At 64.5% G+C, this 52,042-nt stretch carries 37 protein-coding genes and 5 pseudogenes; 17 read left to right on the forward strand and 25 right to left on the reverse strand.

The features are described from left to right. Window positions 1-120 precede the first annotated feature (120 nt). The 14 genes and pseudogenes from CCR97_RS15355 to CCR97_RS15420 form a co-directional block, all read right to left on the reverse strand. Window positions 121-321, reverse strand: a pseudogene (locus tag CCR97_RS15355) (DNA primase); the annotation flags it as partial. Continuing rightward, complete coding sequence (locus CCR97_RS15360; protein WP_111355365.1) at window positions 321-4,679, reverse strand: strawberry notch family protein; 4,359 nt, start codon at window positions 4,677-4,679, stop codon at window positions 321-323. The pseudogene CCR97_RS15355 and the gene CCR97_RS15360, both read right to left, overlap by 1 nt. A 185-nt stretch (window positions 4,680-4,864) precedes the next feature. Beyond that, a pseudogene (locus CCR97_RS15365) lies at window positions 4,865-5,263 on the reverse strand (hypothetical protein); the annotation flags it as partial. Between the two features lie 70 nt (window positions 5,264-5,333). After that, window positions 5,334-5,528 carry a hypothetical protein gene (locus CCR97_RS15370; RefSeq protein WP_111355364.1) on the reverse strand — a complete coding sequence of 65 codons (195 nt, stop codon included), beginning with the start codon at window positions 5,526-5,528 and terminating at the stop codon, window positions 5,334-5,336. A gap of 1 nt (window position 5,529) precedes the next feature. After that, the gene (locus CCR97_RS15375; protein WP_244670475.1) at window positions 5,530-5,922 is read right to left on the reverse strand and encodes a hypothetical protein; all 393 of its coding nucleotides are present in this window, start codon (window positions 5,920-5,922) and stop codon (window positions 5,530-5,532) included. A 272-nt stretch (window positions 5,923-6,194) separates the two neighbouring features. Next, window positions 6,195-6,416 (reverse strand): hypothetical protein, encoded by a 222-nt coding sequence (locus tag CCR97_RS15380; protein ID WP_111355363.1) that lies wholly within the window; start codon window positions 6,414-6,416, stop codon window positions 6,195-6,197. Window positions 6,417-6,477: 61 nt separating this feature from the next. Beyond that, on the reverse strand, window positions 6,478-8,631 hold the full coding sequence (locus CCR97_RS15385) for a ParB N-terminal domain-containing protein (protein ID WP_111355362.1): 2,154 nt from the start codon (window positions 8,629-8,631) through the stop codon (window positions 6,478-6,480). A gap of 178 nt (window positions 8,632-8,809) precedes the next feature. Further along, entirely contained in the window at window positions 8,810-9,181 is a 372-nt protein-coding gene (locus CCR97_RS15390; protein WP_111355361.1) for a DUF2958 domain-containing protein, read from the reverse strand. Continuing rightward, window positions 9,178-10,140, reverse strand: coding sequence for an ArdC family protein (locus CCR97_RS15395; RefSeq protein WP_111355360.1), 963 nt, complete (start codon window positions 10,138-10,140; stop codon window positions 9,178-9,180). Before CCR97_RS15395 ends, CCR97_RS15390 begins: the two co-directional genes overlap by 4 nt. A gap of 306 nt (window positions 10,141-10,446) precedes the next feature. Then, on the reverse strand, window positions 10,447-13,620 hold the full coding sequence (locus CCR97_RS15400; protein WP_111355359.1) for a helicase-related protein: 3,174 nt from the start codon (window positions 13,618-13,620) through the stop codon (window positions 10,447-10,449). Continuing rightward, on the reverse strand, window positions 13,610-15,466 hold the full coding sequence (locus CCR97_RS15405; protein ID WP_111355368.1) for a phospholipase D family protein: 1,857 nt from the start codon (window positions 15,464-15,466) through the stop codon (window positions 13,610-13,612). Before CCR97_RS15405 ends, CCR97_RS15400 begins: the two co-directional genes overlap by 11 nt. Next, entirely contained in the window at window positions 15,456-16,634 is a 1,179-nt protein-coding gene (locus CCR97_RS15410) for a DUF6361 family protein (RefSeq protein ID WP_111355358.1), read from the reverse strand. Before CCR97_RS15410 ends, CCR97_RS15405 begins: the two co-directional genes overlap by 11 nt. A 36-nt stretch (window positions 16,635-16,670) precedes the next feature. Then, the gene (locus CCR97_RS15415) at window positions 16,671-17,543 is read right to left on the reverse strand and encodes a nucleotidyl transferase AbiEii/AbiGii toxin family protein (protein ID WP_111355357.1); all 873 of its coding nucleotides are present in this window, start codon (window positions 17,541-17,543) and stop codon (window positions 16,671-16,673) included. Beyond that, window positions 17,536-18,183: a type IV toxin-antitoxin system AbiEi family antitoxin domain-containing protein gene (locus CCR97_RS15420; protein ID WP_111355356.1), complete on the reverse strand. Its 648-nt coding sequence runs from the start codon at window positions 18,181-18,183 to the stop codon at window positions 17,536-17,538. The genes CCR97_RS15415 and CCR97_RS15420 overlap by 8 nt, the downstream gene beginning before the upstream one ends. 132 nt (window positions 18,184-18,315) lie before the next feature. Between CCR97_RS15420 and CCR97_RS15425 the strand changes: the two genes are divergently transcribed. The 9 genes from CCR97_RS15425 to CCR97_RS15465 all read left to right on the forward strand — a co-directional run bounded on the left by CCR97_RS15425 (window position 18,316) and on the right by CCR97_RS15465 (window position 33,866). Beyond that, window positions 18,316-20,184 carry a KAP family P-loop NTPase fold protein gene (locus tag CCR97_RS15425; protein WP_111355355.1) on the forward strand — a complete coding sequence of 623 codons (1,869 nt, stop codon included), beginning with the start codon at window positions 18,316-18,318 and terminating at the stop codon, window positions 20,182-20,184. A gap of 247 nt (window positions 20,185-20,431) precedes the next feature. Next, window positions 20,432-21,037 carry a Qat anti-phage system associated protein QatB gene (gene qatB / locus CCR97_RS15430; protein ID WP_244670476.1) on the forward strand — a complete coding sequence of 202 codons (606 nt, stop codon included), beginning with the start codon at window positions 20,432-20,434 and terminating at the stop codon, window positions 21,035-21,037. Beyond that, window positions 21,034-22,311, forward strand: a complete 1,278-nt coding sequence (gene qatC, locus CCR97_RS15435; protein ID WP_111355353.1) for a Qat anti-phage system QueC-like protein QatC — start codon at window positions 21,034-21,036, stop codon at window positions 22,309-22,311. The genes qatB and qatC overlap by 4 nt, the downstream gene beginning before the upstream one ends. Beyond that, window positions 22,308-23,039 carry a Qat anti-phage system TatD family nuclease QatD gene (qatD, locus tag CCR97_RS15440; protein ID WP_111355352.1) on the forward strand — a complete coding sequence of 244 codons (732 nt, stop codon included), beginning with the start codon at window positions 22,308-22,310 and terminating at the stop codon, window positions 23,037-23,039. The genes qatC and qatD overlap by 4 nt, the downstream gene beginning before the upstream one ends. A 190-nt stretch (window positions 23,040-23,229) precedes the next feature. Beyond that, window positions 23,230-25,014 carry an ATP-dependent nuclease gene (locus CCR97_RS15445; RefSeq protein WP_111355351.1) on the forward strand — a complete coding sequence of 595 codons (1,785 nt, stop codon included), beginning with the start codon at window positions 23,230-23,232 and terminating at the stop codon, window positions 25,012-25,014. After that, a complete protein-coding gene (locus CCR97_RS15450; protein WP_111355350.1) occupies window positions 25,001-26,821 on the forward strand; it encodes an ATP-dependent helicase in 1,821 nt (606 codons plus the stop codon). Before CCR97_RS15445 ends, CCR97_RS15450 begins: the two co-directional genes overlap by 14 nt. Before the next feature lie 62 nt (window positions 26,822-26,883). Next, window positions 26,884-30,231: an NERD domain-containing protein gene (locus CCR97_RS15455; protein WP_111355349.1), complete on the forward strand. Its 3,348-nt coding sequence runs from the start codon at window positions 26,884-26,886 to the stop codon at window positions 30,229-30,231. Between the two features lie 1,272 nt (window positions 30,232-31,503). Continuing rightward, on the forward strand, window positions 31,504-33,198 hold the full coding sequence (locus CCR97_RS15460; protein WP_146618635.1) for a hypothetical protein: 1,695 nt from the start codon (window positions 31,504-31,506) through the stop codon (window positions 33,196-33,198). Beyond that, window positions 33,195-33,866, forward strand: a complete 672-nt coding sequence (locus tag CCR97_RS15465; RefSeq protein ID WP_146618634.1) for a hypothetical protein — start codon at window positions 33,195-33,197, stop codon at window positions 33,864-33,866. The genes CCR97_RS15460 and CCR97_RS15465 overlap by 4 nt, the downstream gene beginning before the upstream one ends. Before the next feature lie 2 nt (window positions 33,867-33,868). Here the strand turns inward: CCR97_RS15465 and CCR97_RS15470 are convergent, their stop codons facing one another. The 5 genes from CCR97_RS15470 to CCR97_RS15490 form a co-directional block, all read right to left on the reverse strand. Further along, window positions 33,869-34,483, reverse strand: a complete 615-nt coding sequence (locus tag CCR97_RS15470; RefSeq protein ID WP_146618633.1) for a hypothetical protein — start codon at window positions 34,481-34,483, stop codon at window positions 33,869-33,871. Window positions 34,484-34,933: 450 nt separating this feature from the next. Further along, window positions 34,934-35,287 carry a helix-turn-helix domain-containing protein gene (locus CCR97_RS15475; protein WP_111355348.1) on the reverse strand — a complete coding sequence of 118 codons (354 nt, stop codon included), beginning with the start codon at window positions 35,285-35,287 and terminating at the stop codon, window positions 34,934-34,936. Further along, a complete protein-coding gene (locus CCR97_RS15480) occupies window positions 35,268-35,534 on the reverse strand; it encodes a type II toxin-antitoxin system RelE/ParE family toxin (RefSeq protein WP_111355367.1) in 267 nt (88 codons plus the stop codon). Before CCR97_RS15480 ends, CCR97_RS15475 begins: the two co-directional genes overlap by 20 nt. 32 nt (window positions 35,535-35,566) lie before the next feature. Then, the gene (locus CCR97_RS15485; protein WP_111355347.1) at window positions 35,567-36,403 is read right to left on the reverse strand and encodes a DUF72 domain-containing protein; all 837 of its coding nucleotides are present in this window, start codon (window positions 36,401-36,403) and stop codon (window positions 35,567-35,569) included. A 26-nt stretch (window positions 36,404-36,429) separates the two neighbouring features. After that, window positions 36,430-38,061, reverse strand: coding sequence for a Na+/H+ antiporter (locus CCR97_RS15490; protein WP_170145663.1), 1,632 nt, complete (start codon window positions 38,059-38,061; stop codon window positions 36,430-36,432). 250 nt (window positions 38,062-38,311) lie between these two features. On the opposite strand from CCR97_RS15490, the gene CCR97_RS15495 reads away from it, so the two are divergent. Continuing rightward, window positions 38,312-38,671: an arsenate reductase gene (locus tag CCR97_RS15495; RefSeq protein ID WP_111355346.1), complete on the forward strand. Its 360-nt coding sequence runs from the start codon at window positions 38,312-38,314 to the stop codon at window positions 38,669-38,671. 161 nt (window positions 38,672-38,832) lie between these two features. Here CCR97_RS15495 and CCR97_RS15500 read toward each other — a convergent pair whose 3' ends face one another. Then, window positions 38,833-39,342 (reverse strand): YgjV family protein, encoded by a 510-nt coding sequence (locus CCR97_RS15500; protein ID WP_111358431.1) that lies wholly within the window; start codon window positions 39,340-39,342, stop codon window positions 38,833-38,835. A gap of 266 nt (window positions 39,343-39,608) precedes the next feature. Then, window positions 39,609-40,106, reverse strand: coding sequence for a peptide deformylase (locus tag CCR97_RS15505; protein WP_111358432.1), 498 nt, complete (start codon window positions 40,104-40,106; stop codon window positions 39,609-39,611). A 186-nt stretch (window positions 40,107-40,292) separates the two neighbouring features. Between CCR97_RS15505 and CCR97_RS15510 the strand changes: the two genes are divergently transcribed. Continuing rightward, complete coding sequence (locus tag CCR97_RS15510) at window positions 40,293-42,023, forward strand: alpha-amylase family protein (RefSeq protein WP_111358433.1); 1,731 nt, start codon at window positions 40,293-40,295, stop codon at window positions 42,021-42,023. 298 nt (window positions 42,024-42,321) lie between these two features. Then, a complete protein-coding gene (locus CCR97_RS15515) occupies window positions 42,322-42,546 on the forward strand; it encodes a thioredoxin domain-containing protein (RefSeq protein WP_111358434.1) in 225 nt (74 codons plus the stop codon). 439 nt (window positions 42,547-42,985) lie between these two features. Here CCR97_RS15515 and CCR97_RS15520 read toward each other — a convergent pair whose 3' ends face one another. Beyond that, complete coding sequence (locus CCR97_RS15520; RefSeq protein ID WP_170145933.1) at window positions 42,986-44,668, reverse strand: methyl-accepting chemotaxis protein; 1,683 nt, start codon at window positions 44,666-44,668, stop codon at window positions 42,986-42,988. Between the two features lie 325 nt (window positions 44,669-44,993). After that, entirely contained in the window at window positions 44,994-45,269 is a 276-nt protein-coding gene (locus tag CCR97_RS15525; RefSeq protein WP_111358435.1) for a GNAT family N-acetyltransferase, read from the reverse strand. A 250-nt stretch (window positions 45,270-45,519) separates the two neighbouring features. Between CCR97_RS15525 and CCR97_RS15530 the strand changes: the two genes are divergently transcribed. Then, window positions 45,520-45,888 (forward strand): hypothetical protein, encoded by a 369-nt coding sequence (locus CCR97_RS15530; protein ID WP_111358439.1) that lies wholly within the window; start codon window positions 45,520-45,522, stop codon window positions 45,886-45,888. Window positions 45,889-46,137: 249 nt separating this feature from the next. Here the strand turns inward: CCR97_RS15530 and CCR97_RS15535 are convergent, their stop codons facing one another. Then, window positions 46,138-46,407, reverse strand: coding sequence for an MBL fold metallo-hydrolase (locus CCR97_RS15535; protein WP_111358436.1), 270 nt, complete (start codon window positions 46,405-46,407; stop codon window positions 46,138-46,140). A gap of 366 nt (window positions 46,408-46,773) precedes the next feature. On the opposite strand from CCR97_RS15535, the gene CCR97_RS15540 reads away from it, so the two are divergent. The 4 genes and pseudogenes from CCR97_RS15540 to CCR97_RS31730 form a co-directional block, all read left to right on the forward strand. After that, window positions 46,774-47,754 carry a septal ring lytic transglycosylase RlpA family protein gene (locus CCR97_RS15540; protein WP_274611526.1) on the forward strand — a complete coding sequence of 327 codons (981 nt, stop codon included), beginning with the start codon at window positions 46,774-46,776 and terminating at the stop codon, window positions 47,752-47,754. Between the two features lie 134 nt (window positions 47,755-47,888). Beyond that, a complete protein-coding gene (locus CCR97_RS15545; protein ID WP_201159625.1) occupies window positions 47,889-49,133 on the forward strand; it encodes a D-alanyl-D-alanine carboxypeptidase family protein in 1,245 nt (414 codons plus the stop codon). Window positions 49,134-49,168: 35 nt separating this feature from the next. Beyond that, window positions 49,169-49,801, forward strand: a pseudogene (gene tmk, locus CCR97_RS15550) (dTMP kinase); the annotation flags it as partial. Between the two features lie 119 nt (window positions 49,802-49,920). Further along, window positions 49,921-50,607: pseudogene (locus CCR97_RS31730) on the forward strand (DNA polymerase III subunit delta'); the annotation flags it as partial. Between the two features lie 98 nt (window positions 50,608-50,705). Here the strand turns inward: CCR97_RS31730 and CCR97_RS32095 are convergent. Continuing rightward, a pseudogene (locus tag CCR97_RS32095) lies at window positions 50,706-51,959 on the reverse strand (S8 family peptidase); the annotation flags it as partial. Between the last annotated feature and the right edge of the window lie 83 nt (window positions 51,960-52,042).

Raw genomic sequence — 52,042 nt, forward strand, 5'->3', positions numbered from 1 at the left:
CGTCGCGGCGCATCACGCGACCCTCCCTGACGGGCGGAGGTTATGTTGCGCAGAAGCTGCCGATCCCTCACAAAACGGCCGTCCAGCGCGGGGCCGCAACATAACCAGCGCCGCAACATAATCGGTCCATTTGCCGGCCGCGCCCTTGCCGCTCTCCGGGCCGATGAGGCGCACGAACATCGAGCGGCCGGGCGTGTTGCGCACGTCGCCGACCATCCAGTAGCGGCCTTCGCGGTGGCCGTTGGACAGGTAGTGGCGGCACAGCGCCTCGGCATTGCGCGCGAGCCGGCGTGCCAGTTCGGAAGCGTCGAGCCGGGACATTACACTGCCTCCCGCTCGCCGACGCGCTCGACCGGATAGCGATCCATCACCCTGGCGAGGATCGCGGGACCGCTGGCGTCGGTGGGCACGAACAGGCGCAGCTTCCACGAGATGATCTCGTGGAAGAGGCCGTAGGCGGTGAGCCGCTCGCGCATGGTGTCGGTGAAGCCCGACAGCTCGATGCGATGACCGCCCATCACCCGGACGCGACGAAGCTGAAGCCCCTCGGCGAGGTCGATGACGGTCTTGCCGTCGATGAGCGTGGCGAAAGCGTCATCCGGCGTCAGCGACGGCAGGCCAGTCGCGGTGGCCGTGGCCGCCCAAGCCGGCGAGACCCTGCGGCCGATGATGCGCTCGCCGTCATCGGTTTGCAGGCGATAGACGCGCGTCGACTCGTTCGGCAGCCGCTTCCAGATTGGAAGCAGCAAGCCCGCGACCATGTGGATGGTCGAGTCTGCGAACGGCGGCACCTCGTTCAGTTCCGCGGTCCAAGCTGTGGCGAAAGTCGCCTCGTCCGCCTCATCCCAATGGCTCTCCGCCATCATCCGAACGGGCACGTTCGGCGCTTCCATCGGCCGGATCAGACGCACGCGATATTCGACCTCGCCATCGTCGAGCATGACGGACGGTGCGTGGACCTGCACGGCAGCGCGCCCGGAGCGCTCGTTGACGAGAAGCCGCGATCCGCGCTCGCGCAGCCGGCTCAATGCTTCGTCAAGCGTGACCGGCCGATTACGCTGGCGCTGCGTGATGGTGAACAAGCGCGTCTCGGCGCCCGTGCCGGGATGTGTGTAGATCGTCTCGCGATTGGTGACGACGAAGCTCTCGGCGCGAAGCGTCTCCAGTCCCATGTCATAGGTGCCGGCAGCGACGGCGCCCTCGATGCGCGCGTTCAAGAGTTGCTCGAAGGCGGTGAACAGGATGCCTTGCAGCTCGATCGTCAGCGCGAGCATGCGGTTGAGGAATGTGGTGATCGGCGGCAGATCGTCCTTGATGCCGTTCGCGTCCATGAGCTTCAGGCCTGTCGCCGCCTCGAACCGCTGAAGCGAGCAGCCCTCGATCTTGCCGCGAACGAGCAGCATGTAGAGCTGGCGCAAGGCGTCCCGCGCGTAGTGGGATTCCAGATTGTCCTCGGGCCGGAACAGGCCCTGGCCGCCGGTCTGGCGCTGGCCGCGCGTGATCGCACCAAGCGTATCGAGCCGGCGTGCGATCGTGCTGAGGAAGCGCTTCTCGGCCTTGACGTTCGTTGCGACCGGCCTGAACAGCGGAGGCTGCTGCTGGTTGGTCCGATGCGTGCGACCAAGCCCCTGGATCGCCGTATCCGCCTTCCACCCTGGCTCGAGGAGATAATGCACGCGCAGGCGCGTGTTCCTCGCGGTAAGCTCTGCATGATAGCTACGGCCGGTGCCACCCGCATCGCTGAACACGAGGATGCGCTTGTCGTCGTCCATGAACGCCTGCGCCTCGGCAAGGTTGGCGGAGGCCGCGCGAGTCTCGACGACGAGACGGTCGCTCTTGGCACTGACGCTCGACTTGCGGACTATGCGGCGCGAGCGGCCGGTCACCTCGGCGACCATGTCGGTGCCGAAGTGCTGTACGAGCTGGTCGAGCGCGCCCGGAACAGGGGGCAGACTCGCGAGCTTGGCGATCAGCGCATCCCGTCGCTGCACGGCGTCCCGGCTCTCGACCGGCTGGCCGTCGCGATAGACCGGACGCGATGACAGCTTGCCCTCGCTGTCGGTGAACGGCTCGTAGAGCTGCACCGGGAAGGAATGGGCAAGGTAGTCGAGGACGTACTCGCGCGGCGTGATATCGACGCGAACGTCGTTCCATTCCTCGGTTGGCAGCTCGGCGAGGCGGCGCTCCATCAGGGCCTCACCCGTCGAGACGATCTGGATCACGGAGGCATGGCCGTCTTCGAGATCGCGTTCGATCGAGCGGATCAAGGTCGGCGTCTTCATGCTGGTGAGGAGGTGCCCGAAGAAGCGCTGCTTGGCCGACTCGAACGCGCTGCGCGCGGCGGACTTTGCCTGCCGGTTCAGCGTGCCCGATCCGCCTTCGCTTCCGCCGGTGATGTTGGCGGCCTGCATGGCGGCATCGAGGTTGTTGTGAATTATCGCGAAGGCGTCCGCGTAAGCGTCGTAGATGCGGGTTTGCTCGGGCGTCAGCTCGTGCTCGACGAGTTCGTATTCGACGCCGGCGAAGCTCAGCGAACGCGATGTGTAGAGGCCGAGCGCGCGCAGATCGCGGGCGAGCACTTCCATGGCGGCGACACCGCCAGCCTCGATCGCCTCCACAAACTCGGCTCGCGTCGAGAACGGAAAGTCTTCGCCGCCCCACAGGCCGAGCCGTTGCGCATAGGCGAGGTTGTGCACCGTCGTCGCGCCGGTGGCGGAGACGTAGACGATGCGTGCATCCGGCAACGCATGCTGAAGCCGCAGTCCTGCGCGGCCCTGCTGTGAGGCCTCCTGATCGCCGCGTTCGCCTTTGGCGCCGACCGCGTTCTGCATGGCATGGGCTTCGTCGAAAATGATCACTCCGTCGAAGTCGGAGCCCAACCATTCAACGATCTGCCGCACGCGGGAAAGGCGTTCGCCACGGTCGTCGGAGCGTAGCGTGGCATAGGTGGTGAATAGGACGCCTTCCCGAAGCGTGATCGGCTTGCCTTGCGCGAATCGAGAGAGCGGCGTGATGAGCAGGCGCTCCATCCCGAGGGCTGACCAGTCGCGCTGCGCATCTTCGATCAGCTTGTCGGACTTGGAGATCCACACCGCCTTGCGGCGGCCTTGCATCCAGTTGTCCAGGATGATGCCAGCAGACTCGCGGCCTTTACCGACGCCGGTGCCGTCGCCGATCATGAAACCGCGCCGGAAGCGAGCCGCACCTTCGGCGCTCTCGGGTGCGGCGGTCACGACGTCGAGGGTATCGTCCACGGTCCAGGCGCCGGCGAGATGGTCGGCATGCGCCTGGCCTGCGTAGATAAGCGTTTCGAGCTGCGCGCCCGAAAGCAGGCTAACGATATTGGAGGGAAGCCGGGGGCGGTAGCTCGGCTTCGGCGGTGCGACCGAGGCCATGGCCGCCGACTGGACGAGTTGGGTCGGGTGATCCTGAGCGCCGGAAATCCGGATGCTCTGAAGGCCGTAGTCTTCATAGATGGCGTCGGAAAGCCGCGCGCCCCGAGCTGGTGTCCAATCCATCGTCTCATAGGCGAGGTCGACGCCCTCGGATTCGGTCACGCTCGCTTGATGTGGGCCCGAGCGTGCGGCGCGCGCGATGTAGCCGCGAACCGTGCGCGGGATCGCGGCTGCTGTGGGCGCAACAACAGCGGGATCGACCGGCAATCGCGCGGGAAGGTGTTCCGTGATCCACGCCATCAGCGTGGCGACGTCGGGGGCGACGCCGGGCGCAGTAGGGAACACGGTGGGATCGGCGGCCGGCCGCTTGTCGATGACAGTGATGCGCGTCGGGAAGGTCGTGCCGTGCTTGGCATAGACCCGTCCGTCGATGGCGGCGGAGAAGACGACACGGCCGCGCTCCTGGAGCCGGACATAGGCGTCGCGCCAAGCCGGCGCGTCGGGCGCGAAATTGGCGCCCGTGATCGCGACCAGGCGGCCGCCGTCAGCAAGCCGCGCCAGTGCCGAGCCGATATGGCGGAACGCGGCGTCGGCCATGCGTCCCTGCACGTGCGCCATCGCCGAGAACGGTGGATTCATGATGACGACGCTCGGCACGATGGCGGCGTCGAGGTGATCGTGAATCTGCGCGGCGTCGTGGCGGGTCGCGCCGATGTTCGGAAACAGCATGGCGAGAACGCTGGCGCGGGTGTCCGCGAGTTCGTTGAGCACAAGCGATCCGCCCGCGATCTCAGCGAAAATGGCGAGCAGGCCGGTGCCGGCCGAGGGCTCCAGCACGCGGTCGGTCGGCGCGATCGCGGCCGCCGTCGCGACAGCGAGGCCGAGGGGGACCGGTGTCGAGAACTGCTGATAGGCCTCGCTTTCCGCTGAGCGGCGCGTGTGCGTCGGCAGGAGCCCGACGATCTTCTCCAGCATGGGCAGCGCCTGAGCCGGAGAGCCGGACTTGCGCAAAAGCGCCTTTCCGTATTTGCGGAGAAACAGAACGGTCGCTGCCTCGCAGGCGTCGTAGGCCGTCTTCCAGTCCCAGGCGCCGGTCGTATCGGAGCCGCCGAAGGCTGGCTCCATTGCGGCGCGAAGGATCGCTGCGTCGACCTGACGACCCTGTTCGAGGTGAGGAAGAAGGAGTTGCGCGGCAGTCTGGATGCAGCGGGCGATTTCAGGAGGCGACGCAAGCGGCGACGTCGCGACCGCAGGCGCGGCCGCAATAGCGGTGGAGGGGGTCATGGCGATGAACCTCTGGGAGAGCGAAGACGGGCGAGCCGGCCGGCGCTCTCTCTGGACCGCTCCGGCTCAAACCCGTCCCGGCCAGACTCTTCCTCTCGTCACGCCGCCGCCTTCACGGCGCGCCACGCGACGCGCTCATCGCGCGTGGTGTTGGCGACACTCATCGCGCACCTCGCTTGCTGCGTCCCGGCCGAGAGCGTGTTGTCGAGCCAGGGATTGGTTGCGATCCACGCGACGGTCTTGAGACGGCCGAGGTCGCGCACATGCGCGCCGCCACCGAAGGCGTTCACGCGCGGGCGCGAACAGGTGTTCGCCCATTGGAAACCCCAGCGTCCGGAGAGGCCGAATTGCGCGGCGCAGCGGAGTACGAAGTCGATGACGGCCTGCGGATCGCCGGTCGTGTCATCGCGAATCCAGAGCTGGGTTCCGCCATGTTCGGGCTGGATGGAGGAGAACGCCTCGGAGGGTGGGTCCTCTGCGGCGTTCTCCTCCATCGTGCGATTGTAGAGATCGAGCGCACGCGCGGCGTTTTCCGGCGTGCCGACATCGAGAAGACAGGAGAAGTGCGTGAAGAAGTCGGCCATGTCGGGCTCCTGAAACGACAAAGCCCGGCGCGGCGGCTGGGCTGGTTGAGATGGAATTGCGGCTGGAGCGCTAGAGCCGGAATTCGGCGATGAGCCGCTGCGCGTTGGCGTGATGCTCCAGCATCTCGCGGTAAAAGCGCTTGCGCGCCTCCCGCTTCGCCGGATCACGCTGCGCCGATCGTGCGAGCTTTCTGCGCGCGGCGCGGATCACCGCGCGGTCGCTGGCCCAGACGATGATGTCGAGGCGGAGATAGGTGCTGTACATCTCAGCGTCCCTTCGCCTGCTTCGCTACTTGCAGGGCGGCGAGCGCCGCTCGGAATTCGGCCGCGCCGATCTCCTCCGACAAGTCGATGTTGGCTGCGACGAATAGGCAAGCGGTGTGGACGTCGTCATCCGACACAGCGTTGGGCGTGAGACCCGCGAAGTCGGGATCGGTCTCGATGATCGGGAGAATCTGGCCGCGAACGCGATCCTCCTGAAGCTGTGCGAGGACGTGACATCGCGGCGGCGACGTGATGGGCTCGTCGGGACCGCGAGCGCCGGCGAGGATTGCTTCGGCCTTCGCGACCGCCGCATTCGCGCGCGCGAGCCAGTAGGCGTCTGTCCGTCGCTCGGCGGTTTGGTCCGCAACGACGATCTTGAGGAGATCGAACAGCATCTCGAAATGCGCGGCCTTACGCGGAATGGTCTCATCGAAGTGCGATGGGATCGGGATGGTCTCACCCGAATAGGCGGCGTCGGCGCCGAGCCAGACGCCGGTGACATAGGTTTCGCCGGCGGCTCGGCGGGAGCGGCGGCGTCATAGGTGCGCTGCCGGTAGACCGGCACGCGGTAGGTCGTTTCGACGGTGTAAGCGGGCATGACAGGCTCCTGAAAAAGCGAAGCCCGGCGCGGTGGCCGGGCCGTTGGGGTTGGATGGAGAGGAGGCGGCTAGTAGCCGAATCGCCATGACGGCCAGGGCTGGCCGTCATCAGCGGCCTTGACCGCCTCCTCGAGATAGTCGGCATTCCCTTCCACGACGGTCGGGTTCTCGACGGGCGTTTCGTCCATCACCGTCACGGCGCAGACGAGGCCGTCCTCCACCTCGACATGGACGGGCAAGAGATACTGAAAGAAGACGCGGCCCGGCGTGGCCGAGCTGAGCTTGGTCATCGGAATGCTCCTTGTTGAGAAATGGCGGGGGCGACCGAAGCCGCCCCCGCCATGGTTCGCGTCACTCGGCGGCGATCATCGCCGGGTCGTCGGCGTCGGCTTCGCCGTCATCCGGTTGCGCGTCCTCATCGTCGGCGAGGAATGCGGGCAGCGCATCGTCGCCGTCGGTCTCGATCGCGTCTGCCGCGCTCGTTGCGTCGGGATCGGCGGGACGCAGCGGCTCCGGCAGCCAGCCGGTATCCGCGAGCAGGCGCTCGGCCTCCTTGGCCATGTCGGCCTTCTTGAGGTGGTCGACGAGCTGCGCCTTCTCTTCACCGAGCGCTTCTCGCACGGCTTCAACGATCCGGCTCTTCGTGACGCGGCCGAGATAATTCGCGACACTCGGGCGCCATCCAGCCTCCACCATGTCGAGGCCCGTGGCACGCGCGAGCCGTTCGGCTTCGCGCATCCGCCGGTCGAGCCCGTGCTGGGAGACGCCGTTGCCGCTATAGGGATTCGGACGCTCGTAAAGAGCGTTGATCCCGTAGCTGACGCAATGCGCGAGCAGTGCGAGACGGCTTGCATCGTCGAGCCCTGCGATCCAGTCCCACAGGCGATCGTCGTCTTCGAGCGGCATGTCCGCCTTCCAGGCCTCGACGCGCGCCTCGATCGCCTTGGCGGAGGCGCTGTCCTTCAGGTCGGTGGCCTGAACGGGGAAGTGAACCTCGCGAACGGCTGCCTCGACGGCGGAGCCGTGTGCGTTGCGCTTGAAGGCGTCGAGCACGAGCTTGTGCAGGAGTGCTGTGAGGGCGACATGCGGGTGATTGGCGACTGATTCACGCAGCGCCAGCGTGCGATGCGCGGTGAGCTCGATGACCAGGCGCTCGGGCAGCGGTTTGACGCCATCATCGTCCTCGTCATCGTCTCCCTCTGGTTCTTGTCCGCCGATCGTGATGACAGTGCGCTGAACGGACGGTGTTTCGGGAGCATCAACCCCGCCGTCCTCTCCATCGGCCTCGGCGTCGCTGCCGTCGACGGCAACAGGGGCCTCGTCCTCGGGCCGCACATAGCCACGATCAACCAGGATGTCGCCGTCGCGATCGACGCTGACGAAGATCCCAGCGCGAGCGATCTCGGCGGGATCGTAGACGATCGGGCGCTTCTCGAAGGCGTCGAGAGCCTCCTCGATCTCGCCGAGCCGCTGATCGATCTCGTCCGGCAGCTCGTCGGCGCCGTCATACTCCGCCTCGAGCCGATCGTATTCCGCGCGCAGCGTTTCACGTTCGGTCCGCTCCTCGTCGGTGAGATCGACGAAAGAGCCGGTGATCTGGCGCAAGCCGTGATCGTAGCCATACGGAAGGTCGAGGTCGATCTTGACCCACTTCCAGCCTTCGCTGGCGATCTCCTCGGCCACGGTCTTGAGCCGGTCGCCGACCAGGCGGTGCAGCAGCGACGGGTCCTGGAGCCAGCCACCGTTATCGTCCTCGAACAGGTCGCGCAGCACCGCGCCGCCGGCGGCGACATATACGTCGACGCCGACAAAGCGCGCGCGCTTGTCGGAGGCCGTGATTGTGGTCTCAGTCAGCAACTGGCGGATATGGAACGGTTGCCGGTTATACGAATGCTGCACGGCTTCCCACACCTGCTCCTGACGCTCATGATCGGGGTTGACGGTGAAGGCCATCAGCATGTCGAGCGTCATGCTCTCCTCTGCATACGCATCGCGCAGCACGGGCGAGACGGCGTTGAGGCGCAGCCGCTGCTTCACAACCTGCACGGTCGTGAGATACGCCGCGGCGATTTCTTCCTCGGTCATGCCCTTGTCGAGCATGTCCTGGAATGCGCGGAACTGGTCGAGTGGATGAAGGCCGGCGCGCAGAAGGTTCTCGGCGAGGGAGTCGTCCTCGGCGAGGATCTTCGTGTCGGACTTGCGCACGACGCAGGGGACGAGGCCGTCCTTCGGGAAGCGCTTGGCCTTCACCAAGCGCTCGATGGCGCGATAGCGGCGCCCGCCCGCCGGCACCTCGAACATACCGGTCTCGTTGCCATCCGCGTCGAGAATGGCGCGGACGTTGAGGCCCTGGACGAGGTCCTCGCGCCGGCCGATGTCGTGGACCAATTCGTCGAGCTCGGCTTCCGGCCGGGTTCGCCGGACATTGGACTCCGAGAGCACGAGCTTGTTGAAGGGAATGTCGCGCGAGCGCGAGAAGACTATCTTCTTAGCAGCCTTTGCCATGTCGGGATACTCCGCGACGGGCGCCGAGAGCCTCTCTCTCGGCTTGAAACCCGTCACGAAGCGAAGCGCCGCCCTCTTCCTCTGAGGACGGCGCCACCTTCCGGCGACCCGGAGAAGCGCAGAGCCGGAAACGCACAAACGTGCATCTCCGGCTCTGCGGATTTGAGGATCAGGCGCGTCACACGCCGTCACGGCGAGCCTGCCGTGCGCGGTAGAGAATGCGTTCGGCGGCACGGATGCTCCCAGCCTCGCGGGCGGCTTCCGCCCAGACCGAGATCGGGAAATCGCCGGTGAAGAGGATGTCGCGCTCGATGCCCATACCGAACGGCAGGGTGATCGAGGCGAGTTCCTCGAGCGAGAAGCTGCCGAGTTCGGGACAGCCGAGGTCGGCGACGCCGAAGAGCGTGTCGCCATCATCGTCGAGCTCGGTCGCGAGCCAGACGCCTTCGCCCAGGGGGTTGAAGAATTTGACGACGGGCACATGGTCGGCGCCGCGTTCGCGGCCATTGGCGAGCAAGCGCTCGCGCAGGTCAGGGGTCAGGAGGATCATGCCGCCCTCCTGTCGACGTCGGTCTCGTCGCACTCGGGACTGCTGGCGGTGTCCGGCAGGAAGTTGAGCAGCCAATCCGCAGCCTTGCTGGCGTGAGAGGCAGCACGAACGATGGCGCGATTATCCTCGCGCAGCACGTCGAGCCACGAGGCGATGTAGTCGGTATGGCGAACGGTCGGGACGATGCCGAGGGAGGCGCAGCAGAACGCCGCGTTCATCTCGGCGACCAGTTCCTCGAACGCATACTTCTTCGATCCGAAGGACCCCGAGAAATCGCGGCCGAGCCGCGACGCATGGCCCGTCGCGTGACCAAGTTCATGCAGGGCCGTGCGGTGCCAGTTGATGGTCTCGAAATAGGCCTGTGGAGGTGGCACCTGCACATAGTCGTGCGCCGGCATGTAGAAGGCACGGTTCCCGCCGATCCGAACATCGATGCCAGTCGCTTTGATCAGCGCCTCGACGGTGGGCTCGATCAGCCCCGGTTCGGGTGCAGGCGGAGCGACGGCGAGACCCTCGGGGAGATCCTCGCACTGCGCCACGTTGAAGACCGTGAAGCGCTTCAGGAATGGTATCGCCTGCGCCTCGTCGCCGGTTTCCCGCGCCCGCTTCTTCTCGTCGTCGGGAATGAACCGATCGGCATAGACGACGGTCGTACCGTGCTCGCCCTTGCGGACATGACCGCCGAGCGACAGCGCCTGGCGGAACGTGAGCCAGCTCTGGACGGGGAAACCGTGCTCGATGACGGCGCCCCAGAGGATCAGCACATTGATCCCCGAATACTGTCGGCCGGTAGCCGCGTTCGCTGGCATTGCCAGCGGCGCCTTCGCCGCCGCCGAGCCCCACGGCTGCACCCAGGGAACGCGGCCGGCTTCGAGCTCGGCGATGATCTTGTTGGTAATGTCGTCGTAAAGGCTCGTCCGGTCGGCGCCGGAGCGGGCGTTGCGGTCATGTCTGGACATCGCGGTTCTCCGCGACGGGTGCCGGAGGCCTCTCCTCCAGCCCTCAACCCGTCACGGAAAGCCCGATCCGCACTCTCACTCTAAAGGGGGCGTTGCGGGGGGCTCCCCGCAGAAGGGGTCGGCCGAGACCTTGGCTCGGCCGCAGGGGAAGGCCTTCCCCTCCATTATTTAAGATGATCGGAATTGTCGTAGTAGGACTGCGACAACGTTGACTAATGCAAATTTCGTGTCGTCGCCGGTCGTTCCAAGCGCAGTCTGCTAGACGATTGAGCGCGATAGCTGCCTTCCACCGAGCATAGCGTCAAATCACTTGGCGGCGTTTGACGCTGATAAGGATGCGAAATCGAGAGCAACTGGCTCAAGCCTGATTTGTAGATCGGCCAGATCACTGACGCCCATGCCAGAGCCGACCAGAGCCTGAAGGTACTCTAGCAGGTCGTCCTGCCTTGGTTGGCCGAAGGCCAGGCGATAGACAGTGAGACTCCGCTTGAGCCACGCGAGACGTGTTACTTCGCGACTGAATGGCAGTATCGGGACGCGGCGTTCGACCCGCACGGACCCCTCGTAGATCCAATAGGGAATGAGGTCCGTGCCGCTGGCCGCTTCCGATCGTGCTTGTTCGAACATGAGCGCCCAAGGATCATCCGTAACTCGACCGCTACCCTGGATAACCGAAGACTGGCGGTTCGCGAGGTTCAGGCGGACCGCGTGTCCCTTGAAACGATGAACACGCCCCTCGCGCTGTTCGAGGTCGACCGGATTGCCGGGAAGATTCCAGTGGTAGACGCGATAACAATAAGGATGGAAGTCGAGCCCTTCCTGACCAATGGAGGTGGTGGCAAGGACGAAAGGCCGGAAAGGGGAGTTGAAGGCGTCCCTCACGCCACCAAGCCGTGCGACGGTGCCTTCTTCATCGCGGTAGTCCGCGAGGCGCATCGCAAAGCGGCCGCGCATCTGGAACTTGCCAATCGTGATGGCATCGCCGCTCACCTGTGGATCGTCGACATCAATTTGCGATGGCCGGATGGACAAAGCAGTCGCCATCGCGCGTGCAACACCTGCAGCCCGTTCTTCCGGCGTCGAAGCGCTCAAGCCTTCGGCATCGACGAGGTAGTGCGCGTATTCATCGAGCACGGCCTGAAGATTGTTATCCGCGCTGTAGGTAAGAACGCGGTGCCAATACCGGTCCTCAGCGCCGCGCCGAAGCAGGGCGACTGCATCGTGCTGGTTGAAGAGCGCGCGAAAGGCCCAGGCAACTTTGGCAGCCGCGCTGAGCAATCCTGGATCATCCCATGCTAGCTGCGGAGCGATCCGGCGCAAGGCACGCAGCGCGCATACGGCCGGACTGCCGAGCGCGATGTCCACAAGCAGATCACACAGACCGTCCGACACCGTACTGAAGGCGCGTTTCTCGGCCGTGCTGGACAGTTCAGCGACGTGGTCGAGAAAGCCATCCTCACTGGCCAAGGCTCTCAGGCCTTCGGGGGCCGAGAGCCAGGTATTGGCACGCGAACCAGCGAGGGCGTCGATCATCGTAGGCGCGGCCCATTCGGCGAGATCGGCTCCGCCCTCGCTGCCGGCGGCGCGCCGCAACGTGTCGACGGCAGGCCGGAGGCGCTCGGCGAGAGCGTCACGCATCGCTGCCTGCGACAGCACTTGCTCGTGCTCGGCGAAGACAGAAAGCGGGTCGGCGATTTCGGCTAGCGTCGGGGACGGGTAAATCAGCAGGAGTGCGCGAAGACCCGCCAATCGGCCCTGGTCTTGCCGAAACTGCAAAGGACGGAGGCGATGCTGCTCGAAGTAGCGCCGCCCGGACTCGCCGACGCCCATGCGCCGCTCAGCCTCATAGGACAAGAGGGCGGCGATGGCGTCAGGCACCATGGACCAGGAAGAGAAGATGAGCGCTTTGGTTGGGGGCGGTTCCGACCTCTGCGCTCCGTAGTAGGGCATCGCCGCGGGAATCCAGAGACTCTGTTCGAGGCTGGCGCCGAATATGTCATCCATGATCGCCCGCATCCGCCCGTTGGCCGGGTCCAACGCGGCATAGGAGTCCAGCGCCGCGCGATCGAGCATTGCGGGCTGGGCGGCGAGCAGGGCATCGCGGATTGCGGCGGAGGGAGCGTCCATCTGCGCCTCAAGGAGGCGCTTCAGGCTGTAATGGCGCATGAAGTTGAGAAGATAGGGCGCCGACTTCCAATACTCGACGATTTCCGGCGCATCGAGGGCGCGTGCTACATTGGCAACAGCGGCGGCTTGCGCGAGGTCGGCCGGCGCCACGGAAACGGTGATGGAAGGCTCACCCATCATGGAGTCGCGTTCCGTGGTGCTGGCGACGCGCTCCGTGCGCGCCATCACCCGGCGCAAGCGTTGCTCAATCGTCTGTCGGGCCGCGACCGCGGCCGCGTGCGACGCGGGCAAGCCGTGCAGGAATCCCCGGAAGGCGCGCATCTCGTTCGCCAAAGTAGCAGCGACTTGCGGTCCCCTGTCGCGGCCATATAGGAAGCTTAAGGTCTCGAGGAAATCTTCATAGTGATCGCCTTCGTCGGCTTCGTCGCCGTTGAGGGTCAGCATGCGGTAGGGCGTGGCGGACAGGAGCAGCGTTCGCGCGGCATGGCCGTCGCTGCCGGTGTAGTCGAACAGCTCCCGGGCTAGAATCGCGGCATCGCTGTCGCCGTGCAGGAGATCTCGGAAGCGCTGGAACTCATCCATGATGATCAGGTCGGGCTGAAGCGCATCGACGCAAGCATGCGAGAGTTTTGCACGAAGCCTCGCAACGAGGCTGTTGCGCGGCTGCGTCATGTCCGCGGGATAGACCTCCCGACGCCGCGGGAACATCTCGCAGACCCGCTCCAGCTCCTGAAACAGTTCGTCGTCAGTCTGTACCTCACGGCGAAAGCGCTCGATGATGCGGGTGTCGACGCCTTTCAGATCGAGGCTGTCGACGGCGCGATTCCAGCCGTCAGCGCCGGCGGTGACCTGCAACAGGTTGTGAAGCCCGCGAGGGTGCGAGACGAGATCGTGCAACAGGTGCTCCAATAACGCTCGTTCCTGCGTGACGCCGGTGGCTGAACGGAGATCGAAAGTCGTGCCTGGCGTTAGGCTGATGAAGTTGACCTTGTTGGCGTCGAGTCCTTCCTGGTCGCGCAGCTGTAGCGGGATGAGCGTCATTCGGGTCGGCAACGCCAATTCGCGGCGGCCGAGGACATTCAGCCGGTTGAGATTCTGGGCGGCGATCGCCTGGTTGGAGCAGATATAGAGGATATCGATCCGTGCCGTCGTATCCCACAGGCGCTCTATCATTCGGGCGATGACGCCGCGGGCGACCATCGTCTTGCCGAGCCCGACCTCGTCGGCGACGAGGAACTGCCGCACGGGATCATCCGAGCCATAGAGCCGCTCGAAAACGTAGTCGACGGTGCGGCGCTGAAAGACTTTCAGCGGCGCCAGGGCCGGCGCGGCGCGGAAGCGTTCACCCGCCACGAGCGGACTCCCATGCTTCGAGGGAAATCCGGAACGTCTCCCACAAGGCCCGAAATTCAGGGGGAACGGGATCTGTCTCACCGGCCTCGGTAGCCTCCAACCGGGTGATCAGCCGTTCGATCGCACGCAGCTGGTCGCCACCCCGACAAAAGGCGCGCACCATCTCTTCGAGAAGCGGGGCATCGTCATCACCCATCCGCCATGCGCCAGTGCCGGAGCCGTTCTGCGCGGCGAGGGCGGCAGCGAACGGATCGCCGAGCTCGGAGAGCAGAAGCCGGAGATACCGGAAGAAGGCGTCCTTGCTATCGATGACCCAGCGCAGGATGGCGGCGTGCCGTTCCGACGGCAGACCCTCAAGGAGGAGTCCGGTGCTGAAAAGGAGAGAGAGGTCGCTATCCTGATCGCTCACATGACAGGCGAGAAACCGTATCAGATCGAGAAGCGGCATCGCGCCAAGATCGACCGGCTGACCGAGCCGCAATCCTTCGAGCGCGTCATGAGCGTGACCTTCGCCGCGCGTGATGGGCCAGATGCGCAAAGCCCTGACGCCCGTCAGAGAGAGTGCTGCAGGCGGTGTGAGCCACATGCGCCAGAGCGTCTGGCCACCGTCCACCGATAGCTCACGCTCGCAGCGAAGTTTCAAGCCGCATCGACAAAGTTCACGCCGCGCGGCATCGAGCCGCGCTTCTGCGGCGCGCCGAGCCACATCTATGGCTGCGAGCTCATCGAGCACGAACGGGCGGGTGAGCCGGCCGAATCCTTTCTCGCCCAAGATCTCTTCGACGCTGCCGACACGCGAACGCTTGCCGGTCAAGGTAGCAAAGATCTCTACGTTGCTGCCTGACAGGAAGGCGGGTTGCGTGGCGTTGCCAGAACCGACTGTGATTGCCGTGTCCCACCCTCGCTCCGCGATGTACGCCTTGGCATGCAGACCTTGCAGGGCCGTTGGCTCCATTTCCTCGCCGTCTTCCGTGGCCGCCATCTCGTCCAGGACGGCCACGCGGCTGAACCGGTCGAGTGTCGTGGCGGGCATGAGGGCGAGCTCGTCCGAGCGGCCAATGAGGATAGGCCGGTTGGCGCCAGCCAAATCCGCGAGCATGGAGAGCGCTTTGTCGTCGCAGAAGGGCGAGATCACGCCGAGCCGAACGCAGGGGTCTGGGCGCCATGGCTTGCCGCCCAAGCCGTTCACCGCGAACGAAATGTCCTCGAAGGGATCGGGCAGGCTCCAATCGGTGCGTCGTACGTCTTCGGCAAACTCTTCTGCGAGCGCGCGGGCGCCATCCGGCAAGCCTGCCGTCGCCAGATCGGGGAGGCGGCGCATGAATTCGACCAGGGGCCGATTGAGAGCCTGCGGGCGCTTAGCGACCACCCCATCGAGCGTCAAGGCGATGTCCCAAGAGCGATCGCGTGTGAGATTGCGTGACAGCACGAGCAGGCGCAGGCGGACGGGTTCATCGGCGCGTACAGGCTTGAAGCGCAGCGCCCACATCTTGGGATGAAAGGCCCCGTTGTTGGGCGCCGCGACCTCCACGATGATCCGTTCGAGCAGAGAGCAGAGGCGGGAGTGCGGGCGCGCATGCGCCTGGATGTGTCCAGCGTCGGTGAAGACGAGCAGGCGGCCGGCGATCCGCTCGGCGCCTTCGAGCAATGCCAACGGATGGGTCAGAATGTCGTCGCGGTTCTCCGCGGCGAACAGCGCGAGGCTGACCGGCACGGCGAGCGCCGTTTCGAAGTCGAGAGAGAAAGTCGTGGCGATCGCCGCGTCGAAGACATAGCCGGCTGGTGGCTGAAGATTGGCGCCATAGAGCGTTCGCTGTTCGGGATCGAGACTGCGCCTATTCAGCATGGGCCAGGTCTCTGAGATGTGATTTCGCCTGGCTCCAGCGGAAGCCGAGGCGGGCGACGCCCGAGGCCCCCGACCAACGATCGCGCACGGCATGATTGGTGAAGCGTGATTGAGTGGTTTTCAGGCGCCGCTCCCGCTCTTCCACGAGCTGCCGCCCCGCGGGAGCCGAAGCGATCTGTCCTGCGCCATCGGCGACAAGCTCGAGCCACTGCATGACGAAGCGTTTGGCTGCAGGCCGGATGCTATGGGCAGGATGCTCGACAGCGTTCCAGAAATCATCGAGCGACCAGCCGCTCAGGGCCGGCCGATCAAGCTCGGCCGTCCAGCTCGCGATACGCTTGCGGTAGTCCGCGGCCCAATCGTCCCGCCCGCGTAATTCGCTGAGGGCGAGATTGTAGAGGAGCGTGGCACCGTGCATGACTTCGGAGAAGATTTCGCCGTGACGGATGAGCCGGCGCGCCGGCGCCGGAAACGCTGCGAAATGCGGATGCGTCCAGATGTAGTCACACTCCGCATCGATACCCTCGCGCGCCAAGAACGTCAGGAGCGTCGCGGGCTGGCTGGCGATCAGGCGGTCGATGATGAACTGCGCCTCATCGATCGTCAGGGCAAAGGCGGTCTGGTCGAGCAGATCCTTGGGCGCTGCCGGCAAGCTCCGAGTCCAGATGGCTCGCGCTGCCGGACTCGCTGCGGTGTCCTCGCCATCTGATGGTCGCTGCCATCGCTTGAACCCACGCAGCGAGACGAACAGGCTGTCGGTTGAACCGGGAAAGAGCCGGATGCCCCAGGCGCCGAGACCTGCCCAGTACACTGAACTGGGCAGGCGCTGCAGACGGGGACCGGCGTCGCGCCCGATGATCCCGTTTGTCTCCCCGCCACGCTTCAGCGCGTCGGCGAGCCGGATTTCGAGCGCGCGGGCCTCGGCTCGCAGCTGGTTTTCCGGAACATCGCGACCTTCCAGCATGCGGAACACCCAGGGGATGAAGAGCATGTAGCGCAGACGGGTCTGAATCGTGCTCGTTCCGGGAAAGAGGTGATCTGCGATTGAATCGCGGATGGCGCCCAGGCCCAGCTCGTCGCGGCTTTCGCGCTCCTGGAAGAGCGCCATGATGCGCTGTGCGCGCTGGCGCTCGGCCTCGTCGAAATCAATCCAGGCGAGCGATGACATGCGTTCGTCCGTTTAGCGTTCTCGGGGCAGGGGCCGTCATGGCAGGGCCTGACGGCTGGCGATCGCCGCGGCGTCCATGAGAAAAGGCGCGAGATCGTCTACGACCACGGCAAGCTGTCGCGGAGCGTGGTCGATATCGGCAATGAAGGCTGCCCATTGCCGCTGCTTCAGCGGATCTTCCGCAAAATCCGCTGTGAGCGCGTCTGGCCGATCAGTCGGAAGCGCGGTCTGCCGGCGCGCGAATGTCGCCGCAACGGCCCGCGCCAGCCGGTCCGGCGCGAAGGCAAATGTCTTGGTCAGGATCCAGATGTCATAGAAGTCTTTCATCCGGCTGTTGGCGCGGCCGAGCGCGACCATGGCCTGGAATTTCTCGGCGATGACCGTCTCGGGGGCGTAAGCGCGCAGCCTCGGCGCCGGGAGGTCGAGCAGCACGGGATAGTTGATCGTCTCAAGGCCTGGCTCCACGGAATCGCCGAAGCCGATATCGACGACAACTGCAATGCGCGCGCCGGAGAGCGACGCCGCGCCGCGCAGACGGATGCCGCCATACTCCAACTCCTCGCGGATGAGCCCGACCTGCAGCGCGTCGATGTCAAAAGCGACGCCATCGTCTTCGGCGATCGCCAGCACTTCGCGAAAAATGCCGAGAATGCGCTGCTCGCTGGCATCGCCAAATCCCAACAGATCGAGATCGCGCGTGCCGCGGGCTGTCTCCGGCAGCCAGGTGGTAAGCAGCATAGCGCCCTTCAGGACAAAGCGGTCCGCATGCGGCGAGCGGCTGAGCCGATAGAGCAGGCGCTCGTGAACGAAGCGCGTCAGCAGGACGTCGAACGGCTGATTGGTCTGCCGCGCGAGATTGAGCAGGCGCGCCCGCACGGATGCAGCGATGTCCGTTGGCGGCTTAGCCATCTGCGGTGAACGCTTCGAGGTAGGGGCGAAGCGTGTTCCAGACGCCGCTGCGCATCGCGCATGCTGAGATTTCAGATGGAGTGGCTTTGCGCTGGCGCAGCGCCTCCTTCAGCGCGGGAACGGCGACGTCGATCCCAACGGAACGGCGGTGGCGGAAAGCGTCGGCGATCGTCTTCGCCACGCCGAAAATCGGGACCGAGACACCTTCGACGTCATGCGTCTCCACGCCGTCGCGGAGAAACTTGTCGGCGAAGCGGACAATGCGCAGCGGCGGATAGTCGATCTGGGGCTTCCAGTCCTTCGGACCGATGGCGATCCAAACCCGTCGCGGCATCTGGTCGGTGATACCGTGGAAAGCGAGGGCCGAGACGAGGCAGACGACGCCCTTGGGCACGCGCTTGGCGGCCTCGGCGAGGCTGTGATTTCCTTCGGGGGCGGCGTCCGCGAGCTGATAGAGTCCGCGGCCAAGTCTGGTGACGAAGCCCTCTCGCTCCAGCCGGGAGACGGTGGCCGCTGTGATGCCGGCACGGCGGATTTCAGCCAGGCGGGCAATGCCGCGCTCACGTAGGAATGCAGCGAGCTGTTCCCGCTGGGGGCGGGGCTCTGCTGATACAGTTCCTCGGGTCACTTGAGCTTTCATCCGAGGAAATGTATCATGCCCTCGGCGTGTTGCCAAAGGGGGCTATTCGCTTCATCCGCAGGGGACCTTTCCAACCGGCTGTCTGCGGCCGGGAGGCGATCATGTCGACCAATATATAAGGGCGCCAGCGCAATGTGGCCCGACAATGAGACTGAACGAGACTTCCTGAACTTTTCCGGCGTGTCGGACACGGTCGCCGAAATCGTTGTGCAGGCGCGCGGCCGACCGATCTCGATCGGCGTTTCCGGCGCTTGGGGCATCGGCAAATCGTCGATGATCAAGTTGATCCAGGCGTCTCTAGCCAAACGTCCCCGGCAAGAAGGAGAGCGCGAGTTTGTTTTCGTCGAGTTCAACGCATGGCTCTATCAGGGCTACGACGATGCACGTGCCGCCCTGATGGACGTGATCGCGACCAAGCTCGAGGCAGAAGCAAAGGCACGCGAAAAGGGCCTCGACAAGGCAAAGGCGCTCCTGAAGCGCGTCAACTGGCTGCGAGCGGCGAAATTGGTCGCGGGCTCGGCCGTCGCGATGTCGTTTGGGCTCCCGCCAACGGGCCTGATCGGCGAAATCTGGGGCCTCGGCCAGCGTGCGCTCACCAGCGGCGTCGATGGCAAGCTGTTGGATGAGGCAAAAGGGAAAGCCGGCGAGGTCGCAGAAGCTGCGGGCGGGCTCCTCAAGCCCAAGGAGGAGACTTCGCCGCCCAAGGAAATCCAGGCGCTTCGCGACACGTTCGAAGAGACCTTGGATGAGCTGGGTGTGACCTTGGTGGTGCTGATCGACGATCTCGACCGGTGCCTGCCCGAGACCACGATCTCCACATTGGAAGCGATTCGGCTGTTCCTCTTCCTGAAGAACACGGCCTTCGTGATCGCCGCCGACAACGACATGATCAAGCATGCAGTGCGCCGGCATTTCGAAGGCGTGCCGGACGACCTCCTCGTCACCAACTATTTCGACAAGCTGATCCAGGTGCCGATCCGTGTGCCGCCGCTCGGCACTCAGGAGGTCCGCGCCTATATGATGCTGCTGTTCGTAGAGAACAGCGAGCTGGATGTCGAACCCCAGGAGAAGATCCGAGCCGGAGTTTGCGCACAACTGCGCCAGACCTGGCAGGGTAAACGTGTGGACCGGGCCTTCGTCCAATCGCTGCACGCGCCGCTGCCTGCCGAGCTTATAGGCAAATTCGATACGGCGGATCGCCTTGCGCCTCTGATGACGACCGCGTCCGGGATCGCAGGCAACCCCCGGCTCATTAAGCGGTTTCTCAACGCGCTCGCCATCCGGATGACGATCTCGAACGCCCAAGGGGTCGGTGTCGACGAGGCGGTGCTCGCCAAGCTGTTGCTCTTCGAACGGCTGGGCAATCCCAAGGCTTATGCCGAGCTGATCGCCAAGGTGAGCGCCAGCGACAACGGCAAGCCAACGTTTCTGGCCGATTGGGAAGAATGTGCGGTTGCGGGACGGGATTTGGAAGCGCCGGCGCCGTGGGACGAGCCTTTTGTGAAGGAATGGCTGACCTTGCCGCCCGCGCTGGCCGATACCGACTTGCGTGGCGCGCTCTATGTCAGCCGAGAGCACGCACCACTCATCACACCAGAGGACCGGCTCTCTTCCGAAGCGGCGGAGCTTCTGGCCGCTTTGCTCCAGCATCCGGACATGGCGGCGACGTTGAAGCCCCGCTTACTGCGAGTGCCGCGGGCCGAGACGACGGTGATGATGGACCGGCTTCTCGACAAGGCTCGTCAAGAGCAGGAGTGGGGTGTCCCGCCGATCCTGGAAGCGTGTCTGGTACTCGCCGAAGCCGATCCTCCGCAAGGCGCACGGTTGGCGGCATTCCTGGGCGAGCGACCGGCAGCACAAATACGGCCGAACATCGTTCCGAAGATCGGCGACCAGCCCTGGTCGCAGAGCGTGTTCGACGTCTGGGACCGTGGGCAGGTGTCCCGGCCGGTGAAGGCCGCCATCAAGAGGCAGAGAGAGAATGGGAACGTCGCAGTCTAGCGGGGGCCCCGGTGGCGGCGTCCCGATGGTGCCCTCCTGGACTCCGGATCCGCCTGCCGCCGATCCGCCTGCGGCAGCGCCTCCGGCGGACGGTGATGAGGGCGCGCCTGGCGACGCAGACGGAAGTGCGCCCACTGCGCCAACGCCACCGCCGGCCCCGCGCGTCGTTCCGATTGCGCCGCCCGCCCGGTTCGCAGGCACGCGCCGCAGCATCGGTGACTTTGCCCGTACCGGTGACGAGCGCGATATGCGCCGCAGTCTCGGTCACTATGTGCGGACCGGATACGGCGGCTCAAGCGTCACGACGCAGCGGTTCGGCAGTACAGCCGCGACGGCGGGCGCTTTGGGCGGCGCGTTGGCCGGTGTGGCATCAGGCCAACCGGCGGCGCCCGGCAGCCCGCTCGATCCGGCGTTGCTGGCGGGGCGCTCGGTGAACGAGGTCATGGATGCGGTTGTCGAGGCGGTCCGCCCGGTGGACGGAACGCAAGACGCGGAAGCTGAGCGGGCCGCGATCCGCGATGCCTTGTCCGAGTTGCTGACACGCTTCCCTGAAGCCGACCTCTTAAACCTCGATCTCGACCAGCGTGGATTCGCCATCGAGCGGTTCACGGCCATCGATGTGTTTCGCCGGTTCGAGCTGGATGTGGGAAAGGCGATTGTCGAAAAAGCCCCGAGCGCGGCGGCGGCCCTCGCACGATTGAAGCAGGTGCGTGACTACGTCAAACAAACCGTGGCGGCATCGTTTCGCAAGTTGCGTGAGGCAGGCCGCACGTTGACCGCAGGGCGGATCGGCCAGGTCGTGCGGGATGCGCTTAAAGACACCTTCGACGTGTTCGAAGGATACGCGGAATGAGACTCGTCTGCGGCCCGGACATGGGTGCATTTTCGCAGGCGGACGATGCCTTGCGTGTCGTTCTATACGGCCAGGCAGGATCGGCGGAGCGTGGGAGCGCCGGCGACGCGGTGAAATCAGAAATCCAGCGGCGCCACCTCGTGCCGGCTGCCAGAGCTTGGGACCTGCTGTCGATCGCACTCTCAGTGGTGACCGCGGATTTTGCGGGTTTGCGGGACCATAGCCCAGACGGCTGGACACGAGAATTCGAGATCGACATCGCGGTTGCGGACCCCGCTTTCTGGACCAGCCAAGCGACGGCACTTTCGGAAGCACTTGGCTTCTTGACCACCGACCGCTGGATGCTGCGGTTTCAGGAGAGCGGGCTGCTGCCAGCGCCGCCGCGCAATCCTGTCTATCCCGCCGAAGACTGTGTTGCGCTCCTATCCGGCGGGCTCGATAGCCTCATTGGCGCAATCGATTTGGTTGCTGCCGGCCGAAAGCCGTTCGTGGTGAGCCAGACCGTCCGCGGCGACGCCGACAAGCAGGTTGATTTCGCGAGCCGCATTGGCGGCGGACTCAATCATCTTCAGCTCAATCACAATGCTCATTCACCAGGTATCCAGGAATCATCGCAACGGGCTCGGTCACTGGTTTTCATCGCATTCGGTGTGGCAGCGGCGACCAGCTTGCAGCGGCACCATCAAGGACACTCAGTGCCGCTCTATGTGTGCGAAAATGGCTTTATTGCTATCAACCCGCCGCTGACGGGCGGGCGTCTCGGGAGCTTGAGCACTCGGACAGCACATCCGGAATACCTGACCCGTTTGCAGCATATCCTTGATGCGGCAGACCTACGCATCCGTATCGAAAATCCTTACGCCGCAAAGACAAAAGGGGAGATGCTCCGGGGCTGCGCAGATCAGGATCTGCTCAAGGCCGAAGCAGTTCGTTCGACGAGCTGCGGCAGATTCCAGCGCTTCAACTATCATCAATGTGGTCGGTGTGTACCCTGCCAAGTCCGGCGAGCCGCTTTCATGGTCTGGGGCGGCGTACCGGACACGACCGGCTACGTCTATGAGGCGCTCGGGAAAAACGACGACGATCACGCCGGTTTCGATGATGTGCGGTCCGTTGCCATGGCGCTCGCGGCCGCCGCCGCCGATGGCCTCGATGCTTGGCTGGGGAATTCGCTCGGTTCGCCTATGATTTCAGATCGTGCAGCGCTTCGGGCAATGGTGGAGCGCGGCTTGGCTGAACTGGCATGTTTGCACCAGGCATGCGCCGTCACATGATCGATTTTCACTGCCATCTTGATCTCTACCCGGATCCTCACGCGGTCGTACGGGAGTGCGTGGCGCGCGGCGTCTACGTCTTGTCTGTGACCACGACTCCGTCGGCATGGGCCGGCACCGCGGCGCTGGCACACGATGCGCCGCGGATTCGAACGGCGCTTGGTCTCCACCCGCAGATTGTCCATGAGCGCAAAGCCGAATTGCCGTTGTTTGAGCGGCTGCTTCCAGAAGTTCGCTATGTCGGGGAGACGGGTCTCGATGGCGGCCCCGAATACAAGCGCCATTGGCATGATCAAGTCTCGGCGTTCACACGCATCCTGGAGCTTTGTGAGAAGGCCGGAGGACGGGTTCTCACAGTTCACAGCCGCCGAGCCGCGCGCGCAGTCCTGGACACGCTCGCGGCGCATCCTGGCGCCGGTCTTCCGATCCTGCATTGGTTCTCCGGAACACCACGGGAGCTGAAGCAGGCCGTAGACCTCGGCTGCTGGTTCAGTATCGGCCCCGCCATGCTTGCTGGTGACAAGGGGCGAGCGTTGGCGGCCAGAATGCCACGAGATCGCGTCCTCACGGAGACAGACGGTCCGTTCGCGCAGCTCGACGGACGCGCGGCGTTGCCGTGGGATGCGGAGCAGGCAATCATATCGTTGGCGGAAGTGTGGGATCAACCAGTCTCGGAGGTAAGAGCTCGGATCAGCGACAACCTTCGGCATCTCGCGGAGGCGACATGAGGTCTGACGCGAAGGCTGCCCCAGTGCATTCGCTTTGTCCGCCGCGGCATGCAGCTTTGCGCTGTGTCGATCTGGCGGCCACTCGCCATCTGACGACTGGTCTGCCTCAATGCGTTCCCGTTCTCGATCATGTCCTAGCGGCGCTGAATGAGCAAACTGGGATCCCCGAAATCAAATCGGGGGTCTCAAGATGAGAATCTCTCGCATAAGAATAATCAACTTCGCCAACTTTTCAGATCTCGACGTGCAGACAGGCGACAGTATCGTCGTCGTTGGCGAAAACAAAGTCGGCAAGAGCAACTTCATCCGAGCGCTTCAACTGATCTTGGACCCAGGTCTGTCTGAGCGAGACCGCCAGCTCGGCCTTGAAAATTTCTGGGATGGCCTCGGCGAGGACAAAATCGGTGAGACGATCGAAGTCGCGATCGAGCTGACCGACTTCACCGACGATCCACGATTGATGGCCCATCTGAACGACTGTGTGGTGGATCCCGGGCCGCCGATGGTGGCGCGCCTGACATATCGCTTCCAGCCAAAGGCCAATCTCGGCCGCGATCCTGAAACTCTCACGGACTATGAGTATATCGTCTTTGGCGGGGACGATCCCGAAATGGCGATCGGCGCTTCCTTACGGCGCATGTTGCCGCTGGACGTCCAGATAGCATTGCGTGATGCCGAGAAGGACCTGTCGAGCTGGCGAAACTCGCCGCTCAGGCCGCTGATCGAACAGTTGGCGACATCGTTAGATGAAGACGCGCGCGAGGAGATCCAGGAGCAGGTAAACGAGGCCCAAACCGAGCTCGCCGGCCACGCTGAGGTGGTTGCGACCGCGGAGCGGATCAGCGAGCGCTTAGTTGCAATTGCCGGCGAACAGCATGCGGTCCCAGTGACTCTTGGTCTCGCTCCGACTCGGGTAGACGCGCTACTACGCAGTCTGCGACTGCTGATCGACAGTGGTACGCGAGGTATCGCAGAAGCAAGCCTAGGAACCGCCAATCTAATCTTCCTGGCATTGAAGAGCCTTGAGCTGGACCGGCTTGTGACCGACGGCGAGCGTGACCACACGTTTTTCGTGGTCGAAGAGCCTGAAGCGCATCTTCACCCGCATGTGCAGCGGCTCGTCTATCGCTACTTTCTCGGGAGCGTCGATGATGGCGAGGAGGTCACGTCGCCCCTCACGACGATCCTGACCACGCATTCGCCGCACATTGCGAGCGTTACGCCGATCCGCTCGATCGTTCTTCTTCGTTATGACGCAGAACAGGAGGCGACGGCGGCGGTCTCGACCGCGACCGCTCCGCTCACAGAGCGCGACGAGGCGGACCTCCAGCGCTACATTGATGTGACCCGGGGCGAAATCTTCTTTGCCCGCGGTGTGATTTTGGTCGAAGGCGATGCCGAGCGGTTCCTTGTTCCGGCTTTTGCGGAGGCCCTCGAAATCCCGCTCGACACGCTGGGCATCACTGTTTGCTCGGTCAGCGGCACGAATTTCACGCCCTACGTGAAGCTTCTCGGACCACAGGGGCTAAACATCCCGCATGTCATTCTGACCGACCGCGACCCGATCGGCGACGGCCATCCACGCGTGAGACGCCGGCTGATAAATCTGCTGGAGTTGCTGGAGGAAGGCGTGAACTACCGACGCCTCGACGCGGATGCGGTGATCGCCCGAGCAGAGCCCTTCGGCTACTTTGTCAACGGCAATACACTTGAGCCCGAGCTGTTTACCGGAGGGCTGGCTGAGGAAATGAAGACCATTATCGAGGAGGAACTGCCGATCGGCGACGACACGCGCGAGGCATTGCAGGAATGGGTGGACGATCCTAACACGCTCGATGAGGACCGTTTGATCGTGCTCATCGAACGGGTAGGCAAGGGCCGCTTCGCCCAGGCGCTCGCCCCGCATGTTTCCGACGACACATGCCCGGACTACATCCGTCAGGCGCTGGAGCGCATCCGCGATGCCGTTACGTAGCATCAGCGCGGCTTATCTAGCTCAGGCAGGCGAACTCGCTGGCAATCCGGGTCAGCAGGCGGCCTATGACTCGACGGGCCACTGCATCGTGCTGGCGGGCCCCGGCAGCGGCAAAACCAAAACGTTGGTGCTCAAGCTCGCCCGGATCATGGCCGAGGATGTGCGTGCACCACGTGGAGCCGCCTGTATCACTTATAGTCAAGAATGTGCGCGCGAGCTCACGAGGCGGCTCGAGCGGTTGGGCTTGCGTGAAGCGCCCAATCTCTTCATTGGCACCGTCCACGGCTTCTGTCTTAGACATCTTCTCATGCCTTATGGCCGGCTTGCTGATCTGCGGGTGCCGCTTCCTCTCACGGTGGCCACTCAGCGACAGAGCGACCAACTGCTGAAGAGAGTTGGCGATCGGCTCTTCGGGGTAGGGCATCCCAACAAGCCGATAGATCTAGGGCGGCATCGTCGGTCGGTTCTCGATCGCGGGAGCGTCGCCTGGCGCGAAGAAGAGGAACTCGCGGCGTGGGCTGAAGGCTATGAGACGGAACTGCGTCGGGCGGGGTTGGTCGACTTCGACGATCTCGTGATCTTCGGGCAGCGGCTGGTGTCGGAGCATGACTGGGTGTTGCCGCTGCTTCAAGCAAAGTTTCCAGTCTTAGCAGTCGATGAGTACCAGGATCTGGGCGTTGCGCTGCACCGTATCGTGAAGCGCGTGGCATTCGATGGCGGCATCCGCCTGTTCGCCGTCGGCGATCCGGATCAGTCGATCTATGGATTCACCGGCGCGGACGGAGCGTTACTGCAGGAGCTGGCCGAGCGAGATGACGTCGAGCGTGTCCAGCTTCAGCTAAACTACCGATCGGCGTCACGTATTGTGAGCGCTTCGGAGATGGCGCTCGGTGAAGCGCGCGGTTATCAGTCCCATGATCTCGACCGCCAGGCGGTGATTGCGTTCGTCGAGTGTGATGATGGCCTCGCGGGGCAAGCGGCTCATGCGGTCGCGGAAATCATCCCTGCGGCGCTCGCCGCCAAGCCGGGCCGGTCGCTCGGTGACATCGCGATCCTCTATCGGGACTTTCGCGCCGGCGACATTGTGGCCGAAGCCGCGACTGCAGCGGGGTTGGACTTCGTTCGAGTCGACAACGCCGCCCCTTACCGCAAGGTCGCGCTTACGAGCTGGATCGAGGACTGCGCAGGTTGGTGCGCAGGAGGCTGGCGTGAAGCGCGGCCGCAATTGCGGGGGTTACTTGATCGGTGGCTCGGCTTTCACCGAGCGCGCATTTCCGACGAGCAGGCGCGGGTTGAGGCGCAGCGCTTGACCCAGCTTCTCTGGTCGCTCCGGACCGACGACGGTCTTGCGCGCGACTTCGTTGCGGCGCTGAAAGCGGGAATGCTCGACGCGCTGATGGCGGCGGAGCAGAGCCTCTCAGATCAGCGAGAACAAGTAGGAAGGATGGTCGCGGCTCTCGCCATTGGCGGCTCACTCGCTGATCTTGATCTAGCGAGTCTCGGTGGACGCGACGGATCGCCGCTCCATCTAAATCTGCTGACTCTGCACTCTGCGAAGGGGTGCGAATATGACGTTGTTATCATGGTGGGGCTCGACCTTGGCAGCCTACCTTGGCGCAATGAGTTGCCCGCGGCCCGACGCGAGAGTCGACGGCTATTCTACGTAGGCCTTACACGGGCGCGCGACGAAATTCACATGCTATATTCTGGATTTGTGGATACGCCGCGCGGGCGGATGCATTGGGGGCGTTCCCCCTTTTTGGACGAACTTGAAGAGCGCATGCAGGAGGCGGAGGGCGATGAGTAAATGCTGTCATTCCGCGAAGCCCAGGCCCTCGAAGACGTAGCCGACCTTCCACGGAGCCGCCGTTGGCCTCGGTAGAGATTTTCATTGGCGCGCCGATTGAGCATGCTTCCGAGCGGGCCACCCTGAAGCACGCCTATGAATTTCTGTCAGCGCATGGCATTCCAGCCATCATCTTTGCGAATGTGAATCTTGGCGACCGGCAGGTCGATCTCGTCATCGCGATTGACCGCGCCGCGCTGGTCACCGAGTCAAAAGGCTTCACTTCGGCCGTGCGCGGCGGCCAAAACGGCGATTGGGAAGCTCAACTTGCTTCCGGTGCCTGGAAAAAATTCGCAAATCCATATCTCCAGGCCATCGGCGAGAAGCTGGCGCTACGTGATGCGATGCGAAGCTTCGCCGGGGCCGACGTTCCTTATCCGAATGCGGCCCTGGTCTTCGCTCCAGCCGTTCCTCCGGGTTCGGCGATCCCACAGGGCGATTTCAAAGTTTCCATCGGCGGCCTCGCCGAGCTTTCGGCGTTTATCACATCGATGAAGCGCGACGGGTGGTCGTTGGATCAGTGGCGAGCCTTCGCAGCCCACCATCGCTTGCTCGCGGCACCGTCGATCGAGGCGGCTTTGAGCCCGCAATTGCTCGATGCCGAGCAGTTGCTCGACGCCTACGGTGAAGCATTCATCCGAACCTACGGCGCATCTGCGTCTGAGATGGTCCCCATGTCGTGCGTTTGCGAAAGCGAAGAGCTTTCGTCGGAGGTCGTGCTGGAACACTCCATGCAGGACGACAACGTATTGCTGATGGGACCCTCGGGATGCGGCAAGAGCTTGCTCTCCTACAGCATCGGGCTCGCCGGGTTGGCGCGCGGAAACGTGCCGATCGTCGTGCCGGCGAAGGATTTTGAAGGAAACTTGCGCGATGTGGTGAATCGTGAGGCCGCCTTGCTCGAGGCGAGGTCTGCTGCTGCGGTGATTTCCGCTGCGCGGCGGCTGAACCGCCGACTTATGCTTGTTGTGGACGGCTACAACGAATGCACGCCAGGGGAACGACAGCGCTTGACGCGAAGTATTGCTGCGGCCGTGAGGCGGTATGATGCGCGAGCCGTCATCTCCAGTAGGATGTCGCTTGAGCGCGGCGATCTTCTACCCGCACGCAGCTACGCAGTACGGATTCCCAACATCAAAACAAAACTGGCCATCGCGCAACGGGCGGCCGGCGGCGTTTCTGCCGAACCGTTTGCGGAGCTTCTCGGCACCGTCGGAAGCGGTCTTGAAGCGAAGATGATCGGGCAGTTGGGACAGCAGTTGCCGTCCGACACCAGCAAGTATGGTCTGTTCGACGCCTATGTGCGCGAACGGCTCGGCTCTGCCGCCTCCGATGGTATTCGCGCTCTATCCCGCATCGCTGGAATGATGACCGAGCGCATAAGTTTCGGCCTTTCGGTCCGCGAGCTAGATCGCCTGTCAGACCGCGAAGGGGTATCGGGCGCATTATTGCAGACGCTTGCAGACGCAAACATTCTGGGCAGGCGTGGTGACCGGGTGAGTTTCAGCCACGAAATGTTTCTCAACGTATTTGCGGCAGAAGCGATCATCCGGCGCGCGGGTGACGATCCTGAAGCTGTGGTGGCCGCGCTGCGGTTGCCGCAACATCTTGAGATGAGGCCTTTCGTACTGGGAGCGATCGATGATGACAGCTTCCGACGCCAGGTGTTGCCACATCTAACAGACGCGCGAGTAATGCAGGCCTGTCTGGCAGGCCAATGCGGACCTGATGCGCAGCGGTGGGCAAACGAGCGCTGCGACGAGATACTTGCGCGGGTCGGCCAGGAAATCGAGACCGTGCGCTTTGATGTTTCGGGTGAGTTCATGTGGCACGTGCAAGCAAAGCCGGAGACGGTTCAGCCATGGGTCGCGCAGGACCGTGCCATCCTTGCGGCCGTTCCGCACGAGTTGGTCGCAAACCGCCGCCTCGATCAATTGCTCGGTCTCATAGGGAAAATGGATGATCGGCTAGCCGAAGAGCACCGCAGATTGCTTGATCAAGCCAGGGAAAAGAAGCTTGGTCTGCGAACGGGCCTTTATGCGGTCTGCTACGCGGGCGTGGGGATGCGCGAAATTGGGCTGTCGTGCATTTGCGGCCCCATTTCGAGCGGCCACCTCTACAACGGACCAAAGGTCGTAGCGAATGCGAACCTGCGCGGGCGGTTGCAATCCGAAACCTTGAGTCCTGGCCAGATTGGTCTGCTGATCGAACTCGACAGGTATTCTGATCGTAACGCGCCCTCGATCGGAACGATCCTTCCCGGAATTCTCGTTCGCATTTGGCCGAGAGCCGCCCATCACCTGCGGCTCGGGCTGATGCATGCGGCGATGATGAGCGCTCACGCATTGGATGACGATGAGCGTCGCGCATTGATTGCCGCCATCGAGGCAACGTGCATGACCAATGGCGGCTTTGACGCCTGGGGGATGATCGACGCGCTCAAATCCCTCGGTGCGCTCGACGACGATCAGGAAGACCATGTCGCGATCGTTAGGGCAGAGATGAACGAGGTATTGGCCGACCGGGACAATCCTGATTCATGGAGGCGTGCGGCCGGCCTATGGAACGCGCAATTCGATCATCCCTATGATGGCGCGTATTGGGAAGGCTGGAACGGCCTTTCCGGCGACGACCGCAAGGCCTTGCAAGTCATGGCCGCGAAAAGCGTCGATCGCGACTCGATGTTCACCCCCTCCTTGATCGCGGAGGTCGCATCACATTCGGACCCGGCCGTCGGAGCAATCATCGAGCGCTGGACCGGATTGCCACCCAAGAAGGATGCATTCTTTCAGGACAGCATTCGCACATTCGAAATGGCTCACGCGGCGTTGGCGCGCCTGCGCTGCCCGTTGCTTGACCGTTCGGCCGAAGCGGTCTCTGCGGCGGACCATGCGCTGCTGGCTTGCGGCCGAATTCTCTACTGGCTGAATCGCGACGATCTTCCATTTTCGGAACGAAAGTCGAATTGTGCAGCCCCGCTCGCCATCCTGTCGCGCCATGAAACCGGTGTTGCGGCTGCCGTCGTTGGGGAATTCTTCAGGTCGGATCACATGTTCGCTGAAAGCGCACGGCGGCTTCAAGGTTCGGAGCCGGTGGTGACCTCTTTTGGACAATTCTTCCCTGATGAGGTCGCAGCGATTTACCGGGCGGCCCTTGAAAAGCCGACCCTTCAATCCGGCTATTTCGAATTCTTCCGCATCGAAGACGTGATCGAAAAGGCTCTTGTGAATGTGGGGCGGTTCGGTAGCGCGAGCGACATTTCACTGCTTCGAGCTTGGTCAATCCATCCTGATCTGGGGCGCTTTGCGATACAGGCCATCAGGGAGATTGAAGAAGCACCCGGCCGGATGAAGTTGCGTGCCAAGGGCTAGTCTAGATGGGGTGGTGCGCGGCATCCTTGATCAGGACTTGAAGGTTGACAAACCGGACATCGATGGGAGTCCAGAAATACAAGAGGCCGGGGTACACGATAGAGTGACGATGAGCATAGCGAGCACGACCGCGTTGTGCTACGAAATGCTGACGGTCTTTCCTTCTATCGGCGCGTAAGCGCGCCACATGGTCGATGGCGCGAAGAATCGACCGATCGTTGTCGATAGACGCTGAAACGTTGCTGAATTCGAATCGCGCGAATTTTCCTTGGAAATCATAAGCAAAAAATTTTGACGGCTCGTTGTTCGGACTTCGAGCATCGGCAGAAAAAATTTGCACTGAAAAATCAGCGCGTTACGGTGCATTGAGAGAATCGAGTGGGAGTGAGACCCAGAGTTCGCAAGGGAGCTGATACCAGCGTTAACGAACTCCAAGCTGCTGCGAGCGTTATGATTGCGGAAAACCGCCGTCGGGCAATCGCGGAGAGGGCGCCGGACCTCGTGTTCGCGCGCTTGACGTGTGTCAACAGCTGTGTTGTGAAATGCGTTACACTGCTGAGCGATCGATCGACGCGCTAAGTATTGGGCCTTGGTTATGGTAGCGACCGTTAAAGATATACTTGGGATTGCTCGTACGAAGAAGTACAGAGCAAAAAATAGTTATGCATTCACGGTATCAAGCAACGGATTCCATGGGACTTATGACCCTGTCCGACACGAGTTGTCGCGTAAAAGAAAGAAGAATTGGCGTTTGGCTCTCAGATTGAGCAAACTTAAGGCGAAGATTAAAGCAAAATAGATTCTCGCCTTCCAGGAGGCAGAGATTTGTTCAGAATAAGTGCTGGTGAATACTTTTTCATGCTGTCGTCTGTTGTCGGTGACGGCGAAGCTACTGACTTCGACCTTTCGATCCATGACGACCCAAATGATACACTTAAGATTTGGCGAGGGAGTTCACGGATCTCGCCGGCATGGCAATTAAGCTGCGCTAGTGGGCAAAAAGTCTCCTATGATTACAGCGGCACGAAGGATATACTTTTTCTAAGCGCAATCTCTCCTGGCAGATTGTATGGACTGCTCCAACACTCGACAGCAGCGAAACTTGCCCGGGGACAATTATGGTTAACAATAGGCGTCTACAATATTATAGTACTTTCCTCATACGACGACCTTACTCACGAAATAATCGATATCTGCCAGACTAATAGGATATCATGCGAGCAATGGTATGTTGCCTCCGCAGATATAAATGGAAAGTTTACGATTCAAGGAATGAATTTTTTCGATCCACCCAGTCTGGAGGTTGAAACAGAAACCGCCGAAGAATCGAACACTCAGTCGTCCAAGGCGATCGAAGCGATCAGCCAGAATGCCTTCCACGGTAAAACAAGAGACGTTGACTATTCCATCCTTGAACTGAAAACCCTGATGGCTGTTGCCAAAGGGCGATCAAGAACAAATTTCCCAGAACTAGCGAAAGACTGCGTCGAAATCGTGCGAACTGTCGAACTTTGTTTGCAAGATGAAAGTCAGTCTGGCGAGGAGGCGGGTCCGCAGCGACTGGACATGTTGCTTAGCCTTAATGCGGGGCTTTCTCGATTGGCCTCGCAGGCGTTTTCCGGCACCACTCCGATATCGAGAACAGAATGTCATTTCTGGCCACACTCCTTCCTCGGGATTGGAGTTGCTAATGTTGCCCTAAGGAATATTGCTAGCTTCATCACCGACATTGTTAAGCTTACCAAATATCAGCCTCGATACACAAAATTGCTAGAAAAGTCTAGTGGCGAATTTGTCAAAGATGTACTGGATGCAATAGAAGCAGAGCGAGACCCGAGCACGGCGAATCCTTTTTTTAGGCTCCCATGTGCATTGGATAACGTAATTCTCCCTCCGGAATGCGAGCCAAGCGATTCGTTTGCCCCGACTCCAATTACTTATTATAGCGGCCGAGATGGCTTCAGAAACAATCTTCTGACTACGAGCGCGCCATTGCTCAGCGTTAGTGGATGCAACAGCGTTCAATGGAACCTCGGCACCATAACGCATGAATTGAGCCACAGAGTGGTTGCAGGCAAATTGCAAGATGCGTATCAGGAAATTCTCGGTTGGGCCGAAGAGGCGTCTCGGTCGGATCGCGCCACACTAGAACTCAGTAAAGCAAGACTCTGCGTATTGCCATATTGCTCTCACGATAAAACTGATATCAAGAACATAAATGGGGTTGTAGTATACCTTTTAGCGAAAACATTACTTTGCTTTCACTCGCTAGAGTACGACAAGAAAGAGTGGGATAAAATGACAATTGCGAGTCTATTAGACTTCTATGAAAATGCCTGGAATACATATTCTGAAGAAATCGAAGAGCTTATGGTTCACTTGTTTGACTTTTATCACTTCTATGGCATGGATGCAGATATATACGTATCATATGTATGGAGGTCGTGGGCAGTTCAGCCGACGATTATGCAGAAGCTTGAGCCTTATGTGAAGCGAACATTCGTTGCGCTGGCAGCTAAGTACTATTCTTATCCAGATTGGATCGACAGAACCTTCATTGAGGTTCGTCGTATATTCAGCAAGGATCACGGTCCGAAGAAAGTGCCATTTATAGACGATGTAAATCAAATCATAACGGAAAACGAAGAGGAATTAAGGTCCTACCTGGAGATAACGAAGCACCTTATAGGACTATTTTTGGCCGTATTCCGCTCGGATGGTCTTCAGTATGCGGCGGCCAATGAGCCGCTACGGAATCCGGGGCGTTCCTCGCGTCAAAAGAACTACAGTGTTCCGCATTTGTATTTCCACTCGGGGCGCGAATCTATCTCTCAGCCTATTCTAGCGAACCCGTTAATATTTGTACGGGATTACTCGCAGCACGAATTCCCAAACTCTGCACAGTCGGCGTGGGTTCTTCATTTTCTCGCATTCCACTATACTGGCGGTGAGAAGGGCTATTCGTGAAGCAGTTGTTTGGATATATATTCGATTGGTGCGATCCGCGCACGGATGCGCCGCTGTTTCTCGATGCGCTCAAACAGGCTACCTTACGTGACATTAGACCGTATGGCAAACTGGACGGCAGTGGAGTGAGGCGATGGGAAGTTATGCATTTTTACTCCAATCGTCCGTTGTTGGGCGAAGAACCGGTCGCGTTTGACCCAGCGCCGAAATACCGTTATCGGTTGTATGTAAGAGTAAACTCAGTTACTGGAAGTGTGATACTTGCTGCGTCTCGGTATGCCATCACAGATGCTGCAGTTGAGATAATTAATCGCGCTTTAACGCCTGATTTGCGGCGGCGCGTTCTTAATATCAACGATATAGTGCAGCACTTATTCCGTCGGGACGTTCAAAAGTATTCTGTCACTTATTTGATGGCTGATGTTCCTGGGCATAAACCATTGGTCAATACAATTGCAATCCACGGTGACGATATCGGAACGTCGACATTTTTGCTGGATGAGCGAAAAAGCTTTACAGCTCGGCAAGTGGGCGTAAGGCCAATTCAGAACAAGCTGGAATGCTGTCGATTCGGCAATTCGGGGTCAATTCAGTTTTGGCTTGAGCAAAGCAATGCGCTTGAGAGATTTCTTGCGTACGCGTATGAAAATAAATACTATATCGCGTAAGCTCATTTTCCGGACGTATCTGTGTCGTCAAACCGAAGCACCGGATCCGGGTGCACTTCAGTAGATGCGGGAATGGTGCCAAGGTTGTTTCGCTTTAAATTGTACATTGGGTGATGATTCCCGTGTTTGTCAACAATGTCTTTTAGACGGGTGATTGTCTCTAAATGATCATTAAACTTTGTAAGGTGAACGCGAAAGTTTGCGCTGCAAACAACTTGGTTAGGCGTGCGGTTCATTCCAGAAAGCAATCTTGAGCAAACGTTGATTGCGTTGCCGGTGTACTTGGGTCCGAGTTCGCCTTGACGAATATCGATTGAGTCGTAATGAATGGCGCACCGAACCGGGGCGCGGTTCTCTTCTTTTAGCTTATTGTTTTCTCTGCCTAGTGACATAAAGAAATGTTCTAAAAAGTTCATGATGTGCTTGACTTCTCCAGTTAGAAGTAGATATCCGCCATCCCCGCCGTCAATCCAAATTTGGTTTGGAAGTAAAGAGAATTGCTTTAATGATGTGGCGAGTGTTCTATCAAGAAGATCTTGAGCGTGCACTTGCTCTTCTAGGCGCTTTTGAGAATAGGACATGACGTCAATTCCGATTACGTAATAATCTTGTGACACGATCGTCGCTCCTGCCGGAGTGTAATGGGTTAAATGCGTGACGTTATCTCATCAGACAAATGAATAGCATAGGTATTATCGGTTTGGCAAGCGGGTCGCATTGCGAGCGACTGTCGTATATTGCTGTTGACGGCTTGGTGTAGCGGTAGCAGGCACATTAGCAAGGGCAGCCCGGATCGAGCGAAGCGAAATCCGGGGCTTTTGGTTTCGGGGCTGGCCGCTGTCCCGGGTTTCGCTGCGCTCACCCCGGGCTACGAACTACGAACTGCGCTTGCCGCGTCTACGATCGTCCCCGCACGCGGTTGGTCACCGGGACGCCGGCAAAATCCTTTTCGTTGTCGGTGACCATGGTGCAGCCGTTGGCGTCGGCGATGGTGGCGACGATGGTATCGAGGACGCTGCGCGGGCGGCCTTCCGGCGGCCGTCGGCCATCAGCCCGTAGGGCGGATCTCACGCCGCCACCACCGAAATCCGCCCCGCGGCGCGGGACCGCGGCTTGGTCCGGATCACGATCTCCACGTCCTGGTCGAGTGCGGTGAGAAACGTCATCAGCCGTTCGACCGAGTAGCCGCCGAGCCGGTAGTTCGCCAGCGCCGAGATCTTCGGCTGGTTGATGCCCAGCTTCTCGGCGGCGGCGGCCTGGGTCAGGCGCTTGCGGGCGATCACCTGGTTGATCGCGTGCGCCAGCCGCAGCTTGGTCTGGCGCTCCTCGGCATCCTCGAAACCGAGGTCGGCGAACACGTTGCCGGTGCCGCGCGTGATCGTCGCATCGGCCTCGCGCTTTTCAGCTTTTCTTGGTGCCATGGCGAGCCTCGTGATCCTGCTGCGCGATCTTCAATCGACGTTCGACGAGATCGATGTCGACCTGCGCCGTCTTGATGCCTCTCGGCGATTTCTTCTGGAATGCGTGGAGAACGTAGACGACCTCCATGAACCGCACGGTGTAGACCGCCCGGTACGTGCCGCCGCGGAAATCCTCGACGACCTCGAACACGCCGGGGCCCTGGCCCTTCCAGGGCTTCGCCGACGGGTGCTCACCCGGCCGCGGCAGACCGGATCCGGGTCCGCTTCGCGTGTCCCGGGCTACGTTCTCACCCGCCGGATCAGATCCATGGCGGCGACGGGGTTCTTCTGCTTTGCGCCACTGATGACGTACAGAAACACCTCGCGCGGCGTGGCTTTCGCGGCGAGCGCCGCGCCGGCCTGCGGTGTGACGGTCGACAGTCCGGGCGCCCCCGCGCCCGCCGCCCAGGCCTTCGCTCGCTCCGCCCAGGCGTCCAGAGCGGCGGCAGAATAGCCGGCGGCCTCGGTCTCCTGCGTCCCCATGATGCGGGCATAGACGAAGTCGGCCGTCGGGTCGGCGATCTGCGGGTACTCGGAATCGCCGGCCACGACGATCGCCACGCCGTGCTGTCGGGCCAGCGCGACGAACTCCGGCACCGCGAAGCTTTCGTGCCGGGCCTCGATGGCGTGGCGGAGCGGCCGGCCGTCGAGGCGCTTCGGCAGCAGCTTTAGGAAAGCGTCGATGTCGTCGGGATCGAACTTTTTGGTCGGCGCGAGCTGCCAGTTCACCGGCCCGAGCTTTTCGCCGAGCGCCATGACCCCGCTCGAAAAGAACTTCTCGATCGACGGGCCGGCCTCGGCGAGCACGCGGCGGTTGGTGGCGAAGCGCGGGCCCTTCAGGGCGAAGACGAAGCCGTCCGGGGTCTCGTCGCGCCACTTGGCGAAGGTGTCGGGCGACTGCGAGCGGTAGAAGGTGCCGTTGATCTCGATCGAGGTCAGTCGCGCCGCCGCGAAGCCGAGCTCCTGCTTCTGCGGCAGTTTCTCGGGATAGAACGTGCCGCGCCACGGCTCGAACACCCAGCCGCCGATGCCGATCCGGATAGTGCCGGGCTGCGTCGCCTTCTTTCGTCCGCTCACCGTCGTCGCTCCCGCGTGAAAAGCCCTCACGCCTGATAACGCGCTTCGAGCAGATCGAACTCCTGCATCAGCCTGGTCGCGACGGCGCTGCCGATCCGGCGCTCGATCAGGAGGCGCAGCACCGCCTCGCGCGAGGCCCGCACGGCGGCGACCCGCATCACCCGCTCGATCGCCTCGTCCTCGCGCGCCCGCACCGGGTCGTCGCCCGAGCGGTTCTCGACCCGGGTGCGGTAGAGGTCCATCAGGCGCGAGGCGATCTCGACATAGCGGTCGGCGTCGGCGCGGCCTTCCGCCATCGCGTGCTGCACCTCCTCGATGCGGGCGATCGCGGCCTCGGCCGCCGCGATGCGGGCGAGGTCGTCCTCGGCGTCGGTCGAGGGCTCGGCCGGCAGGTCGAGCCCGCGCATCGCCAGCGGCAGTCCGACGGCGGCGATCAGGATCGAGACGATGATCACGCCCATGGCGAGGAAGATCGCGAGGTCGCGGGCCGGGAAGGGCTCGCCGACCGGCAGCGTCGGCGGCAGGGTCAGGACCGCGGCGAGCGTCACGGCGCCGCGCGGGCCGGCGCAGGCGGTGGCGATCGCCAGCCGCATCAGGCTCGGCGCCGGCAAGCCGAGCCGTCGCCAGGTGCGGAACCAGGTGATGCCCATCGAGACGCCGGCCCAGAGCAGCCGCAGGGCCGTCAGGCCGAGGGCGATCACCAGCACATAGCCTATCATCCAGAGCGGGTCCGACGTGCCGGTGAGGCCGGCGCTCTGCTGCGCCTTCGGCCAGATCGCCGGAAGCTGCTCGCCGAGCAGCACGAAGACGACGCCGTTGGCGGCGAACTGGATCATGTCCCACACGGCGCGCCGGCGCACCCGCGTGAGCGCCAGCGCCTGGCCGGTCGCCTCGACATAGCTCATGGTCACGCCGGCGCCGACCGCGGCGAGGATGCCGGAGCAGCCGGATTCTTCCGCCGTGAGATAGGCCGCGAACGGGATCAGCAGGCTCACCAGGATGTTGGAGCCCGAATCCTCGCCGAAGCGGCGGCCGACGATCTCCTTCAGCCGCAGGATCGCCAGCGCCACGCCGACCCCGACCGCGAGGCCGCCCGCCGCCACCCAGCCGAAGGTGAGCCCGGCGGCGAGCGGCGAGAAGGTGCCGGTCGCGACCGCCGCGACGGCGAAGCGGAAACAGACCAGGCCGGTCGCGTCGTTGAGCAGCGACTCGCCCTCCAGGATGTGCATCATCCGGCGCGGGATCGGCACCCGCCGGGCGATCGCCGAGACGGCGATCGGGTCGGTCGGCGACAGCACCGCGGCGAGCGCGAAGGCGACGCCGAGCGGCATCGCTGGGATCAGCCAGTGGATGAAGAAGCCCATCCCGACCACCGTGAAGGCGACGAGGCCGAGCGCCAGCTCAAGCACGGTGGCGCGGTCCTTGAACAGCTCGTCCTTGGGGATGCGCCAGCCGTCGAGAAACAGGAGCGGCGGCAGCAGCAAGAGGAAGAACAGCTCGGCGTCGAACTCGACCCGGATGTCGGAGAACAGGCCGATGGCGGCCCCGAAGGCGATCTGCACCAGCGGCCGCGGCACCGCGATCGGCAGCATGCGCGACGCGGAGCTCGACACGACGACGACGAGCAGCAGGATCAGGACGGTGGTGACGGCGGACACGCTGCTTCGATCCTCCGCGCGGCGGCGGTTCTTCGGGTGGGGCTCGCCGAGGGTGCGGCCGCATCGAGACCGGAACCGGCGCGAGCGTCAACGGTCTTGACCGCCGATCACGGCGACGACGAGGCTTTTCCGATCTTGCAATGTGCATGCCGCGCGGGAGGCGCCGGCCCCGCGTGGCGGCGGGCTTACCCGTCCGGCGCGAATCGGCCATGCACGCGAAATCGCGGTTCGGCGAGCGGGAGCGACGATCATGAGTGCCGAGAAGCCCGTCACCCTGTACGGCATCAAGGCTTGCGACACGATGAAGAAGGCGCGCGCCTGGCTCGACCAGCACGGCGTCGCCTACGCCTTCCACGACTACAAGAGCCGCGGGATCGACGAGGCGCGGCTCGCGCGCTGGGCCAAGAAGGTCGGCGTCGAGCGGCTCGTCAACAAGGCCGGCACGACGTTCAAGAAGCTGCCCGACGCCGACAAGGCGGCTCTGACCGAGGCGAAGGCGATCCACCTGATGCTGGCGCAGCCCTCGATGATCAAGCGCCCGGTGGTGGAGATCGGCGACACGGTCGTGGTCGGCTTCTCGCCCGAGATTTATGGGAAGACCTTCGGCTGAACAGAGGCGTCATCCCGGGGTGCGGACCGCAGGTCCGCGCGCCCGGGATCCATACACCCGGCGATAGTGGCTCACGAAAGACAGGGGGTATGGGTCTCGGGCTCGGCGCAAGTCCGCCGCCCCGCGACGACCCGAGCAATGCTACGCCGCGCGCCAACCCGTCAGGCCGCCTCGGCGGCGCGCCGCGCCCGCACCATCCGCACGATCGTCGACACCATGGCGAGCGCGATCGCGGTCTCCAGCAGGGTGCCGCCGATCGAGCCGGACAGCAGGTTGTTGGCGAGCCACATCAGGCAGCATCCGAGCATCACCAACCGCATCGGGATGCCGCGCAGCAGGAACATCGCCAGCGTGCCGAAGCTCGACGCGGCGACCGGCAGCCAGCCGGTCCAGTGCGTCACCACCTGCGAGCCGATCGCCACCAGGACCACCACCACGGCGACGGCGAGCAGCGGTGAGCGGGTGCGCAGCGCCAGGAACGACCGCACCGCCGAGACCGCAGCGGTCGCCGCCGCCGGGATGTTGCCCAGCATGAGGAAGTGCACCGCATAGGCGATGCACTGGGCGCCGTTGAACAGCTTCAGCGGACGGTCGCGCGTCTGCATGAAGGCGATCATGCCGAGCACGAAGGAGACGTAACCGGCGATCTGGGCCGGCGAGAGGAAGTCCATGTCGAAACCGTCCGCGAGCGCTCCGCGAACTTTCGCGGGTGCGACCGGACCATAGGCCGGCGCCGGGGTCGGTCAATGCGGGAGCGCGAATGGCAGGGTGGCGTGGACAGGCCGGGTTTCGGGTGCGCCGTCATCCCGGGGCGCGACCCGCAGGGGCGCGAGCCCGGGATCCATACCCCCGGTGCCGATGGCTCACGACACGCAGGGCGTGGATCCCGGGCTCGCTGCTCCGCAGCGCCCCGGGGACGACCACCTCACAGCCTCTCTCACCGCTTCTGCAGCTTCTCGTATTTCTTGACGACGCGCTCGCGCTTGAGGCGCGACAGGCGGTCGATCCAGAAGCAGCCGTCGAGCTGGTCGATCTCGTGCTGCAGGCACACGGCGAGCAGCCCGTCCGCCTCGCCCGTGTGGGTGAGCCCGTCGAGATCCTGCCAGCGCAGTCTTATGCGCGCCGGGCGCTCGATCTCCTCGCTCACCCCCGGCATCGAGACGCTGCCCTCCTGGTGCGGCGCGGTCTCGGGCGACGACCAGGTGATCACCGGGTTGACGAAGGTGCGGGCACCGTCGGCGAACGAGGTCTCGATCACCACGACGCGCTGCAGGACGCCGATATGCGGGCCCGTGATGCCGATGCCGGGCGCCGCCCGCATCGTGTCGAGCAAGTCGGCGGCGAGCGCGCCGAGATCGTCGTCGAACGCCTCGACCTCGGCCGCGGGCTCGCTCAGCCGGGGATCGGGAAACTTCACGATGGGACGCACCGGCACGGATCACCTCGGTGGGGGTGAGGAGGCGGATACAGAGGCGCGACTGTAGCGCCGGCGCCGGGCGGGGCGGAAGGCCCGTCGCGTCGGTCGGCGCCGCAGCGGAACCGGGTCTCGCGGCCCCCGTTACCAACCCGACCGTCATGGTCCCGATGTGACGCCAGCCGCAAGCGCCAGGAGCGGGCCCGCATGATCAGCGACCTCTGGTACAAGAACGCCGTGATCTACTGCCTCTCCGTCGAGACCTTCATGGACGCGAACGGCGACGGGGTGGGGGACTTCGAAGGGCTCTCGCGGCGGCTCGACTATCTGCACGGGCTCGGCGTCACGGCGGTGTGGCTGATGCCGTTCCAGGCGTCGCCGCAGCGCGACGACGGCTACGACGTGTCGGACTACTACGCGGTCGATCCCCGCTACGGCACGCTCGGCGACTTCGTCGCGTTCACCCATGCCGCCAAGCAGCGCGGCATGCGGGTGCTGATCGACCTCGTGGTCAATCACACCTCGATCGATCATCCGTGGTTCCAGGAGGCGCGGCGCGACCCGGGCTCGAAGTATCGCGACTGGTATGTCTGGTCGAAGAAGAAGCCGAAGAACGCCAACGAGGGGATGGTGTTTCCCGGCGTGCAGAAGACGACCTGGACGTATGACGACGTCGCCGGCGCCTACTACTTCCACCGCTTCTACGATCACCAGCCCGATCTCGACACGTCGAATCCGGCCGTGCAGGCCGAGATCCTGAAGATCATGGGCTTCTGGATTCAGCTCGGCGTCTCCGGGTTCCGAATGGATGCGGTGCCGTTCGTCATCGGCACCAAGGGTGCCGACGTGACGACGCCGACCGAGCAGTTCGAGATGCTGCGCACCTTCCGCGAGTTCATGCAGTGGCGGCAGGGCGACAGCATCGTGCTGGCCGAGGCCAACGTGCTGCCCGAGACCGACATGGACTATTTCGGCCGCGACGGCGACCGCATGCACATGATGTTCAACTTCCAGGTCAACCAGAACCTGTTCTACGCGCTGGCGAGCGCCGACACGGGGCCGCTGATCAAGGCCATGAAGGCGACCAAGCCGCGGCCCGCGACCGCGCAGTGGGGCCAGTTCCTGCGCAATCACGACGAGCTCGATCTCGGCCGGCTGGAGGAGGACCAGCGCCGGGCGGTGTTCGCCGCCTTCGGGCCCGAGACGCACATGCAGCTCTACGATCGCGGCATCCGCCGGCGGCTCGCGCCGATGCTGGGCGGCGATCAGCGCCGGCTCGAGCTCGCCTACAGCCTGCAGTTCACGCTGCCCGGCACCCCCGTCATCCGCTACGGCGACGAGATCGGCATGGGCGACGATCTCGACCTGCCGGAGCGCAACTGCGCCCGCACGCCGATGCAGTGGTCGGCCGAGCCGAACGGCGGCTTCACCAAGAGCGACAAGCCGGTGCTGCCGGTGATCTCGGGCGGTCCGTGGGGCTACGAGCACGTCAACGCGGCGACCCAGCGTCGCGATCCGGAATCGCTGCTCAACTGGACCGAGCGGATCATCCGCATGCGAAAGGAGGTGCCGGAGATCGGCTGGGGCGACTTCGCCGTGATCACGAGCCGCGATCCGGCCGTGCTGATCGTGCGCTACGACTGGCGCGACAACGCGGTGCTGTTCGTCCACAACTTCGCCGACACGCCGCGCGAGATCGCCTTCGCGACGGGTGTCCCGGGCGAGCACGGGCGCCGGCTCGTCGATCTGCTCGGCGACGATCACCTGGAGTGCGACGAGGACGGCAAGCACCGGCTGGTGGTCGAAGCCTACGGCTATCGCTGGTACAGGGTCGGCGGGCTCGACTATCTGCTCCGCCGCGACGAGATCGACCTCGCCGCCGTTCGGGTGTCGGGCGGCCGGTCGAAGGATCGGTCCGCCGGTCGCCGGTCCCGGTGAGGGCGTTCGCCGGCCATCACATCGCGGTCACGTCGGCGAGAGGCCCCGGCCGCGACACGCCCGTGCCCTCGTTCGGACGATCTTCCATAGAGGCGCCCGGCGACGCGCCGTGCGCCGGCGCGAAACCGCTGTCGCGGCGTGCACCTGCGGGTGGCGGCGTCGGCTGCTGCTTCGCCGTGCCGAGGCGGTGTCCTGCCACCCGCCGCCGCATCGCCCCGAAATGGTCACGCGGTTTTCGTCGGGCCTTCGCAAGCCGCCGGTAGGTGTGTCCCACTGAACTGAAGGAAGGACCCCCGCCATGGGACTGCTGATGATCCGCTGCCCCGAGACCGGACGCGCCGTGTCGACCGACATCACGGTCAGCCGCGAGGCCTTCGCGGCCATGCCGGTCTTCTTCAGCCGCAGCTTCTGTCCATATTGTCGGACCGCGCACGAATGGTTCGCGAAGGACGCCTGGGTGGCGGAGGCCGTCACCTCGAGCCGCGGCCCGGGTGATCAACGCGGCGATCGAAGGGTAGCGTGATGGCGTATAATCCAGTCATCGCAGGTATCAAGATCTGACAATTGCCCGCGGATGCATCCAGTCCACTTGTCGACAGGATAGTTTTACTGTCCTCGGACAATTTTCGGATTGGTGTCCGCAATACCCCTTCCGGAAAACCGCGGCTGTGCGATCCCGAGTCTGCAGCTAAGGTTCAACTCGACCCGCTGTCCGAACCGATCCGAGCCCGAGGCGACCGCCGCGGCGTTGCGGGTCAGCTCCGGGCGGCGGGGCCGAGGGGACTCTCTGCGGCCGTATGAGACCGGGACGGATGTGGCGTCGAAGCACGCGTGCCGCGACGGGCCTGTAGCGTCGAGTGGCCTCGTCACGCGGCACGCACTTCGTCAGCACACCGGCGCGTCGTCGCGCGCCCGCATCACGACCCTGGGTCGGGCCGCACGCACCTCATGCGGCCCGCACCTCATGCGGCCCGCACCGTCGCCAGAAACGTCTGCACCTCGTTGCGAAGCTGATTGCTCTCCATGGCGAGCTGACCGGCGGCGCTGAGCAGCTCGCTCGATGCGGCGCCGGTCTCTTCCGCACCGCGGCTGACCTCGGTGATGTGCTGCGCGACCTCGCCGGTGCCGTGCGCCGCCTGCTGGATGTTGCGCGAGATCTCCGCCGCGGCGGCGCCCTGCTGCTCGACGGCGGCTGCGATGGCGGCCGCGACCTCGGCGATCTGGCCGATGGTGCCCGAGATCTCCTTGATGGCCGAGACCGAATCCTGCGTCGCCGCCTGCATGGCCGTGATCTGCGCTGAAATCTCGCCGGTCGCCTTGGCGGTCTGGCCGGCCAGCGCCTTCACCTCGTTGGCGACGACCGCGAATCCCTTGCCGGCCTCGCCGGCACGCGCCGCCTCGATGGTGGCGTTGAGGGCGAGCAGATTGGTCTGCTCGGCGATATCGGTGATCAGCTTGACGACGTCACCGATGCGCTGCGCCGCGACCGACAGGACGCCGATCCGGTCGTCGGTCTTCGCCGCCTGGCTCACCGCCGCCTCGGCGATGCGGCTCGAGCTCTGCACTTGGCGCGAGATCTCGCCGATCGAGGCGGTCATCTCGTTGGTCGCCGCGGCGACCGCCTGGACGTTGCCCGACGCCTCGCCGGATGCCGCCGTGACGGTCGCCGATTTCTGCTGGGTGACGTCCGCCGTGCGGGTGAGCGTTGTCGCGGTCGCCTCGAGCTCGGTCGCCGAGGCCGAGACGGCCCCGATGATGCCGCCGACCGCCTGCTCGAAGTGATCGGCGAGCCGCACCATGTCGGCTTTTCGGGCGGCTACGGCGCGCGCCTCCGCGGCGTGCTGCTCGGCCTCGAGCCGCTCCCGCGCGACGGCGTGCTCCTTGAACACCTCGACGGCGCGGGCCATCAGGCCGATCTCGTCGCCGCGGTCGAGCGACGGCACCGCGACCGCATGGTCGCCCTTCTGCAGCCGCCCCATCACCCGGCTCAGCGCGACGAGCGGCCGGATCTGCGAGCGCAGCACGACGTAGAGCAGGCCGCCGATCACCGCCGCGGCGAGCAGCGCCTGCAGCGCGATGTTGCGGATCAGCACGTCGAGCATGCTGAGGAAGTCGCTCTTCTTCAGCCCGACGAACAGCACCCCGATGGTGGCGCCGGACGAATCCTTGATCGGGTCGTAGGCGGTGAAATAGGCCTCGCCGAGAATGTCGGCCTCGCCCCGGTAGGTCTGGCCGCGCACCAGCACGGCGTCGTGCGCCGCCCCGACCAGCCTGGTGCCGACGGCGCGGCCGCCGTCGGGCTTGCGCACATTGGTCGCGACGCGGGTGTCGCGCTTGAACACGGTCGCGACGCCGCCGACCAGCGTCTGCACGCGGTCGACCAGCTCGGTGTCGCCGTCGAGCGGGCGGCTGCCTGCCATCAGGCGATCGCCGTCCAGCCGCAGCGCGCCGGCCCCGCGCAAAAGCTCCCAGGCGACCCGCATGTTCGATTCCTGGCGAGCCTGCGCCTGGGCCTGCAACTCCGCCCCGACCTGATGCGAGACGACGAGGACGAGACCCGCGCAGAGCAGGCCGATGCCGGCGGCCGTGAGAAGCGCGATCTTGGTCGGCAACGAGATTCGGCTGAGGAACGAAAACGCTTTCACGGAATGCTCCAGGCGTGAAACTGGTAGGACGAGGGCGCCGGGAAACAGCGCAGGGTGCGGCGACGGGAGCCGGCTACGGTGAAGGACGGCGACTAATCCACTCTTGCTATGCCGTCGCGGTCGAAGGAGACTGTCGATCTCGCTACAATTCAGTAGAAGCCCTAGCCGTTAAGGGCGCCTGAACGGGCGCGCCGGCCGGTCACGAGCTCACGGCTCGCCACCCATGCAAATATTCAGGCTTGTCACGCCGTCCTGGTGGTTTCTTTCCGCGCAACAACGTGAAGCCGTGCGCCCGCCCGGACCGAGCTCGAGGGTCCGGATGTGTTCAGTCCGCCGCGTCGCCCGCCTCCGGATGCCGGTCCAGGTAGTCCGCCACGAAGGAGCACTGCGGCACGATCCGCAGCCCGCGCGTCCGGGCGGCGTCGAGTGCGCCGGCGATCAGGCGCGTGGCGATCCCCTGGCCGCGCAACCGCCACGGCACCTCGGTGTGCGTGAAGATCATGGCACCGTCGGCGATCCGGTAATGCGCGACGGCCAAGGCGTCGCCGTCGCCCAGCTCGAAGCGGGCGAGGGCAGGGTTGTCGCGAACCGAGTCGGTCATGGGCGTATCGTGTCCGGGGGGCGGGGCGAGCGACGGCATTATCGCGGCCGCTGCTTCCGTTCGTCCAACTGAAACTATCTGACCTCGGATGTTTGTTCCGATCCCTCCGACTGAAGCTTCCGCCACCCAAGACGGTTAGCTGGTGCTATTGTACTGCAAGGTAGAAGATTGAGGAGAGCGCAGCTAATCGGTTGGCCGAGTTCAATGATGGCGTTATCGTGGCGTCGGAAAATTCGTTGTGGGGGCGAACGTGCGGGTATGGGTCTTGTTGATTGCGGTTCTCGCCAGCGGTTGTGCGACAAAGTCGGACGAGGTCGCGGCGACGTATGTCTCTCCCTATCAATTCGAAAACATGACCTGTCCTCAGATCGCCGAAGAAAGTCAGAGGATCGCACAGCGGGCGAACGAACTCGCTGGTGTTCAGGACAGCAAGCGCACCAAGGACACGGTCGCGACGACGGTCGCCGTCGTCGTCTTCTGGCCGGCCGCTTTTCTTGTCGGCGGCGATGATCGCAACACCGCTGAACTCGCACGTCTGCGAGGGGAGATGCAGGCGCTCGAGCAGGTCGCCATCCGGAAGCGCTGCAATATTCAGTTTCAGCGCCCAAGCGCCGGGTGAACGCGCCAGAGGCTCGGCGTACCGGAGCCGTTCGCCGAATCCATTCGTCCGATCGGCCGGATTTATTTGCCTGTCTGCAACGAAAAAAAGGGCGGTCCGTGAGGACCGCCCAATTCCGTCGCGCCACTCACCCCCGTGAAGCGGCGCCAACGGTGTCTTTATACGCCGGCCCCGGGGTCTCAATCTTTGATCCAGATCAGGGCAATGCAGAATCTTGTGCTGCGCTGCCGAAGCGGCCGGAGGCGTCGTTCAGCGGCGGTTGAACCAGGCCCGGATCGCCTGCATGCGGTCGATCGAGGTGTCGCGCTCCGTCTGCTGCTCGCAGGCCGCGACGCCGCGGTCGCGGACCTCGCCGTTGCGGTTGTCGAAGCCGAGGCGCTGGCACTGCTTGGTGGCGTCGGGTGCGAGGCGAATCGTGCCCTCGGGGCCGATCCGGGCCGGGGCGGCACCCGTGCTGCGGGGCAACAGTGCGCTGCCGATCCCGATGCCGGTTCCGATCAGCACGACGCCCGCCGTCACGGCGACGACGGTCCTCAGCTTGAAACCCGCAAGGCGGGGAAGGCGAGTTCGGGCAGGGCGCATGGCGGTTGACCGTTCTGGTCGTGCGATGCGCGAGGCTAACCCACCGGCGGTTAACACCTCATTCCGGTTGTGACCCGGATGCCGGACATTCCGGCGGCCGTCTTCTTTCCGGCTCATTTACCTTGAAAAACTGTTGTCGTTCCGCGCGCCGTGGCATCGCTGTAACGTGCGGACAGGACTGTCCGCGACTCGTCGAGGCGCGGCGGGCCGGGCGTGGGCGACCGCCGACCTGTTCCGGGGGGAACGGGCGGAGCAACGGCGTCGACGCATGTGGCGGACGGCAGGAGGGGGGATCCTCGTCGGATGATCCGGGGGGAGATGCGGGGACCGTGGGCCCGGCTGGCGCGCGTCGGCGCGGCCGCTGGCGCGAGCATGCTGCTGGCCCAGTGCACGGCCGGCAATGGCGGCCTGTTTCCACAGATCGATCCGCGTTACGGCGTGGCGGCGAGCCCGCGCGTCGTCGAGCCCGGCCAGCCCATCCCGAAGGGCGGCGGCGGCTATCGCATCGGCAAGCCCTACGTGGTGGGCGGCCGCATGTACGTGCCCGAGGAGGACGTGAACTACCGGGCCGAGGGCCTCGCCTCCTGGTACGGCAACGATTTCCACGGGCGGCTCACCGCCAATGGCGAGGTCTACGACATGCACAGCATGTCGGCCGCCCATCCGACCCTGCCGATGCCGAGCTACGTGCGGGTCACCAATCTCGGCAACAGCCGCTCCATGATCCTGCGGGTCAACGACCGCGGGCCGTTCCACCAGGGCCGGCTGATCGACGTGTCGATCAAGGCCGCCGACATGCTCGGCTTCCAGAAGAACGGGACGGCGAAGGTGCGGGTCGAGTATGTCGGCCGCGCCCCGCTCGAAGGCTCCGACGACGGGATCCTGATGGCGACGCTGCGCGAGGGCACGCCGGCGCCGCCGCCGTCGCTCGTGATGGTCGCGGCCACCCGGCCCTTCGTCCCGGCGTTGCGGGGCGTCGGGGCGGCTCCGCCGCCGCCGCGCTCCGGCGTGCCGATGCCGCCCGAGCGGCCGTTCAGCCTCGGCCTCGACGACCAGCCGGCGCCGTCGTCGCGCGGCTACGGTCGCAGTTCGCAGCGCGCGCCTGCCGCCGACGAGAAGCCGCCCGTGCTGGCGGCCGGGCGCGATCCCAAGCCGGTGCGCGTGACCACGGTGCGCACCGTCCCGGTCGCTACACCGACCCGCCCGGCGCCGGCGCTCGCCGCCGTCGAATCGCGCTCCGGCGGCGCGCCGGCCGCCGTGATGACCGGCCGCGGGCTCTACTAGTCCGCGAACATGCCGTCGCAACGTTCTAGCCAAGCTCAATTTTTCGCGTTCTGGCCCTGACCGGCATTGTTCCGGCCGCCGGGTCGCGTCATTGTTCCGGCCAACTCTTCCCGGATGCGATGGCGATGGTTGCGATGCTTCGACGGCTCTGGACGGCGCGGGCGTGGACGCGGCGCCCCGGCACGCGCGTGTTCGCCGCACTCGTTCTGACCTTCGCCCTGGCGGCGGCGGCCACGGCCGCCAACAACTCGGTCACCGGGCAGAAGAAGGAGGAGGGTGGTTTCCAGACCGCTGCCCCCTACGCCATCCTGATCGACGCCGAGACCGGCACGGTCCTCTACGAGAAGGCGGCCGACACGCCGACGGCGCCGTCGAGCCTGCTCAAGCTGATGACCGCCGAGGTCGTCTTCAACGAGATCAAGGCGGGCCGCGTCACCCTCGACCAGGAGTTCCAGGTCAGCGAGGACGCCTGGCGGCGCGGCGGCGCCCCCTCGCACACGTCGTCGATGTTCGCGCCGATCCACAGCCGGGTGCGGGTCGAGGATCTGCTGCGCGGCCTGATCATCCAGTCCGGCAACGACGCGGCGATCGCGCTCGCGGAAGGGATCGCCGGCAACGAGCGCAGCTTCGGCGAGATGGCGACCCGGCGGGCGCGCGAGATCGGCCTGACGCGCTCGACCTTCGGCAACGCCACCGGGCTGCCGGATCCGGCCAACCAGGTGACCATGCGCGAACTCGCCAAGCTCGCCCAGCACATCATCAGGACCTATCCGGAGTTCTATTCGATCTACGGCGAGCGCGAGTTCACCTGGAACAAGATCCGCCAGCTGAACCGCAACCCGCTGCTGCCGCTCAACATCGGCGCCGACGGGATGAAGACCGGCTTCACGGCGGACGGCGGCTACGGCTTGGTCGGCTCGGCCGTGCAGAACGGCCTGCGGCTGATCGTGGCGATCAACGGGCTGAAGACCGCCAAGGACCGCGCCGACGAGGGCAAGCGCCTGCTCGACTGGGGCTTCTCCGGTTTCGAGGCGCGCCCGCTGTTCGCCGACGGCCAGGTGATCGGCGACGCCAAGGTGTTCGGCGGGGCGCAGGGCAGCGTGCCGCTCATCGCCGACAAGGCCGTCTCGGTGCTGGTGCCGAAGAACACGACCGACCGCATCTCGGCCCGGATCGTCTATACGGGGCCTGTGCGGGCGCCCGTCGCGGAGGGCCAGAGGATCGGCCGGCTGCGGGTCATCCGGGGCGACAATGTCACGCTCGAAGTGCCTCTGAAGGCGTCCGAAAGCGTCGAGGTCGGCAATCTGCCGCAGCGCGCCGTCGACGTCGTTACCGAGGTGGTCATCGGCTGGCTCAAGGCCGGTTTCTCGCGGATCTGATCGGCGGAGCCGGACGCCGGCCAACAGGATGTGAGATGCGCGGAAAGTTCATCACGTTCGAGGGCGGGGAGGGGTTGGGAAAGTCGACCCAGGCGGCGCTGCTCGTCACCCGGCTGCGGCGGCTCGGCATCGCCGTGGTGCAGACCCGCGAGCCCGGCGGCTCGCCCGGGGCCGAGGCGGTGCGCCACGTGCTGCTCAGCGGCGCCGCCAAGCCGCTCGGCGCCGAGACCGAGGCGATGCTGTTCGCCGCCGCCCGGGCCGATCATCTGGAGAGGACCATCCGGCCGGCGCTGGCGCGCGGCGCCTGGGTGGTGTGCGACCGCTTCGCCGATTCGACCCGCGTCTATCAGGGCGCGGTCGGCAAGGTCGACCCGGCCGTGATCCGGGCGCTGGAGCGCGTCACGGTCGGCGACACGGTGCCGGACCTGACCCTCGTGCTCGATCTGCCGGCCGAGGCCGGGCTCGCCCGCGCCGCCGGCCGGCGCGAGGGCGCCGACGCCGACCGGTTCGAGGCCGAGGACGTGTCGTTCCACGCCCGGCTGCGCGATGCCTATCGGGCGATCGCCGCCGCCGAGCCGGAGCGCTGCGCCGTCATCGACGCGAGCCCGGCGCCGCAGCGCATCTCCGACGAGGTGTGGACAGTGGTGTGCGCGCGGCTCGGGGCCGCCCAGGTGCACACCCCCGGGGTCGACGCCGACGAGGGCGACACCGGCACGAGCAACGCCGGCACGATCGATCCCGAGTCGGGCGGTGCGTCGCGCCGGGCTGCCCTCGACGCGGCCGTGCCGTGAGCAAGGCGCCGCGTGCCGCGCGCGAGGAGAGGCTGGTTCCGCATCCGCGCGAGACCCTGGACCTCGTCGGCCATGCCGCCGCCGAGCAGACCCTGCTCGCCGCCTACAAGTCCGGCCGGGTGCCGCATGCCTGGCTGATCGGCGGGCCGGCTGGCATCGGCAAGGCGACGCTCGTCTACCGCTTCGCCCGCTTCGTCCTCGCCCATCCGGATCCGGCGTCGCCCGCCGTGCAGGCTGCGACCTCGCTGGCGCTGCCGTCCGACCATCCGGTCGTGCGGCGGGTGGCGGCCGACACCGAGGGGGCATTGCTCGCGCTGGAGCGGACGCCCGGCGAGAAGAGCGAGACGGTGCGCACCGTCATCACGGTCGACCAGGTGCGCGAGACGGTCGGCTTCTTCGGCGCCACGGCGACGGGCGGCGGCTGGCGCATCTGCGTCGTCGACGCCGCCGAGGAGCTGAAATACCCCGAAGGCGCCAATGCGCTGCTGAAGATCCTCGAGGAGCCGCCGCGGCGCGCGCTGCTCCTCCTGGTGAGCCACTCGCCCGGCCGGCTGCTGCCGACCATCCGGTCGCGCTGCCGCATGCTGGCGCTGCGACCGCTGTCGGCGCCCGAGGTCGCGGCGGCGGCCGCCGCGGCCGGGGTCTTCGGCTTGGCCGGCGTGCCGGAGGCGACGGCCGGCTCCTCCGGCATCTCCGGCTCGTAGGTGAGCGCCTTCACCGGATCGACGAGGCCGGCGCCGGTCTCGGTCTCGCTGGTGCCGGTGATCGGCGCGGCGCTGCCGACCAGGATCGCGCGCACCTCGTCCGGCGTCAGGTCCGGCCGCTTCTCCAGCACCAGCGCGACGACGCCGCTGACATGGGCGGCGGCGATCGAGGTGCCGGTGGTGAGCTGATAGGCGCCGCCGGGGGCCGGGGCGAGGATGTCGACGCCGGGCGCCGCGACGGCGAGGTGCTTGCCGCGATTCGCCTGGGGGAGCGGGGCGTCGCCCCGGTCAGTCGCCGTCACGGCGATCACGTTCGGATCGGCGGCCGGATAGAGGGGCGGCGAGGTCGGCCCGGCATTGCCGGCGGCGGCGACCAGCACGATGCCCTTGTCGTAGGCCTCCTGCAGCTTGCGCGCGATCATCACGTCGTGCGGACCGGCGAAGCTCATGTTGATGACCCGCACGCCGCGCCGCATCGCGTGGTCGATCCCCTTCAGGATCTGGAACGTGGTCGCCTCCGGGGCGGTGCTGCGCTCGTCGAACGCCTTCACGGCGACGATCGAGGCGTCGGGCGCGATCCCACGCAGCCGATACCGCGCCAAAATGGCGCCGGCCATGCCGGTGCCGTGCAGATGCGGTTTCGCCGTCGTGCCGCTCGGATCGAAGCGCTCGGTGACGGCGCCGTGCATGTCCGGGTGACGGGCGTCGACGTCGGAGTCGATCACGGCGATCGCGACGTTGCGGCCGCGCGCCTGCGCATGCGCCTCCACGAGCTTGAGCTTCTCGATGACGTACTGGCCGGGATCGCCGGGCGGCAGCGGCTGCTCGGCCGCCGCGGCGGCGGCCGGCTCCGGCGCGGCGGGCGTGGCCGGAGAGACCGGCGTCGCCGGCGCGATGGGGACGGCGGGCGTGGCCGGCACGGCCGGTGAAACAACCGGCACGGCCGGCTGAACCGCCGGCGCGGCGTCCGCCTGGTGGAGGCGATAGACATAGTTCGGCTGCGCGGCGGCGACGACCTGCTCGCGCTCGAGATTGCGGATCACGTCGCGGACGTCGCGGCCGTCGGCGGTGCGGAAGTGGTAGAGCGTGCGGCCCGTCCCGGCGAAGCCGTGCGACGCCACCATGGTGATGCCGTGCTTGCGGGCGGCCGACTCGATCTGGGCGCGCGGCACCGTGTCGGCGACCTGGACGACGACCTCGCGCGGGATGAAGCGGGTCTCGTCCTGCGGCGGCAGGCCCGAATGGAGGCGCTCGTGCGCGGTGCGGCCGATGCCGAATCCCGGCGGCGGCCCGACCGGCCGCGGCGGCGGCACGTAGAAGCGATGCCGCATGCCGGCCCAGGCGGCGGCCGCCGGCGAGCGGAAGCCGCCATAGGGGCCGACACCCGGACATGCACGGCGCCGTCACCGAGCGC

The organism is Rhodoplanes elegans (assembly GCF_016653355.1).
Lineage (GTDB): Bacteria > Pseudomonadota > Alphaproteobacteria > Rhizobiales > Xanthobacteraceae > Rhodoplanes > Rhodoplanes elegans.

Bases quoted from the DNA above. Each gene is read 5' to 3' on its own strand.
- CCR97_RS15360 (WP_111355365.1), bottom strand. From the start codon at position 4,679: ATGACCCCCTCCACCGCTATTGCGGCCGCGCCTGCGGTCGCGACGTCG.
- CCR97_RS15370 (WP_111355364.1), bottom strand. From the start codon at position 5,528: ATGTACAGCACCTATCTCCGCCTCGACATCATCGTCTGGGCCAGCGAC.
- CCR97_RS15375 (WP_244670475.1), bottom strand. From the start codon at position 5,922: ATGCTGTTCGATCTCCTCAAGATCGTCGTTGCGGACCAAACCGCCGAG.
- CCR97_RS15380 (WP_111355363.1), bottom strand. From the start codon at position 6,416: ATGACCAAGCTCAGCTCGGCCACGCCGGGCCGCGTCTTCTTTCAGTAT.
- CCR97_RS15385 (WP_111355362.1), bottom strand. From the start codon at position 8,631: ATGGCAAAGGCTGCTAAGAAGATAGTCTTCTCGCGCTCGCGCGACATT.
- CCR97_RS15390 (WP_111355361.1), bottom strand. From the start codon at position 9,181: ATGATCCTCCTGACCCCTGACCTGCGCGAGCGCTTGCTCGCCAATGGC.
- CCR97_RS15395 (WP_111355360.1), bottom strand. From the start codon at position 10,140: ATGTCCAGACATGACCGCAACGCCCGCTCCGGCGCCGACCGGACGAGC.
- CCR97_RS15405 (WP_111355368.1), bottom strand. From the start codon at position 15,466: ATGCTGAATAGGCGCAGTCTCGATCCCGAACAGCGAACGCTCTATGGC.
- CCR97_RS15410 (WP_111355358.1), bottom strand. From the start codon at position 16,634: ATGTCATCGCTCGCCTGGATTGATTTCGACGAGGCCGAGCGCCAGCGC.
- CCR97_RS15415 (WP_111355357.1), bottom strand. From the start codon at position 17,543: ATGGCTAAGCCGCCAACGGACATCGCTGCATCCGTGCGGGCGCGCCTG.
- CCR97_RS15420 (WP_111355356.1), bottom strand. From the start codon at position 18,183: ATGAAAGCTCAAGTGACCCGAGGAACTGTATCAGCAGAGCCCCGCCCC.
- CCR97_RS15425 (WP_111355355.1), top strand. From the start codon at position 18,316: ATGTGGCCCGACAATGAGACTGAACGAGACTTCCTGAACTTTTCCGGC.
- qatB (WP_244670476.1), top strand. From the start codon at position 20,432: ATGCGCCGCAGTCTCGGTCACTATGTGCGGACCGGATACGGCGGCTCA.
- qatC (WP_111355353.1), top strand. From the start codon at position 21,034: ATGAGACTCGTCTGCGGCCCGGACATGGGTGCATTTTCGCAGGCGGAC.
- qatD (WP_111355352.1), top strand. From the start codon at position 22,308: ATGATCGATTTTCACTGCCATCTTGATCTCTACCCGGATCCTCACGCG.
- CCR97_RS15445 (WP_111355351.1), top strand. From the start codon at position 23,230: ATGAGAATCTCTCGCATAAGAATAATCAACTTCGCCAACTTTTCAGAT.
- CCR97_RS15450 (WP_111355350.1), top strand. From the start codon at position 25,001: ATGCCGTTACGTAGCATCAGCGCGGCTTATCTAGCTCAGGCAGGCGAA.
- CCR97_RS15460 (WP_146618635.1), top strand. From the start codon at position 31,504: ATGAATTTTTTCGATCCACCCAGTCTGGAGGTTGAAACAGAAACCGCC.
- CCR97_RS15475 (WP_111355348.1), bottom strand. From the start codon at position 35,287: ATGGCACCAAGAAAAGCTGAAAAGCGCGAGGCCGATGCGACGATCACG.
- CCR97_RS15495 (WP_111355346.1), top strand. From the start codon at position 38,312: ATGAGTGCCGAGAAGCCCGTCACCCTGTACGGCATCAAGGCTTGCGAC.
- CCR97_RS15500 (WP_111358431.1), bottom strand. From the start codon at position 39,342: ATGGACTTCCTCTCGCCGGCCCAGATCGCCGGTTACGTCTCCTTCGTG.
- CCR97_RS15510 (WP_111358433.1), top strand. From the start codon at position 40,293: ATGATCAGCGACCTCTGGTACAAGAACGCCGTGATCTACTGCCTCTCC.
- CCR97_RS15515 (WP_111358434.1), top strand. From the start codon at position 42,322: ATGGGACTGCTGATGATCCGCTGCCCCGAGACCGGACGCGCCGTGTCG.
- CCR97_RS15525 (WP_111358435.1), bottom strand. From the start codon at position 45,269: ATGACCGACTCGGTTCGCGACAACCCTGCCCTCGCCCGCTTCGAGCTG.
- CCR97_RS15540 (WP_274611526.1), top strand. From the start codon at position 46,774: ATGATCCGGGGGGAGATGCGGGGACCGTGGGCCCGGCTGGCGCGCGTC.
- CCR97_RS15545 (WP_201159625.1), top strand. From the start codon at position 47,889: ATGCTTCGACGGCTCTGGACGGCGCGGGCGTGGACGCGGCGCCCCGGC.